46 protein-coding genes and 1 pseudogene (1 of these 47 cut by a window edge) are annotated in these 57,028 nt (G+C 74.3%); 27 read left to right on the top strand and 20 right to left on the bottom strand.

The features are described 5' to 3' along the window. Together ACFO4E_RS22375 and ACFO4E_RS22370 are read left to right on the top strand one after the other, a co-directional pair. Positions 1–84: the 3' portion of a hypothetical protein gene (locus ACFO4E_RS22375; RefSeq protein ID WP_378577889.1), read on the top strand. It extends 330 nt beyond the left edge of the window; 84 of the gene's 414 nt are visible here — the last part of the coding sequence; the start codon falls outside the window, past its left edge; the stop codon is at positions 82–84. Between the two features lie 321 nt (positions 85–405). Further along, positions 406–1,197, top strand: coding sequence for an HAD-IIA family hydrolase (locus ACFO4E_RS22370; RefSeq protein ID WP_378577951.1), 792 nt, complete (start codon positions 406–408; stop codon positions 1,195–1,197). 97 nt (positions 1,198–1,294) lie between these two features. On the opposite strand, the gene ACFO4E_RS22365 is transcribed toward ACFO4E_RS22370, so the two are convergent. Continuing rightward, positions 1,295–1,678 (bottom strand): RNA polymerase-binding protein RbpA, encoded by a 384-nt coding sequence (locus ACFO4E_RS22365; RefSeq protein ID WP_378532284.1) that lies wholly within the window; start codon positions 1,676–1,678, stop codon positions 1,295–1,297. Positions 1,679–2,010: 332 nt separating this feature from the next. Between ACFO4E_RS22365 and ACFO4E_RS22360 the strand changes: the two genes are divergently transcribed. Continuing rightward, the gene (locus ACFO4E_RS22360; RefSeq protein WP_378577887.1) at positions 2,011–3,552 is read left to right on the top strand and encodes a cytochrome P450 family protein; all 1,542 of its coding nucleotides are present in this window, start codon (positions 2,011–2,013) and stop codon (positions 3,550–3,552) included. A gap of 807 nt (positions 3,553–4,359) precedes the next feature. After that, on the top strand, positions 4,360–7,341 hold the full coding sequence (locus ACFO4E_RS22355; RefSeq protein ID WP_378577885.1) for a helix-turn-helix transcriptional regulator: 2,982 nt from the start codon (positions 4,360–4,362) through the stop codon (positions 7,339–7,341). Positions 7,342–7,771: 430 nt separating this feature from the next. Here ACFO4E_RS22355 and ACFO4E_RS22350 read toward each other — a convergent pair whose 3' ends face one another. Together ACFO4E_RS22350 and ACFO4E_RS22345 are read right to left on the bottom strand one after the other, a co-directional pair. Then, a complete protein-coding gene (locus ACFO4E_RS22350) occupies positions 7,772–8,674 on the bottom strand; it encodes a MerR family transcriptional regulator (RefSeq protein WP_378577883.1) in 903 nt (300 codons plus the stop codon). A 330-nt stretch (positions 8,675–9,004) separates the two neighbouring features. Continuing rightward, entirely contained in the window at positions 9,005–9,409 is a 405-nt protein-coding gene (locus ACFO4E_RS22345) for a nitroreductase family deazaflavin-dependent oxidoreductase (RefSeq protein WP_378577881.1), read from the bottom strand. Between the two features lie 207 nt (positions 9,410–9,616). Between ACFO4E_RS22345 and ACFO4E_RS22340 the strand changes: the two genes are divergently transcribed. Next, positions 9,617–11,044: a S28 family serine protease gene (locus ACFO4E_RS22340; protein WP_378577879.1), complete on the top strand. Its 1,428-nt coding sequence runs from the start codon at positions 9,617–9,619 to the stop codon at positions 11,042–11,044. Positions 11,045–11,102: 58 nt separating this feature from the next. Here the strand turns inward: ACFO4E_RS22340 and ACFO4E_RS22335 are convergent, their stop codons facing one another. The 3 genes from ACFO4E_RS22335 to ACFO4E_RS22325 all read right to left on the bottom strand — a co-directional run bounded on the left by ACFO4E_RS22335 (position 11,103) and on the right by ACFO4E_RS22325 (position 14,693). Next, a complete protein-coding gene (locus ACFO4E_RS22335) occupies positions 11,103–12,080 on the bottom strand; it encodes an ArsR/SmtB family transcription factor (RefSeq protein ID WP_378577877.1) in 978 nt (325 codons plus the stop codon). Positions 12,081–12,438: 358 nt separating this feature from the next. Then, on the bottom strand, positions 12,439–13,869 hold the full coding sequence (locus tag ACFO4E_RS22330) for an MFS transporter (RefSeq protein ID WP_378577875.1): 1,431 nt from the start codon (positions 13,867–13,869) through the stop codon (positions 12,439–12,441). Between the two features lie 14 nt (positions 13,870–13,883). After that, positions 13,884–14,693 (bottom strand): glycerophosphodiester phosphodiesterase, encoded by an 810-nt coding sequence (locus tag ACFO4E_RS22325; protein ID WP_378577873.1) that lies wholly within the window; start codon positions 14,691–14,693, stop codon positions 13,884–13,886. Positions 14,694–15,588: 895 nt separating this feature from the next. Between ACFO4E_RS22325 and ACFO4E_RS22320 the strand changes: the two genes are divergently transcribed. From ACFO4E_RS22320 to ACFO4E_RS22305, 4 genes are all read left to right on the top strand, one after another. Beyond that, positions 15,589–16,104 (top strand): Rv3235 family protein, encoded by a 516-nt coding sequence (locus ACFO4E_RS22320; protein WP_378577871.1) that lies wholly within the window; start codon positions 15,589–15,591, stop codon positions 16,102–16,104. A 242-nt stretch (positions 16,105–16,346) separates the two neighbouring features. Beyond that, on the top strand, positions 16,347–17,501 hold the full coding sequence (locus tag ACFO4E_RS22315; RefSeq protein WP_378577869.1) for a Gfo/Idh/MocA family protein: 1,155 nt from the start codon (positions 16,347–16,349) through the stop codon (positions 17,499–17,501). Then, positions 17,498–18,676, top strand: a complete 1,179-nt coding sequence (locus ACFO4E_RS22310) for a dihydrodipicolinate synthase family protein (protein ID WP_378577864.1) — start codon at positions 17,498–17,500, stop codon at positions 18,674–18,676. Before ACFO4E_RS22315 ends, ACFO4E_RS22310 begins: the two co-directional genes overlap by 4 nt. Continuing rightward, positions 18,673–19,581 carry a sugar phosphate isomerase/epimerase family protein gene (locus ACFO4E_RS22305; RefSeq protein WP_378577862.1) on the top strand — a complete coding sequence of 303 codons (909 nt, stop codon included), beginning with the start codon at positions 18,673–18,675 and terminating at the stop codon, positions 19,579–19,581. Before ACFO4E_RS22310 ends, ACFO4E_RS22305 begins: the two co-directional genes overlap by 4 nt. 96 nt (positions 19,582–19,677) lie before the next feature. Here ACFO4E_RS22305 and ACFO4E_RS22300 read toward each other — a convergent pair whose 3' ends face one another. Next, positions 19,678–20,838, bottom strand: a complete 1,161-nt coding sequence (locus ACFO4E_RS22300) for an RNA-guided endonuclease InsQ/TnpB family protein (protein ID WP_378577860.1) — start codon at positions 20,836–20,838, stop codon at positions 19,678–19,680. A 255-nt stretch (positions 20,839–21,093) separates the two neighbouring features. On the opposite strand from ACFO4E_RS22300, the gene ACFO4E_RS22295 reads away from it, so the two are divergent. Both ACFO4E_RS22295 and ACFO4E_RS22290 read left to right on the top strand, forming a co-directional pair. Further along, positions 21,094–22,236: a mandelate racemase/muconate lactonizing enzyme family protein gene (locus ACFO4E_RS22295; protein WP_378577858.1), complete on the top strand. Its 1,143-nt coding sequence runs from the start codon at positions 21,094–21,096 to the stop codon at positions 22,234–22,236. Between the two features lie 306 nt (positions 22,237–22,542). Continuing rightward, positions 22,543–23,529: an aminoglycoside phosphotransferase family protein gene (locus tag ACFO4E_RS22290; protein WP_378577856.1), complete on the top strand. Its 987-nt coding sequence runs from the start codon at positions 22,543–22,545 to the stop codon at positions 23,527–23,529. A gap of 241 nt (positions 23,530–23,770) precedes the next feature. On the opposite strand, the gene ACFO4E_RS22285 is transcribed toward ACFO4E_RS22290, so the two are convergent. The 4 genes from ACFO4E_RS22285 to ACFO4E_RS22270 form a co-directional block, all read right to left on the bottom strand. Then, positions 23,771–24,808 carry a LacI family DNA-binding transcriptional regulator gene (locus tag ACFO4E_RS22285; RefSeq protein WP_378577854.1) on the bottom strand — a complete coding sequence of 346 codons (1,038 nt, stop codon included), beginning with the start codon at positions 24,806–24,808 and terminating at the stop codon, positions 23,771–23,773. 171 nt (positions 24,809–24,979) lie between these two features. After that, positions 24,980–25,876, bottom strand: coding sequence for an NAD-dependent epimerase/dehydratase family protein (locus ACFO4E_RS22280; protein WP_378577852.1), 897 nt, complete (start codon positions 25,874–25,876; stop codon positions 24,980–24,982). 97 nt (positions 25,877–25,973) lie between these two features. Then, positions 25,974–26,870, bottom strand: a complete 897-nt coding sequence (locus ACFO4E_RS22275; protein WP_378577850.1) for a DUF6807 domain-containing protein — start codon at positions 26,868–26,870, stop codon at positions 25,974–25,976. 460 nt (positions 26,871–27,330) lie between these two features. After that, positions 27,331–28,479: a Gfo/Idh/MocA family protein gene (locus ACFO4E_RS22270; protein ID WP_378577849.1), complete on the bottom strand. Its 1,149-nt coding sequence runs from the start codon at positions 28,477–28,479 to the stop codon at positions 27,331–27,333. Between the two features lie 292 nt (positions 28,480–28,771). On the opposite strand from ACFO4E_RS22270, the gene ACFO4E_RS22265 reads away from it, so the two are divergent. The 8 genes from ACFO4E_RS22265 (at position 28,772) to ACFO4E_RS22230 (ending at position 38,174) form a co-directional block, all read left to right on the top strand. Further along, positions 28,772–29,821: a LacI family DNA-binding transcriptional regulator gene (locus ACFO4E_RS22265; protein ID WP_378577847.1), complete on the top strand. Its 1,050-nt coding sequence runs from the start codon at positions 28,772–28,774 to the stop codon at positions 29,819–29,821. Then, positions 29,790–30,737, top strand: a complete 948-nt coding sequence (locus ACFO4E_RS22260; protein ID WP_378577845.1) for a carbohydrate ABC transporter permease — start codon at positions 29,790–29,792, stop codon at positions 30,735–30,737. Before ACFO4E_RS22265 ends, ACFO4E_RS22260 begins: the two co-directional genes overlap by 32 nt. After that, positions 30,734–31,621 (top strand): carbohydrate ABC transporter permease, encoded by an 888-nt coding sequence (locus ACFO4E_RS22255; RefSeq protein WP_378577843.1) that lies wholly within the window; start codon positions 30,734–30,736, stop codon positions 31,619–31,621. Before ACFO4E_RS22260 ends, ACFO4E_RS22255 begins: the two co-directional genes overlap by 4 nt. 62 nt (positions 31,622–31,683) lie before the next feature. After that, positions 31,684–32,961, top strand: coding sequence for an ABC transporter substrate-binding protein (locus ACFO4E_RS22250; RefSeq protein ID WP_378577841.1), 1,278 nt, complete (start codon positions 31,684–31,686; stop codon positions 32,959–32,961). Next, positions 32,961–33,995, top strand: a complete 1,035-nt coding sequence (locus tag ACFO4E_RS22245; RefSeq protein ID WP_378577840.1) for an ADP-ribosylglycohydrolase family protein — start codon at positions 32,961–32,963, stop codon at positions 33,993–33,995. The genes ACFO4E_RS22250 and ACFO4E_RS22245 overlap by 1 nt, the downstream gene beginning before the upstream one ends. A 310-nt stretch (positions 33,996–34,305) precedes the next feature. Then, positions 34,306–35,325, top strand: coding sequence for an ADP-ribosylglycohydrolase family protein (locus tag ACFO4E_RS22240; RefSeq protein ID WP_378577838.1), 1,020 nt, complete (start codon positions 34,306–34,308; stop codon positions 35,323–35,325). Then, a complete protein-coding gene (locus ACFO4E_RS22235) occupies positions 35,326–36,474 on the top strand; it encodes an ADP-ribosylglycohydrolase family protein (protein WP_378577836.1) in 1,149 nt (382 codons plus the stop codon). Positions 36,475–36,812: 338 nt separating this feature from the next. Beyond that, a complete protein-coding gene (locus tag ACFO4E_RS22230; RefSeq protein WP_378577834.1) occupies positions 36,813–38,174 on the top strand; it encodes an ADP-ribosylglycohydrolase family protein in 1,362 nt (453 codons plus the stop codon). Between the two features lie 309 nt (positions 38,175–38,483). Here the strand turns inward: ACFO4E_RS22230 and ACFO4E_RS22225 are convergent, their stop codons facing one another. Together ACFO4E_RS22225 and ACFO4E_RS22220 are read right to left on the bottom strand one after the other, a co-directional pair. Continuing rightward, positions 38,484–38,936: a hypothetical protein gene (locus ACFO4E_RS22225; protein ID WP_378577833.1), complete on the bottom strand. Its 453-nt coding sequence runs from the start codon at positions 38,934–38,936 to the stop codon at positions 38,484–38,486. Between the two features lie 723 nt (positions 38,937–39,659). Beyond that, positions 39,660–39,953 carry a substrate-binding domain-containing protein gene (locus tag ACFO4E_RS22220; RefSeq protein WP_378577831.1) on the bottom strand — a complete coding sequence of 98 codons (294 nt, stop codon included), beginning with the start codon at positions 39,951–39,953 and terminating at the stop codon, positions 39,660–39,662. A gap of 38 nt (positions 39,954–39,991) precedes the next feature. Between ACFO4E_RS22220 and ACFO4E_RS22215 the strand changes: the two genes are divergently transcribed. Next, positions 39,992–40,624 (top strand): NUDIX domain-containing protein, encoded by a 633-nt coding sequence (locus ACFO4E_RS22215; RefSeq protein ID WP_378577829.1) that lies wholly within the window; start codon positions 39,992–39,994, stop codon positions 40,622–40,624. Between the two features lie 735 nt (positions 40,625–41,359). Next, positions 41,360–42,742: a VTT domain-containing protein gene (locus ACFO4E_RS22210; RefSeq protein WP_378577827.1), complete on the top strand. Its 1,383-nt coding sequence runs from the start codon at positions 41,360–41,362 to the stop codon at positions 42,740–42,742. 36 nt (positions 42,743–42,778) lie between these two features. Here ACFO4E_RS22210 and ACFO4E_RS22205 read toward each other — a convergent pair whose 3' ends face one another. Beyond that, on the bottom strand, positions 42,779–43,276 hold the full coding sequence (locus tag ACFO4E_RS22205) for a hypothetical protein (protein ID WP_378577825.1): 498 nt from the start codon (positions 43,274–43,276) through the stop codon (positions 42,779–42,781). A gap of 579 nt (positions 43,277–43,855) precedes the next feature. Between ACFO4E_RS22205 and ACFO4E_RS22200 the strand changes: the two are divergent. Further along, positions 43,856–44,056: pseudogene (locus ACFO4E_RS22200) on the top strand (leucine zipper domain-containing protein); the annotation flags it as partial. A 764-nt stretch (positions 44,057–44,820) separates the two neighbouring features. Then, the gene (locus tag ACFO4E_RS22195; RefSeq protein ID WP_378577823.1) at positions 44,821–45,678 is read left to right on the top strand and encodes an HpcH/HpaI aldolase/citrate lyase family protein; all 858 of its coding nucleotides are present in this window, start codon (positions 44,821–44,823) and stop codon (positions 45,676–45,678) included. A 39-nt stretch (positions 45,679–45,717) separates the two neighbouring features. On the opposite strand, the gene ACFO4E_RS22190 is transcribed toward ACFO4E_RS22195, so the two are convergent. Both ACFO4E_RS22190 and ACFO4E_RS22185 read right to left on the bottom strand, forming a co-directional pair. Further along, positions 45,718–49,023: an NACHT domain-containing protein gene (locus ACFO4E_RS22190; protein ID WP_378577821.1), complete on the bottom strand. Its 3,306-nt coding sequence runs from the start codon at positions 49,021–49,023 to the stop codon at positions 45,718–45,720. Positions 49,024–49,180: 157 nt separating this feature from the next. Next, a complete protein-coding gene (locus tag ACFO4E_RS22185; protein WP_378577819.1) occupies positions 49,181–49,591 on the bottom strand; it encodes a winged helix-turn-helix transcriptional regulator in 411 nt (136 codons plus the stop codon). 97 nt (positions 49,592–49,688) lie between these two features. On the opposite strand from ACFO4E_RS22185, the gene ACFO4E_RS22180 reads away from it, so the two are divergent. Beyond that, complete coding sequence (locus tag ACFO4E_RS22180) at positions 49,689–50,573, top strand: NAD(P)-dependent oxidoreductase (RefSeq protein WP_378577817.1); 885 nt, start codon at positions 49,689–49,691, stop codon at positions 50,571–50,573. A gap of 218 nt (positions 50,574–50,791) precedes the next feature. Beyond that, positions 50,792–51,670 carry an RNA polymerase sigma factor SigJ gene (sigJ, locus tag ACFO4E_RS22175; protein ID WP_378577815.1) on the top strand — a complete coding sequence of 293 codons (879 nt, stop codon included), beginning with the start codon at positions 50,792–50,794 and terminating at the stop codon, positions 51,668–51,670. 99 nt (positions 51,671–51,769) lie between these two features. Here sigJ and ACFO4E_RS22170 read toward each other — a convergent pair whose 3' ends face one another. Next, positions 51,770–52,264, bottom strand: coding sequence for a DoxX family protein (locus ACFO4E_RS22170; RefSeq protein WP_378577813.1), 495 nt, complete (start codon positions 52,262–52,264; stop codon positions 51,770–51,772). Positions 52,265–52,357: 93 nt separating this feature from the next. Here ACFO4E_RS22170 and ACFO4E_RS22165 point away from each other — a divergent pair, with 93 nt between their 5' ends. Continuing rightward, a complete protein-coding gene (locus ACFO4E_RS22165; RefSeq protein WP_378577811.1) occupies positions 52,358–52,939 on the top strand; it encodes a TetR/AcrR family transcriptional regulator in 582 nt (193 codons plus the stop codon). A 151-nt stretch (positions 52,940–53,090) separates the two neighbouring features. On the opposite strand, the gene ACFO4E_RS22160 is transcribed toward ACFO4E_RS22165, so the two are convergent. After that, positions 53,091–54,296, bottom strand: coding sequence for a cytochrome P450 (locus tag ACFO4E_RS22160; RefSeq protein WP_378577809.1), 1,206 nt, complete (start codon positions 54,294–54,296; stop codon positions 53,091–53,093). Positions 54,297–54,517: 221 nt separating this feature from the next. Next, a complete protein-coding gene (locus tag ACFO4E_RS22155; protein WP_378577807.1) occupies positions 54,518–55,531 on the bottom strand; it encodes an aldo/keto reductase in 1,014 nt (337 codons plus the stop codon). A gap of 186 nt (positions 55,532–55,717) precedes the next feature. Here ACFO4E_RS22155 and ACFO4E_RS22150 point away from each other — a divergent pair, with 186 nt between their 5' ends. Further along, positions 55,718–56,548, top strand: a complete 831-nt coding sequence (locus ACFO4E_RS22150) for an MmyB family transcriptional regulator (RefSeq protein WP_378577805.1) — start codon at positions 55,718–55,720, stop codon at positions 56,546–56,548. Between the two features lie 148 nt (positions 56,549–56,696). On the opposite strand, the gene ACFO4E_RS22145 is transcribed toward ACFO4E_RS22150, so the two are convergent. Beyond that, positions 56,697–57,028: TerC family protein (locus ACFO4E_RS22145; protein ID WP_417618872.1), on the bottom strand; the 332-nt coding region annotated here is incomplete at its 5' end.

Genomic DNA, 57,028 nt, shown 5'->3' with positions numbered 1-57,028 from the left:
GAGCTCCGGCGCATGCGCGTGCCCGGCCTGCGCGGCGGAGCGCCCGTGAGCGGGCTCCACGGCAGTGCTCAGCCCACGGCCTGAGGTGCCGCGGCGCGGCGGGGCGCACGGCGGCGAGGACCCGCGCAGCGGGGGCGCAGGGGGTGCGGTGCCGGAGGGGCGCCGCGGCGGGGGGACGCTCGGCGCCCGCCCGCCCCCGGCGGCCGCTGCGGGTCCGATGGGCCCCGGGCCGTCCGCCCGGGGTCGGCGGACCGGTCGGGGAACGCCGGTGACGATGACGTCGACGCGACGGGTGCGGACCGGCCCCGCGCCCGGATCGGCGTTCGCGGGGTGTCCGGGTCGCGTCCACTCGCGTCCCACGGGACAATTGGGACCGTGAACAACGAATCACGGTGGAACTACCTCATGGACATGGACGGGGTCCTCGTGCGCGAGGAGCACCTCGTCCCGGGGGCCGACACCTTCGTCGCCGAGCTGCGTGAGAACGGCATCGGCTTCATGGTGCTGACCAACAACTCCATCTACAGCCCGCGCGACCTGCGGGCCCGCCTCCTGCGCTCGGGGCTGGACATCCCCGAGGGGTCGATCTGGACCTCCGCGCTGGCCACCGCGGGATTCCTGGAGCAGCAGCGGCCCGGCGGATCCGCCTTCGTGGTGGGGGAGTCCGGCCTGACCACGGCGCTGCACAACATCGGATACGTGCTCACCGACCGCGACCCCGACTACGTGGTGCTGGGCGAGACCCGCACCTACAGCTTCGAGGCCATCACCCGCGCCATCCGGCTCGTGGAGAACGGGGCGCGGTTCATCGCCACCAACCCCGACGAGAAGGGGCCGAGTCGCGAGGGGTCGCTGCCGGCCACCGGCGCGGTGGCGGCGCTGATCGAGCGGGCGACCGGGCGCGCCCCCTACTACATCGGCAAGCCCAACCCGCTGATGATGCGCTCGGCGCTGCGCGCTCTGGGCGCCCACTCCGAGAACACGCTGATGATCGGCGACCGGATGGACACCGACGTGCGCTCCGGGCTGGAAGCGGGGTTGCAGACAGTGCTGGTGCTCTCGGGGATCTCCGGGCGCGACACCGCGGAGCTGTTCCCCTACCGCCCCACGCGGATCATGGAGTCGGTCGGCGACCTGGTGGGCCACACGCTCGACCCGTTCGAGGCCAAGGGGACCCCCGGCTCGGGCGTGGGCTGATGCACGGGCGCCGTCCGCGTCGCGGGAGCGGACGCGTGAGGGGCGGCGGCCCCGTGGGCCGCCGCCCCTCACGCGAGGAACGGGATCGGGATCGGGATCAGGCGCTCTGGCGCTGCCGGGCCAGGGCCGCCATGTGCTCCTGCTCCTCGCGGCGCCGCGACCGGAGCAGTTCCAGGCGCTCGGCCAGGACCTCCTCCAGGTCCTCCATGCTCCGGCGCTCCAGCAGCATGTCCCAGTGCGTGCGCGCGGGCTTGCCCTTCTTCTCCTGGGGCTTCTCACCGTCGACCATCAGGGCGTTGTCGCCGCAGAAGCGGCACTCCCAGTTCGACGGGATCTCCGCCTCGGTCGCGAAGGTGACGGAGAAACGATGGCCCCGAGGGCAGTCGTAGGTGACCTCTTGGCGCGGTGCCAGATCGGTGTTGCGGTCGTTCTCGTAGCTGGTCGCCCCGAGTCGTGTGCCGCGAAGTGCTCGCTCGGCCATCGTGTACGTGCCTCCAGGCGCTCATGCGGTCTTCGTGGTTATAACGCGTCGGTCCGTCTCAAAGATTCCCCGGACGCCCGTGATCCAACCGTGCGATAATGCCCGGTGGTCGGGTCCGGAACGATCGGCCGCCGACATGGCACCGGCTTTTCTCCGCGTCCGTCCGGATCCTTCCGGGGTTCCGATACCCCGGGCCGACTGCGTCTTTGCGCGATTTTTACCGGCCTGCGCCGCGGCGGTGCGGCGCGTGCGACCGGGAACTTTCGTCGTTGACTCATGCTTGAAACAACCGCGACATATCCTCGGATTCCCCATCTGCCCGAGGAGTTCCGATGGTCGATCCGGGCCCCCGGCCCACCGGCTCCGCCGCGCCGCCCGGACCCGCTGGGCGCTGCCCGATGCGCGACGGACGGGTGCAGATCCACGCGGACACGCACGACGCCGACGACGCCGGCCTGTGGCGTGAGCTGCGCGCCCGGTTCGGGGCGGTCGCCCCCGTCGAGATGGCGCCCGGCGTGCCCGGCTGGCTGCTGCTCGGGTACCACGAGAACCTGCGCGTCCTGCGCGACCAGGACCGGTTCGCCGCCGACCCGCGCGCCTGGAGCCGGCGGCCTGAGTGGCACGGCACGGCCGGGCCGCGCAGCGGCGCTCTGGCCGGCGACGGCCCCGGACACCGCCGGGTGCGCTCCGCCATCGTCGACGGCCTCGCGCAGATCTCCACCGCGCAGGTCGTCCCCCTCGTCGAGCGCACCGCCCGCGGCCTCATCGGCGCAGCCCTGCACGCCGGCGGCATGGACCTGATCGGGCAGTACGCGGCTCCGCTGCCCGCACTCGTCCTCAACCGGCTGCTCGGGCTCCCCGACGCCTACGGCCACCTGCTCGCCGGCCTCGCCGCCGACATCTGGAGCGGCGACCCCGCCCGCGCCGAGCCCGCCACCCGCGGGCTGCACACCTACGCCAAGGGCCTGGTCGAGCGCAAGCGCGCGGACCCGGGGGATGACCTCGCCTCCCGGCTCCTCGCCCACCCCGCCGGGCTCAGCGACGACGAGGCCGCCGAACAGCTGCTCCTGCTGTGGGCGGCCGGGCACGAGCCCACCACCCACCTGATCGGCAACGCGCTGTACCGGCTGCTGTGCGTTCCCGAGGTCGCCGCGGCCTACGGCGGCGCGTCACTTCCCGCCGACGACTTCCTCGACCACATCATGTGGGTCGATCCGCCGCTGCGCATGCTCGCGGGCCGTTTCAGCGCGCGCGATGTCGAGCTGGGCGGCGCGCACATCCGCAGGGGCGACGCGCTGGTCCTCGGGTTCGGCCCGGCGCACGCCGACCCCGCCGTGATCGCCCGCGCCGACACCGGTGACACGGCGGCGTTCGCCGGCAACCGCGCCCACCTGATGTGGGGCGCCGGCGCCCACGGCTGCCCCGCGCAGAGCCTGGCCCGCGAGATCGCGGGCACGGCGATCGACGCGGTCGTCAGCCGGCTGCCGCGTATGGCACCCGCCATCCCACCGGCGGCGATGCGCCGGCGCTCCTCGCTGTCGGTCAACGGCCTGGCCGAGCTCCCCGTGGCCTTCCCCGCCGAGGGAGGCCCGCGGCCCGGGGCCGCACCCGAGCGGCGTGCCGCCGAGAGCGGGCGGACGCGCCGGATGTTCCGGCGCGCCGGACGGCCCCGCGCGCAGGGTGCCCGGTACCAGGCGCCCGCGGCCGCACCGGAGGAACCGCCCGCTGAGCCGGTCCGCCCGGCGCGACCGGCACCGGCCGCCCGTCAGCGTGCCACCGGAGCGCGCTACCAGGCCCCCGCCGCGTCCGCCGCCCCCGCCCACGACGCGCTCGACGCCCTCCTGGAGATCCGCGGCCACAACGGCCCCGGCTGACCGACCACACCGTGTGGAGCGGGGCGGGGCGCGCAGGGGCGATGGACAACGTGCCGCGACGAGGACGGTACCCCCGGACGGGCGCCGCCTTGACGGCGCCCGTCCGGGGGTACCGTCCTCGTCGCGGGGCGCTTCCTCGTTCCTCGGTCGCACGCCGCTCCTCAGTCCACCCGGTGCCGCGCCCCCTCCGGCTCGCTCGATGCGGGAAAATTCCCGTGCGACCGCACCCGGACTGACCGATGCCGGAACCTCCGATCGCTTGGGTCCCGGGAGCGCGCCGACTACCGTCGGATCGAACGCAGAAGGCGTGGCTGTAAGGCACACCGACGTTCTCGGCGAGGGAAGCGCTCCGATGCGGGTGTGGTGGGCAGAGCACCCCGCCCGCGTGAGGATCCCCGGGCGAACGGGGGCCGGTCGCACGATGTGCGGCCGCCATGTCCCGGTGGATCCGGCGCGACGGTGGCCGGCCGCACGGCCCGGCGAACTGCGTGACGAAGGGGACGGCCCGCCCGGCCGCACGGCGGCCCGGGGCGTCCACGGTGCACCACGCCTCGCCGGCACGTGCCCGCAGCCATGGCCCGGACCACGGGGGACCGGGAGCGGCGCGGCGCACGCGGGGACCGGCCACGGCGTGCAGCGGGGCCACCGCGGACGCGTCCTCCCCTTCCCTCTGTGCTCCGCCCCCGGTCGAGATCGGCCGGGGGCGGAGCCCTTCCGGCACCCGTCCGGACGGGGGAGCGCTCGGTGTCCCCGCGGGACCGGGAACACCTTCGAGCACCGTCGTCGTCTCCCGGCATACTGGGGCACATGGGTCTTTCGGTGGTGAGTCCGGTCGTCGTGGGCCGGGCGGACGAGCTGCGCCTGCTGGACGGGCACGCGCGCCGGGTGCGCTCGGGAACCGCCGCGACACTGCTGCTCGGCGGCGAGGCGGGAATCGGCAAGTCCCGGCTGCTGGAGGAGTTCACCGCGCGCACCACCAATGGGATCGTGGTCGCGGGCGGCTGCCTGGAGCTGGGCGCCGACGGCCTGCCCCTCGCCCCGTTCGTGACCGTGCTGCGCCGGCTGCGGCGCGACCTCGGGCCCGACCGGTTCGCGGAGCTGTGGGGCCCCGGCGGCCCCGGCGAACTCGCCCGCCTGCTCCCGGAACTGGGCGCCGCCCCGCCCGATGAGCGCCCCGAGGCGCGGGGGCGGCTGTTCGGACAGGTGCTGCGGGTGCTCTCGGCAGCGGCCGAGCCCGCGGGGCTCACCGTCATCCTGGAGGACCTGCACTGGGCCGATTCCGCCACCCGGCACCTGCTGGTGTTCCTGGTCCGCAACCTCGACACCGCCCGGGTGCAGCTCGTGGCCGCCTTCCGCACCGACGACCTCCACCGCGACCACCCGCTGCGGCGGCTGCTGCCCGAACTGGAGCGGCTGCCCGCCGTCACCCGAATGGACCTGCGCCCGCTCAGCCGCGAGCAGGTGGCCGAGCAGGCCCAGGCCATCCTCGGGGGCGACATCGAACCCGCGGATCTGGCGTTCCTCTACGAACGCACCGCCGGCAACCCGCTGTTCGTCGAATCCCTGCTGGAACTGCCCGATTCGCAGCGCCACACGCTGCCCGAGCGGCCCCGCGAACTCCTCCTGGGCCCGCTGCGCGGGCTCGGTGAGGACGCCCGGGCTGTGGCGACCGCCGCCTCCGTGGGCGGCCGCGGCGGGCAGGGCGTCGAGCACCGGCTGCTGGCAGAGGCCGCCCGGCTGGAGGACGACCGGTTGGAGGCCGCGCTGCGGGCCCTGGTCGACGCCAACCTCCTGCGGGTCGAGGGCAGCGGGTACCGGTTCCGCCACGCCCTTCTCCGCGAGGCCGTGCACGCGGAACTGCTCCCGGGCCGCCGGTCCCGCCTGCACCTCGACTACGCCGCCGCCTTGGAGCGCGACCCCGGCGGAGCCGCCGGCCATGCCGCCGAACTCGCCCACCACTACTACGAGGCCCACGAGCAGCCGCGCGCCCTCAGCGCCGCCTGGCGGGCCGCGGAACGGGCGCGCGCCGCTTACGGATACGACGAGCAGCTGCACATGGCCGAGCGCGTCATCGACCTGTGGGACCGGGTTCCCGACGCGGAGGAGCGCGTCGGGATGCGGCTCGTGGACGTCGTGGAAAGGGCGGCGGAGGCCGCCATCGACAGCGGGGCGACCGAGCGCGGCCTCGACCTGGCCGAGGCCGGGCTGCGCGCGCTGCCCGGCGCCGGCGACGAGGCCACCGCGACGCGCCGGGCGCTGCTGCTGCGCCGCCGCGGGCAGGCCCGCCGCGACCTGAACGACCCCGGGGCCCTGGACGATATCCGCGAGTCCGCGCGGGTGCTGCCCCCGGGGAGCCCGCACCGGCCGTCGGTGCTGGCCACCCTGGCCGGCGAACTCGCCCTGCGGACCCATTTCGGCGAGGCCGCCGAGGTGGCGCGGGCCGCGGTGGCCGAGGCCCGCGCGGCGCTGCGGGACCGCCCGGCGCGGCCGTCAGCGGACCTCTCCACACCCTGCCCGCAGGAGCCGTGGCCGCACGTGCTGAGCGAACTGCACGCGCGCATCACCCTGGCCACCCTGGAGGCCCAGGACGGCCGTCCCGACGCCGCGCTGCGCGAGCTGGACGCCTGTAGCGCGGGGGCGCGCCGCGCCGACGACCCCGAGACCGAGACCCGCGCCATCGGCCATCGCATCGGGGTGCTCTGGGAGAGCGGCCGCTCCTCACAGGCGGTCGAGGACGGCCGCGCCGCGCTGGACCGCGTGCGCGACCTGGGCACCATGGGATCCTGCGGCTCCTTCGTCGCGGTCAACCTCGTCGAGGCGCTCTACTACTCGGGCGGGTACGCCGAGTGCCGCGAGACGGCGGGCCGCGCCCTCGCCCGGGGCCCGATGCTGCTGCACCGGCTCAACCTGTACACGCGGCGGGGCCTGGCCGCCCTCGCCATGGGCGACACCGACGCGGCGCGCGCGGACCGGGGGCGCCAGCGCCTGTCCGGCGAGGCTCCGCACGCCCACACCCAGGACGAACTGCCCGCCGCCCTGCTGGATCTGGAGCTGTCGCTGGCCGACGGCGACATCGCGGCGGCCGTCGCGACGGCGAGCGCCGCGGTCGGCGCCCCGAGGTTCGCGACCTGGCCGGCCTACGCCTGGCACGTCCTGGAGGCCGCCGCACGGGCGGTCCGGGCGGGAGAGGCAGCGGGGGGAGGCGGGGATATCGCGCGGCTGCGAGCCGACGCCGCCGCGGTCTGCGGGGTGATGGCGGTCTCCGGGCCGGCGCAGACGGCGCTGCGCGAAACGGTGCGCGCCCACCTGGCTGAGGGCGGCGACGGCCCGGCGGACGCGGCCGGCCGCGCGTGGCGGACGGCGGTGGCGGCCTGGCGCCGCGCCGACGAGCCGTGCATGCTAGCGGCCGCCCTGCTGCGGCTGGCCGAGTCCGACGCGGAACAGGGCGACCGGGCCGCGGCGGCCGCGGTCCTGCCCGAAGCCGCCGCCATCGCGGAACGGGCGGGCGCGCGGCCGCTGCTGGGCCGTACCGCCGACCTCGCCCGCCGGATGGGGGCCGCCCTCGGGGCAGAGGGGGGAGCGGTGCCCCCGGCACCCCAGGGGCTGACCCCGCGGGAGGCGGAGGTGCTGCGGCTCCTGGCCCAGGGGCGGACCAACGCCCAGATCGCCGAGCGGCTGTTCATCTCCGCCAAGACCGCCAGCGTGCACGTCTCCAACATCCTCGCCAAACTGGACGTCCCCAACCGCGCCTCGGCCGGCGCCCGCGCCCGCGGGCTCGGTCTGGGTTGACCCGCACCGCTCCGTCAGCCCGACAGAGCGCCGCACCGACTCCGTGCGGCGGGGGCTGCGACCGCGCCCGCCCAGGAGCGCCGTGACGCCCGCCGCCGCCATCGCCGCCGGTCATCCCCGCCCTGCTTCGGCCCCCAGCGGCCGCGCCCCTCCCCGCCGGCGTCCCGGCCGCTGCGCCGGGCCGCCGCTGCCGCCGCCTTGCTCCTCTCGGGGGCCTTCGCCACCCGCACCGGGGCTCCGCGGCAGCCACCCGCCCGATGACACCGAGCTCCTCGCCGACCGGCGGGAGAGGCGGTGGCCGGATTCCCCGGCCGACGATCCGGTCGCATCGGCGGTCCGCCGGCGGCGACCCGGCCCGGTCGGTGACGGCGAAGGCGAGGACGTGTGCGCGATCGCGGTCACAACGGGGGTGGGCGCGGCGAAAGGGACGCTACGCGGCGCCGACCGGCCGGGCGTCGAAGACGCTGACCGGGTCGTCCTGTGCCCTGTCGGAGAACATCGACGGCCCGAGGCAGACCTGGCGGGCCATGCGGCCCAGCCGGGTGAGGCCGTGGCGTGCGGCGTGCTCTTCGAACGCGAGAAGGTGCAGGTACCCGGAGGCGGCTTCCTCGACGAGCGATGCCTCACCGCCCTGAGTGGAGGTGAAGGTGACCTCCTGCCGTGGCGGCAGCGTTCCGCACACGGCACGGACGTCGTGTCCCGTGCGGACCCGCACGCGCTGTTCGATCAGCGCGCGCGTGTGCTCGTCCGCGCCACCCGCCCACGTGCGGGCCAGCAGCATCTGGGTGTCGGCGCTGCCCGTGCCGATATCGGGTACGGCGGTCCAGCACATGTGAGCGGGCTCCGCGCCGAGTCCGGCGAGGGCGTCGGCTAAGGCGGCCTCGACGTCGGGCGTGGTGACGGCCAGCGCGGTGAAGGCATCGAAGTGTTCGTCGACGGAGTCGGGGATGTCGAGATCGATGATGACACCGATCCACTCCAGCGCCGGTGCCGGGCGGGTGTGGGCGGTGAACTGCGCGGGATCGAACGCGGCGACCCGCTCGGCGACATCGAGAGAGAAGTCCTCCATCCGCCGGCGCATCCGTACCGTTTCGCGCCACCCGTCGAACGGGAATTCGGCCGCCGTGGCGAGGTCGGACAGCGGCACCCGTGCGCGGCGCAGCAGGGCGACGGTGGCTCCGTGCTGGATCTGGGAGTGGGCGTAGAGGCGGTACCCCGAGCCGGCGTCGACCGACGCCGGTGCCAGGATGCCGCGTTCGGCGTACAGGCGCAGTGCCTTGGCCGACAAGCCGGTCAGCATCTGGAATTCACCGGCGGTCAGAGTGGGGCGCATCGTCGTCCTCGGGTGTGGAGGGGATCGGTTCGCCTCAGCTTGCCCCCTGCCCCAAGGGCGAGGTCAAGCCGGCGCCGGTCCGCCGACGCCCCCGTTCCGACCACCCCATGGGAGCGCGCGGGAGACGGGCCGCGTGCGAGCCGTCTCCGGTCCCTGCCGGGACGCGTCGTCACGCCGCGGCGGGGTGCCGCCGCCCGGTCACGGTCCGGTGCTGCCCCTGAAGAGAGGGACGGTGCCCATGACCCCGGCCGGCCGGCGGCGGACGGCCGGCCCGGGGTCACGGCCGCCTGCGGGTACCGGGCCCGCGCGCTGCCGCGTAAGGCGTCGCGATCAGGCGGCCCGGTCCAGGATCACGACCGGGATCTCGCGGTCGGTCTTGGTCTGGTACTGGTCGTAGGCGGACCAGGTGGCCGTCAGCGACGGCCACAGGCGCGCCTTCTCCTCCGGTGAGGCGGTGCGGGCACGCGCCCGGAAGCGGTCTCCTTCGACCTGCACGCCGACCTCTGGCTGGGCCAGCAGGTTCTTGTACCAGAGGGGGTGGTCGTGGGCGCCGCCGTTGGACGCCACGATCGCGAAGGCGTCGCCATCGGTGCGGTAGATGAGCGGGGTGGTGCGCTCCAGCCCCGACTTGCGTCCCGTGGTGGTCAGCAGCAGGACGGTGGTCCCCTGCCAGTCGTGGCCCTCCCGGCCGTCGGTCTCCTGGTAGCGGTCGACGTGTTCCTTTCCGAACAGCACGGCTCTCCTCGGTGCCCCGGACCGTGCCCTCACACGGCCCTGTGTCGTCACATCCCACCGGGGAGGCTTCCCTCTCACCACCTGGGCAATCACCGGCGGCGGGACGCATCGGTCCGAGTGGGCCTTGACGCGGCGCGGGGCGATCCCCATGATCGGTCCGTCGGCCGACGGGGCCGGCGTCCGACGTCTCGTCCAGGAGGTCGACCGGTGATCCCCCCACCGCACCCCGGCGCCAGGTGGCGCACCGCCGCTGCCGCCCTGCTCACCGCTTCCGCGCTGGTCCTGACCGCGGCCCCGGCCGGAGCCGCGCCCGCACCCGCCGGGGGCGACATCGCCGACCGGCTCGCCGCGGTGCCCGGCCTGCGGATCATCAGCGAGCAGGAGACGGAGCCCGGGTTCCGCCATTTCGTCCTGGGCTACCGCCAGCCCGCCGACCACGACCGTCCCCGGTCCGGCGGCTTCGAGCAGCGGCTCACGCTGCTCCACCGCGGCTTCGACCGGCCCACCGTGCTGCACACCAGCGGATACGGGGTCAACACCACACCGTTCCGGGCCGAGCCGACGCGCCTCGTCGACGGCAACCAGATCTCCACCGAGCAGCGCTTCTTCTCGCCCTCGCGCCCCGATCCCGCCGACTGGGACGACCTCGACATCGAGCAGGCCGCGGCCGACCACCACCGCGTCATCGCCGCGCTCGACGGCATCTACCGGGAGGCCTGGATCTCCACCGGGGCGTCCAAGGGCGGGATGACATCGGTGTACCACCGGCGCTTCTACCCCGATGACCTGGACGGAACGGTCGCCTACGTCGCGCCCAACGACGCCGACGACCGCGAGGACAGCGCCTACGTGGAGTTCTTCGACACCGTGGGCGACGACCCGCAGTGCCGCGAGGACCTGCGCACCCTCCAGCGGGAGGCGCTGCTGCGCCGTGACGGCCTGGTCGGCCGCTACGAGGAGCTGGCCGCCGGCAACGGCTGGACCTTCGACGAGACCATCGGCAGCGCCGACCGCACCTTCGAGATGCTCGTCCTGGACACGCCGTGGGCCTTCTGGCAGTACCAGGAGCCCGAGAAGTGCGCCGATGTGCCGGGCGCGGAGGCGTCCGACGACGAGATCGCGGCGTTCCTCGACGAGATCGCCGGCTTCGAGTTCTACACCGACCAGGGCACCGGGCCCTACATCCCCTACTACTTCCAAGCGGCCACGCAGCTCGGCAGCCCCAGCGTGCCGACCGCCCACCTCGACGGGCTGCTCCGCTACCCGGGCCTGTTCGCCGCCCGTTCCTACCTGCCCGACGACCTCGCCGGAGCGCCGTTCGACCGGCGGGCGATGCCCGACATCGACCGGTGGGTGGCCCACCGCGCCGAACGGATCCTCTTCGTCGACGGGGAGTGGGACCCCTGGGGCGCCGAACCCTTCCGGGTGGGCAACGGCGCCCGGCGCGAGGCGCTGCGCTTCGTCGCGCCGCAGGCCAACCACGGCGCCGCCATCGCCGGCCTGGGCGCATCCGACAGGGCGGCCGCGACCGACGCCCTGCTGCGCTGGGCGGGGATCGAGGGGCGGATCGCGGCGCGCGGCGCCGACCGGATCCCGGCGCTCGACGACGTCGGGGACGGGCGCGGGCGCCGCTGACCCGCGGACGGGGACCGGCGGCCCCCTGGGCCGCCCCGGCCGACCGGGGCGGCCCGCCTCACGGCGTCGGATGCAACAGGTCCAGGCCCAGCGCGGTGAGGCTATGGCGCACCGTGTTGCCCTCGCGCTGACTGGCGACGAGCCCGGCGGCGCGCAGCAGCGACGCGTGTTCACTGGCCGACGGCACCGAGATGTCCAGGACGCGGGCGAGCTCACCGGTGGTGCGGTCGTCGCCGAGCGCGCGCAGCACCCCGGCGCGCGTGCGCCCGAGCAGCCGGGCCAGGACATCGACGCCGGACCGCGGGCTCTCCGATGAATGGGCCAGGAACGACGCCGGGGCGTGGGCGACCGGGTACAGCAGCACCGGCGGCATCGACGGGTCGAAGAAGGTGACCGGCCGGGTGGCGCAGAAGAACGCGGGGATCACGAGCAGGCCGCGCCCGCGCAGGTGCAGGTCCTGGTCGAACCCGAAGGGGAGTTCGACCGTGCGCGGGCGCGACCGGGACGCGGGCGCCGCCGCCGCGCGGACGATCGGCGCGACCGGCCCGCCGCCGGTGCCGACCGACGCCGCGCTGTCCCGCGCCGCGTCGGACACATACCCCCAGTGCGGGCGCAGCGCCGCCTCGAAGTAGCTGTTGAGGGCGCGGCCCAGCTCGCGCACCGAACGCGGCTCCTTGCGGGCCAGGCCCTGCGTCCATGCGGGGCGGCCGCGGTCGCCGAAGAGGAGGTCGAGCTCGCCGCCGATGCGCCTGCGCGGGGCGTTCAGGACCTCACCGATCCCCTCCCGGAGGCCGTGGCCGTCGGTGAGGGGGCTGAGGAAGTCGGGCGAGTACCCGACGGCCGGCACGAGGTCGAGCAGCATCCGGCTCTCCGGCGGAAGCCGGGACAGGACGCGCCGGCGCCATGGGCCGAACACGAGTTCGTCGGAGGGATCGGCGAGCATGTACAGGCTGAGAACGATCTCCCACATGGGTTCGGGCCGGGAAACGACCCGCGTTTTCGCCCAATCCCCGGGGGAGAAGTGGATACGCAGCATGACGAATTCCGTTCACTCAATCTCCGGGCATGCGAACGGACCGGAATACCGACGGTGGCTGTGGCCGTGTGCGGATCACGGGGGCACGAAGCCGTGGTTCCGTGGCGTTGCGCGATAACCGGGGCCCTATCGCAGGGGTGCTCCCACACTCACCCGCCGCAGGACACCGGTCAATCGGCTGGCCGAGCTCGGCCAGCCCCGCGGTGGTCGCGGGCGGTCGCCGCCCGGTGACGCGGACACAGGCTCCCTGGGTCCCGGCGCCTGTCGTGGAGAATGGCGCGGAACGGCGGCGGTGTGGCATAGGCCACGGCGGTCCGACGTTTCCGGAATCGGTGCGCATACGGGTGTCGGGGCCGGATCAGATACGCGCGGGCGGGGTGTTGCCGGCCGCCCGGATCGCCGCCGGGATATTGAGGAAGAGCAGGACCACGAAGCCGACCACGAAGAACACCGTGAGCGTCAGGATCGCCAGCCGGTAGTCGCCGCCGGTGGCGTCCAGGGCGACCCCGATGGTCAGCGCCCCGAGGAACGCCGAGCCCTTGTCGCTGATCTCGTAGAGCCCGAAGTACTCGGCCTCCTTGCCGCGGGGAATGAGGTGCGAGAACAGCGAGCGCGACAGCGCCTGGGTCCCGCCCAGCACGATGGCGATGAAGAAGGCCAGCAGGAAGAACTGCACGGCCGAACCGGCCTGGAGCAGCGGTGCCACGCCCACGACGGCCACCCACACCACCAGGCTGCCGAGGATGGTCCGCTTGGTGCCGAGGCGGCGCGCGATGCCGCCCAGCAGCAGCGCGCCCCCGAACGCCACGAACTGCACCATCAGGATGGCGCCGATCTGCACCCCCTGGTCCAGTCCCAGGGCCTGGTCGGCGAAGGTGGCGGAGAACGCGATCACCGTCTGGACGCCGTCGTTGAACAGGATGTAGCCGAGCAGGAAGACCAGGGTCCCCGGGTAGGCGCGCAGGCTCCTCAGGGTCTGCCAGAGCTGGCCGAAGCTCGCGATGACGGTGGCCGCCGCCGAGCCGCCGGGGGCGGCGCCGGGGACACCGCCGGGGGAGGCGCCGTTGAACGGGGCGGACGCGGCGCCGCCCCGCATCCGGTTGCGCAGCCGGGCCAGGGGGATCAGCGCGAACAGCGCCCACCACACGCCGGCCGAGGCCATGGAGATCCGGACCGCGTGCGACTGCTCCAGTCCCAGGCTCTCGTGGGACAGGTACAGCCCGAGGTGCACGGTGAGCAGCAGCGCTCCGCCCAGGTAGCCCATGGCCCAGCCGCGGGAGGACACGGTGTCGCGCTCGTCGGCCGTGGCGATGTCGGGCAGGAACGCGTTGTAGACGACCACCGACGCGCCGAACGCCAGGTTCGCGAGCACGAACAGCCCGGCACCCAGCAGGTAGCCCGTGCCCTGCACGAAGTACAGGCCCATGGTCGCGAACGCCCCGAGGTAGGCCAGGCCGCCGAGCAGCTCGCGCTTGCGCCCGGTCTGGTCGGCGATCGCGCCGACCGCCGGCAGGACGATCAGCTGGAGCAGGACCGACAGCGACGTGGCGTAGGGGTACAGCGCCGTGGGGTCCATCGACCAGCCCAGAACGCTGATCCGGCCGTCGGCCCCGGCCCCCGACTCGGCGACGGAGGTCAGGTAGGGGCCGAGGAACACGGTGATGACCGAGGTCGAGAAGACCGAGTTCGCCCAGTCGTACATGTACCAGGCGCGCCGCTCCCGCCGCCTCTCGGCGGGGTCCGCAACGGGCTCGTCGGGTGCGCCGGGCGCCTCGGATGTGTGGGCCATGGGGGGATCCTGTCTCACGCGGCGGTGTGCCCGGTATTGTGCCAGGCGCCGCGCTCGCGCAGCACATCGCGCAACGCCATGACGTCGTCGCTGACGATCCCGTCGACCCCGGCGTCGAGCAGGCGCCGCATGAGCCCGGGGTCGTTGACCGTCCACACGTGCACGTGGAGGCCCAGGCGGTGCGCGGTCGCGATGAGGTCCCGGGTGAGCAGCGGGAACCCGCGGCCGATCCGGAGGGGGATCTGCGCGCAGGCCGTGCCGGCGCGCGCGAGGGCCCGCAGGAGGGGCGACATCGAGGCCAGCCGCAGCCGGGCCACATCGGCCGGCCCGCACGAGGTCGCCACGGGGCGGCCGAAGGCGCGCCGCGCGCGGTCGAGCCGGCGCTGGTCGAAGGAGCCCACGCACACCCGGTCCCAGGCGTTGGTCCGGCGCACCACCGCGACGAGGGGGTCCACGGCGCCGTCGGCTTTGAGGTCGATGTTGAAGCGCGCCTCGGGCCACGAGCCGAGCAGGTCTTCGAGCAGCGGCACGGGCTCGCTGCCGCCGACGCGTGCGCGGCGCACCTCGGAGAGGGGCAGGTCGGCGATCGCGCCGGTGCGGTCGGTCGCGCGGTCGAGCGTGGGGTCGTGGAACGCCAGCAGCGCTCCGTCGCGCGTGGCGTGGACGTCGGTCTCCAGGTACCGGTAGCCCAGGCCGACGGCGTACGCGAAGGCGGCAGCGGTGTTCTCCAGCCCGGTGACCGGCCGGCCGTCGCCGCCGGCCGGCCACCCGCCGCGATGGGCGAGCCCTATCGGCGCGGGGAGGTCGAGATACCTGTGCCTCACACGCAGCAGTATGCCCAACCGCGGCCCCGCCCACGACCGCCGCCCCCGGCCCCTTCCACCGACCGCCGGCGCGGGCGTGTGCGGCCCGTCGGCCACGGTGGTGGGAGCCCGGCGGCGCGGCCATCGGCGGGTCCTCGCGGGGTATCCGGGCACGAGACGCAAGACATTGGAACGCCGCCGCGCGGACGCGAGGAGCCGTGACGGACGGGGCCACCTCGGAGACGACCGAGCCGGCTCCTTCCACAGCCTGCCGGTGCGGCCGTGTGCGGCGGTTCGGGAAGGCGGGTGGAAGCCGGGCGGTCGCCATCAGCGGGCTCGCGTGGGTGGCGTGCGGGCGATCGGGAGCCTGATTCCGGGGCGCTGTCGCGCTGATCCGGCGGTGGTGAGGTAGGCGGTCACCTCTGCCGTGCCCGTGTCGGCCCCCTCCGCCGCTTTCCGGTGCGGGTGTGTCGCCCGGTCCGGAGGGCGGGCGTGAGCGCGTCGTCGGCTGCGGGTTCATCGCGGGCGCTCCGCTGGGATCGGGGCCCCTGACTCGGGGGTGCCGCCGCGTGGACCTGAGGGGGTGTGACGGGCGCGGTCACCTTGCGGCGACCGCGCCGGGATGCGGTGGACCGCGCCGGCGCGGCGGGGCCGTGAACCGCGCTGTGCGCACCCGGGCGGGTCAGGGTGAGGGCGGGAACTGCGGGGTGCCGGTGCAGGACGGGCGGCGGGGGCGGGGAAAGCGGGGGCTCCGAGGAGAAACCCGGTATTCCAGGTGGCGTTCTCCGGGCCGCCGCGGCTCTGTGTGGGTGACGGGCGCACCGCCCGCCGCCGATCACCGGTTCCGCGCCGGTGCTCCCGGGGCCGCGGCTCCGGGAGCGACCGCGCGGTCCGCGTCGCGAAGGGATACCCCTGCATGGTCCAGACCCCCTCGACCTCCTCGTCCTCCGCCCCGCCGCATCCGCACCGCCGGCTCGCGCCTCCCGGTCCCGGCCGCCCCATCCCCGGCTCCCGCGCCGCGTCCCCCTCCGGCGCCGGCGCCCGCGCCGTCTCCTCCCACGGCGGCCTCCGCCGCTCGGTGCCGGCGTCCCCGCAGCGTGCCTGCCCACGCGATCCGCGGGCCCGCCAGCTCTCGCATTTCGCCCAGTTCATCGCCGAGGTGCTGGCGGGAGAGCGGGCGCCGGCGCAGATGCGCCACCTGTTCTCCCGGCAGGCATATGCCCTGCTCCTGCACCGCGCCGGCGGATACGCGTCGGGCCACCGGCCGCGCGTCCTGCGGACCCTGCTGCGCGCCGAGCATCCCGGGGTGACCGAGGTCAGCGCCGTCGTCGACTGCGGCACCCGGTGCCGCGCGCTGGCGCTGCGGATCGCCTACGCCCAGCACGCGTGGCTGTGCACGCACGTCGAGACCGACATCGGGCGCGGCCGGTGACACCGCGGGCCGCCGCCTTCACGGCGCGGCGCAGGACGAGCGGAGAGCACGGGCGGGCCCTGAGGGCGCCGCCCGGTTGAGCGGGGGACCGCCGCCCCGGCCGGGAACGGCTTTCCGTTCCCGGCCGGGGCGGCCCGCCCCGCGGCCGAGAGCCGCGCGGACCGGGAGCTCGGCGTCTCTGGCGCTGGAAGGCGGGTTAAAGTACCGTGGAAAGCGCTTTCTCAAACAGAGGGGTAGGACGTATGCACGAGCGGGTGCTGGGAGTCGCCATGAACGGCGTCACCGGCCGCATGGGGTATCGGCAGCATTTGACCAGGTCGGTGCTTGCGATCAGGGAGGCCGGCGGCGTGGTCATGCCCGACGGGACACGGGTCGTCCCCGAACCCGTCCTGGTGGGCCGGTCCGAGCGCAAGGTGCGCGAGATCGCCGACCGGCACGGGATCGAGCGGTGGAGCACCGACCTCGACTCCGTCCTGTCCGATGATTCCATCGAGGTGTACTTCGACGCGCAGATCACCAGCGCGCGCGAGGACGCGGTCCGTTCAGCGATCGCCGCCGGCAAGCACATCTACACCGAGAAGCCGGCGGCCACCACGCTCGGCGCGGCGCTGGAGCTCGCCAAGCTCGCGCGCGCCGCCGGGGTGAAGAACGGGGTCGTCCAGGACAAGCTGTTCCTGCCCGGCATGCTCAAGCTGCGCCGGCTCGTCGAAAGCGGGTTCTTCGGCCGCGTGCTGTCCATCCGCGGCGAGTTCGGCTACTGGGTCTTCGAGGGCGACTGGCAGGAGGCGCAGCGCCCGAGCTGGAACTACCGGTCCGAAGACGGCGGCGGCATCGTCCTGGACATGTTCCCCCACTGGCACTACATCCTGGAGCACATCTTCGGGCCGGTGCGCGCCGTGACGGCGCACGCCGTCACCCACATCCCCGAGCGGCGCGACGAGCAGGGGGCGTCCTACGACGCCACCGCCGACGACGCCGCCTACGCCGTCATCGAGCTCGACGGCGGCGTCGTCGCCCAGATCAACTCCTCGTGGTGCGTCCGGGTCGACCGCGACGAACTCGTGGAGTTCCAGGTCGACGGTACCGAGGGCAGCGCGGTCGCCGGGCTGCGCGAATGCCGGATACAGCACCGCGCGGTGACCCCCAAGGCGGTCTGGGACCCCGACACCGCCGTCGCCGGCGACTACCGCAGCCAATGGGACCGCGTCCCCGACAACGCCGACTTCGCCAACGGCTTCCGCGCCCAGTGGGAGCTGTTCCTCTCCCACGTCCACGCCGACACGCCGTTCCCCTACGACCTGCTCTCCGGCGCCCGCGGGCTGCAAATGGCCGAGGCCGGGCTGCGCTCGTCGCGCTCGGGGCGCCGGGTGGAGATCGAGGAGGCCGAGCTGGCATGAGCGACCTGACCATCGCGCTCCCCGGGGCGGGCGGCACCCTCACCGAGTACACCCTGGCGGAGCGCGCCGCCACCGGCCCCTCCGGCCGCGTGGCGCCGCCGCGCTCCCGGACCGCCTACGCCGCCGCGCACGTCGTGGCCGACCCCTTGGCGGGCAACGGGGCGGGCGCCCCCGCCCGCCTGGACTGGGCGTCCACGCTGGCCTTCCGGCACCACCTGTGGGACCTCGGCCTGGGCGTCGCCGATGCCATGGACACCGCCCAGCGGGGCATGGGCCTGGACTGGGCGGCCACCGCCGAGCTGATCCGCCGCTCGGGCGCCGAGGCCGCCGGCCGCGGCGCCGCGCTGGTGTGCGGTGCCGGGACCGACCACCTGGGCGCCGATGCCGGACCGGCCACCTTGGAAAGCGTTATCACGGCCTATGCCGAGCAGCTCGCCGTGGTCGAGGACGCCGGCGCCACACCGGTCGTCATGGCCAGCCGGGCGCTCGCCGCCTGCGCGCGCGGCCCCGAGGACTACGCCAAGGTCTACGGCCGGCTCCTGGAACAGGTGCGCGGACCCGTCGTCCTGCACTGGCTCGGGACCGCCTTCGACCCCGCGCTGGCCGGATACTGGGGCCACGACGACCCGGGCGACGCCATCCCCGATGTCGCCGCCCTGATCCGCGAGCACGCCGGCCGGATCGACGGCATCAAGGTGTCCCTGCTCGACGCCGCGCTGGAGGTCCGGCTGCGCGACCTGCTCCCGCCGGGGGTCCGGCTCTACACCGGCGACGATTTCGACTACCCCGCCCTCATCCTCGGCGACGACAACGGGCACTCCGACGCCCTGCTGGGCGTGTTCGCCGCCATCGCCCCGGCCGCCTCGGCGGCGCTGCACGCGCTCGACTCCGGCGACACCGCCCGCTACCGGGAGCTGTTCGCCCCCACCGTCCCGCTGGCCCGGCACATCTTCGCCGCGCCCACCTACTACTACAAGACCGGCATCGCCTTCCTCGCCTGGCTCAACGGGCACCAGCCGGGGTTCACGATGGTCGGCGGCCTCCAGAGCGCCCGCGACCTGCCCCACCTGGCCGAGGCGTTCCGGCTGGCCGACTCCGCCGGGGTCCTCACCGACCCCGCCACCGCCGTGGCGCGCATGCGCCTGCTCCTCGACGCGGCGGGGGTGCGGCCGTGACCCCCGCCGCCGGCACGGAGGTGCGCGACGTGCCCTCGGGCGTCCCCGCCGCCGTGGCGACCCCGGAGCCGGGCGACCCCCGGCTGGCACGGCTCTCGCTCAACCAGGCCACCGTCAAGTACTGGAGCGTCGCCCAGGCGATCGAGGGCTGCCTGCGCGCCGGGCTGCCCGCGATCGGGCTGTGGCGCGAACCCGTGGCCGAGGCGGGGCTCGCCGAGGCCGCGCGGGCGGTCCGCGACTCCGGTCTGCGCGTCTCCAGCTACTGCCGGGGCGGCTTCCTCACCGGCCCCGACCGCGCCGGCGCGCTCGACGACAACCGCCGCGCGATCGACGAAGCGGCCGAGCTCGGTGCGCCGTGCCTGGTCATGGTGGTGGGCGGGCTGCCCGCCGGCGACCGCGACCTCGCAGGCGCGCGCGAGCGCGTCGCCGAGGGCATCGCCGAGCTCGCGCCCTACGCGGGGGAGCGGGGGGTGCGGCTCGCCCTGGAACCGCTGCACCCGATCTTCTGCGCCGACCGTGCGGTGCTGTCCACCCTGGACCAGGCGCTCGGTATCGCCGAGCGCTTCCCCGTGTCCGAGGTCGGGGTCGTCGTGGACGCCTACCACGTGTGGTGGGACCCGCGGGTCGAGGAGCAGATCGCGCGGGCGGGCGAGCGCATCGCCTCCTTCCAGGCGTGCGACTGGGTGCTTCCACTGCCCGAGGACCAGCTCCTGGGCCGCGGCATGGTCGGCGACGGCCACGCCGACGTGGGCCGGCTGCGGCGCGTGACCGACGCCGCCGGCTACACCGGCGACATCGAGGTCGAGATCTTCAACGCCGACATCTGGAACGCCGACGGCCACGAGGTCATCGCGACCCTGGCCCGCCGGCACGTCCAGTACGTCGTGTCAACTACGCCGTCGTAAGGGATCGAGTTGTTGACTCGGATCACTACGGCACCGCTTATGCTCCCGACTGCCCTCTACGACGGGACGGTCACGGGTCACATCCACCGGTCCCGGCTATGCCGGGGCCGGGTCGGGCATGTTGACGAATACCCACGCCGTGGCCGCGCGTCTGGCGACGTTGACCCCGGCGACGTGGTCGGCCGGCCCAGCGAGGCCGCACCGACGACAGCGGAAGGTGTCCCGGTCGGGCCGGTTGGCCCGCCCGGTGTGGCCGCAGCGCACACAGCGCTGCGAGGTGTAGGCGGGGTCCACCTCGATGAACGGCACGCCGGAGCGGCGTGCCTTGTAGGCGATGAAGGTGCCGAGCTGGTGGAAGGGCCAGGAGGACAGGCGTGCCCGCTGGTCGCGAGGAACCGTGACCCGTTCGCGGATGCCGCGGAGTTCTTCGACGGCGATCCCGCGCCCGGTGCGTGCCGCGACGGCGACGACCTGCTTGGAGACCCGGTGGTTGATGTGCGAGGCGTGCCGCCGCTCGCGGCGGGCGCGCTTCTTGAGCAACTGTCTGGCCGAGCGGGTTCGCCTGGCCTGGAGCTCGGCGCGTTTACGAGCCTGCCAGCGTCGGTACCTGAGCAGGCGGCGGCCCTGGTGGTTGTCGCCGTCGGAGGTGGTGGCCAGGTTGACGATGCCCCGGTCGACGCCGATCCAGCCGTTCGGCTCCGACCGCGGGGCTTCGGGGAGGTCGCAGGTGGCGACCAGGAACCACTTCCCGTCGCGCAACAGGAGATCGGATTCGCCCTTGCGGTATTGGGTGAGCTGTTTGAGAGCGTAGGCGGAGCAGGCGAAACGGAGGTTCTTGACCCGCCCGTCCAGGGGCCAGATGCTCACCGTCTGGGCGTCGTAGTTCCAGGACAGGCACCGGTCGTCATAGGTGTGCGCCGCATCCGGCCGGAAGACGACGGGCTTGGACTCCGCCGTGCGGCGGCGCTTGGAGCCCTCGGGGCCCAGGCGGCCGTTGCGGATGTTCCCACGCAGCGTCGCGTAGGCATCTCGCACGCGCTTGACGATGTGCTGTGCCGCCTGTGCCCCGAACCCGCAGGCCTTGAGCTCGCCATAGCACAGCTTCCGCAGCGGGGCCTCACGGCTCTTGAGCCCGAAGTGCTCGAAGGCCACCACCGCGACCCGGTTCGCGGCCGCGTTGGCCGCGGGCAGGGTGCGCTCAAGCGCCGACGCCTGCACGGCATCCGGCATGAGCTTCACCTGCACCACCACTTTCATGCGCGTGATCGTAGCATTGCCCTGTGTAATTTTTGTGCGAACCGAAGCCCGGTCCATCAGGACCCACGCTGGACCCTTCCAGATCGATCCGGGGCCCGGCCCCCCCACCCACGACTGTAAGGATCTGCCATGCGTTTCGATGGAATCCTCTTCTTCCCGGTCGCACCGTTCGACGCCGCGGGGCGGCTGAACGAGGACGCCCTGGACCGGCACATCGGCGCCGGCCTCACCGCGGTCAAGGAGGGCTGATCCGCCATGGCGCACGCCACCGGCCCCGCCGCGCCGGGCACCGGCCCGGCCGCCGCCGATCCCGCCCCACCCCACCCCCGCCCCGGCACCGGGACGATCGCCCGCGTGGAGGCCGAGGTCCGCCGACTGCGCCTGCACCGCTCCTGGGACGGGGGAGTGGCCCACAACGACATCGTGGTCACCCGCATCACCACCGGCGACGGCCGGACGGGGACCGGCTTCGCGTGGACGCCGCGCGTGGGCGCCCGCGCGGTGCGGGCGCTCCTGCTGGACGACTGCCCCGTTGCACTCCTGGGACGCACGCCCGACCCCGGGCCGCGCTGGGACGACCTCGCCGCCCACCTGAGCGAGGCCGGCGCGGGGGGCCTGGCGGCCATGGCGGCGGCAGCAGTCGACATCGCCCTGTGGGACCTCGCGGCACGCGACACCGGCACCCCGCTGGTCGAGCGCATCGGCCGCCGGCGCGGCCGGGTGCCCGCCTACGGGAGCGGCGTCAACCTCGACTACGGGCAGGACGACCTGCTGGAGCAGGTCGGCGGCTGGCTCGACGCCGGCCACGACGCCGTCAAGATCAAAGTGGGCTCCGCCGACCTCGCGCGCGACGTGCGGCGCGTGGCGGCGGTCCGGCGGCTCATCGGGCCGTCGCGCCGGCTCATGCTCGACGCCAACCAGCGGTGGGACCTGCCGGCGGCGATCCGCGCCTTGGACGCGCTCGCGGAGTTCTCCCCCTACTGGATCGAGGAGCCGCTGCCCGCCGGCGACATCGACGCCCACGTGCGGCTGCGCCGCACCACGGCCATCCCCTTCGCGATCGGGGAGAACCTGCGCACCGTGGGCGGGTTCCGCGCCGCCCTGGAGGCCGGGGCGTGCGACATCGCCCAGCCCAACGCCGTGCGGGTCGGCGGGATCACCCCGTTCCTGCGGGTGGCCGACCTGGCCGCCCAGCACAGCGTCCCGGTCGCCCCCCACCTGCTGCCGGAGCTGTCCACCCAGCTCGCCCTGTGCGTGCCCATGGTCTCGATGGTGGAGGACATCGACCGCGCGTCCTTCGCCGGCCTGGGCGCGCTCACCCGGCCCAGCGGCGTGCGGATCGACGGCGGCTGGGCCACCGCCGACACCGGCCCCGGACACGGCCTGGAGTTCGCCTGACCCCGCGCCCGCCGCCCGCCGACACGTCACCCGCCTCGTCACGGGCGCACCGGCCGTCCGCGCGGACGGCCGGCGCGCCCCCCGCAGCGCGGGCTCGGCGCCCGGTCGGGGGACCGGGCGACCTGCGTCGCGGTCGCCCCGCGGCGAATCCGGTCGGCACGGCACGCACGTCCCGCCCGGGACGGGGCCGCGCGGTTATCCTGGCCGGTGCCGGGCGGACCCGTGCGGTGACGGCCTCGCGCGTGTCGTAGTGCGTCGCCGCACTCCGCGGCGGCCACGGCACCGGAGCCGCCCGAAGGGACCGACATGCACGTCGACGCCGCACCGATCACGGAGGCGTTCGGCCTCGGCCCGCTGACCGAGCCGCCCGTCGCCGTGGGCCGGCCCGGCTCCGCCCGGTGGAAGTTCACCACTCCGTCAGGTTCCTACCTGGTCAAACGCCTCTGGTCGGGTGAGGATCCGCGGTGGCGGTGCCACGCGGCCGCGATGATGGACTTCGAGCGCCGTGTCCGCACCACCACCTCCATCGCGACCGCCCGCCCGATCCACCCCGGCCGGCCGGAGTTCGGCTGCGCCGCCCGCGTCGGCGAACAGGGCGTCTTCCGGGTCTACGAGTGGATCGACCACCGCGCCCCCGGCCCCGCCGACGACATCGGGGACTGGGTCGCGCACACACTCGCGACCCTGCACCGGCTGCCGCGCACGGAAGCCGACCTCGGCTCGGCGTGGGACCGGTACGGGGTGTATCCCGAGGCGTCCTGGCGGAGGTGGATCGCCGCGGCGACCGACCTGGACCGCTCCTGGGCGGGTCCGCTCGACGAGCGGATGGACACGGTGCTCGGGCTGTCGGAACGGCTTACGGCGGCCTGGGCGTGCGCGGACGACCGGGTGGCCACCCACGGGGACTTCGAGCCCTACAACGTACTCATCGGCCCGGCCGGGCCGGTCCTCATCGACTGGGAGAGCGTCTGTTACGACAGCGCCACCATGGAGGCCGGCCGGGCCGCGCTGGCCTTCGGCGGCAGCGACCCCCGGCGCGTGGCCGCGATCCTGCGGGGCTACCGCGAGGCCGGCGGCGGGCCGGTGGACCTCGGCGCGGACCGGTTCTTGAGCACGGCCGCCCGCACGCTGGGCCACGTCACCGAGCTCGTCCGCGTCTCCCTCGGCGAGCTCGCGCCCGCGGACTGGATGGACACCGCCCGCCTCGACGGCGAGATCGCCGACCGCGTCCGGCGCCTCCCCGGCGAGGTGGAGGCGTTGACCCGCCTGGCGGACCATCTCGGCTCCCTGTGAAGCGCGCGTAGCGTCTACCGCCGGGGTTCGCCTGCGCGCCGGGTGGCGTCGCCGAGTTCCCCGTGTCGCTTTTGGCGGGTCCGCGCCTGCGGATCGGATGGATGCCGTCCGTCGGCGTCCGTCAGTGCCGGCCGTGATCGCGGTGGCGGGCGGGCCGATCGGAGCCCGAATCGCTCCCTCGGGCAGAGGCGGAGCGCCCCCGCCCGAGGGAGCGCTCCGCCTCTGCCCGAGGGGCGGGTGCTCAGTCCCGGGAGGAGGGCGGGGCCGTGCTCTCGCGCATCACGACCTCGCCGGCCACCGGCACCGTGCGCGGCCGCTCGGGCGGTTCCTCCTCGAGCGCCAGGCGGGCGGCCTCCTCGCCCATCCACTCCAGCGGGAGCCGCACGGTGGTGAGCGCGGGGGTGAGGTCGCGCAGCGTGGGGATGTCGTCGAAACCCGCGACGGAGAGGTCGCGCGGCACCTGGAGCCCGGAGTCGTGCAGCGCCGCCATCGCCCCCGTGGCCATCACGTCGTTGACCGCGAACAGGCAGGTGGCGTCGGTGCCCTCGGCCAGCAGCCGGCGCGTGGACGCGTACCCGCCGTCACGGGTGAACGCGCCGTGGACGACGTTGTGCGGCGCCAGTTCGATCCCCGCCCCCGCCAGGGCCGCGTGGAACCCGTCGAGCCGGTCGCGCGCCGTGCGCAGGTCCGTGGGGCCGGCGAGGATGGCGAACCGCCGGTGCCCCTGCTCGATGAGCCGCCGCGCCAGTTCCGCGGCTCCGTTGCGGTTGTCGGGGACCACGGTGTCGGCCGGAAGCCCCTCCTGGGAGACGCAGGCGACCCGCCCGCCGCGCCCGGCGAACAGCGTGATCTCATCGGCCAGCCGCCGCGTGCTCTCCTCGTCGACGGTGCGGCTGCCCGCCAGCACCACCGCGCGCGCCCGGTGCGATCGCAGCGTCGCCAGCAGTTCCAGCTCCCGCTGCGGCGTGCGCGCGGTGGTCCCCAGGATCACGATCAGCCCCTCGTCCTCCGCCGCGCGGGTCACCCCCGACGCGATGCTGGAGAAGTAGGGGTCGGCGATGTCGTGCACGATCAGCCCCACCAGGGAGCTGGTGTTGCGCGCCAGGGTCTGCGCCGACGCGTTGGCGAGGTAGCCGAGCTCATGGGCGCTGGTGGTGACGCGCTCGCGCAGCTTCTCGCCGACCTGCCGGGTGCTGCCGTTGAGCACCCGCGACGCGGTCGCCAGCGACACCCCGGCGTGCCGGGCGACCTGTTCCAGTGTCACGTATCCGCCAGTCACGGCGTCCCTCCGCACGGTCCGGGAAAACTCTTTCCAACCCTCGATCATAGGACCGCCCCGGGTGGCGATCGACCGTCATACCCCCATCACCAGCCGTGATGCCGGACACGCCGGTCCGGGTCCGGCCGGATGCCCCGCCGGGTATCGGACCTGGACCCGCGGCCGGCCGGGTCAGGGCGCGTCGGTGCGCCCCAGCTCGGCGCGCCAGTTCCGGGTGGGCCGCCACCCCAGCGCGCGTTCCGCGGCGCCGGAGGAGAACGCCGGCCGCGTGCCCGTCAGCGCGGGGGCGGAGCCGGCCGTCCCGGGGTGGTAGCGGGGCAGCAGCTCGGCCAGCGGGCGCTCGGCGAGCGCGTCCTCGGCGATCGCGTGCAGCACCTGCCCGTTGGCCACCCGGTCGGGGTGCTCGGCGATCAGCGCGAACAGCTCGGCAGCGTCGCGGGCGTCGACGTAGTTGAAGAGCGAGCCCGCGGCCAGGCCGGGGTCGGCCAGCCGTTCGGCGACGGTGTGCCCCTGCTGGGTCCGCGCGCCCGCCCACTCCTCGGGCGCGAGGACGTAGCCCGGACGCACGCAGGCCAGGGTGCAGCCGCCGCTGCCGGCGCGCGCCAGGGTGCGCACCGTCTCCTCGATGACGACCTTGCTCAGCCCGTAGGAGTGCCACGGGGCGACCGGATGCTCCTCGTCCAGGGGCAGGTAACGGGGGGACCAGTCCTCGGGGCCGTAGCCGAACACCGTGGGGCTCGACGCCGCGACGGCCGACCGCGCGCCGTGGGCGACCGCCGCCGACAGCACGGCCCACGCCAGCCGCGTGTTGATCGAGAGGATCTCGGTGTCGGGGCGGCCGAAGGGCACCGCGATACCGGCCAGGTGGATCACCGCCTCCGGGCGCGCCTCGGCGAACACCTCCTCGCGCGCCGCCTCGTCCAGCAGGTCGGCGGTGCGCGGCGTCACCCCCGGGGCGGCCGCCCCCGGGGCGACGTCGACGGAGGTGACCTCGTGGCCGCGGGCCGCCAGCTCCGCGACGACACTGCGGCCGAGCCGGCCGGATCCGCCGGTGACGAGGGTGCGCATGGTGATGGTCCTGTCTGCTTCGGTGATCGCGTGATCGGTCGGGTGGGGTCGGATCCCGGGCGGCGAGGCGCGCCCGGTGCGGTCGTCCGCGGGCGGGTCACCCGCCCGCGCCGGGGGCGTCCGCCGCCTCCGGCCCGGTGCGGGCGAGAGCGGCGGCGGCGAGGGACGCCAGGGCGTCGGGACCGGGGTGGCCGTCGGCCACGACGGTGACCACCCGGCGGTCGATCACCCCGCCCGGGCCGACCTCCAGCGGGTGGCTCCACGCCAGGGACGCCCCGACACCGGGGTACTGGCCGGCGCGCAGGAACCAGGGGTCGCGCACCTCGCCGGCCGCAACGAACACCAGCGTCCACGGCGCTCCGGCGGTGGACCGGCCGCTGAGCGCGAGCCAGGGGGAGCGGGAGCCGTGCAGCGCCTTCTCGCCCTCCGCCGCGGGCCCGATGCAGCGCGGCGCCTCGGCGGCGATCGGCGCGCGCCAGAAGAAGCCGCCGTACCCGGCGCCGGGCCGGCCCTTGGTGGCCGGGCTGTGCAGGCGCAGCCGCCGCCCGCTGCTGTTGCTCAGCCGCGTGCGCAGGTCCAGGGCCCACACCCCCTCGCCCAGGTCGTGCGCCGTGGTGTCGCGCACCTCGCTGATCAGCTCCGACCCGTCGGTGCCCACCCACGCCAGCTCCTCGGTGCGGGCGGAGGGGTCGGCGCGCGGCCACCCCCGGTGCTCCTGGCGCCCGTGGTTGGCCAGCAGCACCGGGCCGCGGTCGCGCACGAACGTGGTCCCGCCCCAGAAGCTCACCCCGGCGACGTCGGCCACGGCGACGCCCACACCCAGGTGGTGCCGGTGGTCCTCGGGGTGGGTCTCGGTGACCACGGTCCCGGTGAGGGTGCGTACCGGGTGCAGGTGCGGCCGGGGCGACAGGACGGGATCCACATCCGCGCCGCTGTCGTACTCGGCGACGACCGCGCCCCGGCAGGTGAGCGCGATGCTGCGGGGGTCGGACACGGGGGCTCCTTGCGGGGGCGGGCCCGGCGGTGGCCGGGGAAGCGGAACAGGGAGGTCGGTGGTGCGGGCCGCCCGCGAGCGAGCGGCGGGCGATGGGCGGGTGGCGGACGGCGCCGCGTTGGTGCGGGGGCCCACCGCGGGGACGGCGGGCCGCGGCGCCCGAGGTGCGACGGCCGCGCACGCGCCTGCCGCCCCGACCGGGTGCGACCGCCCGGCGCAGGATCACGCCGGCCGGCACCCGGCCGGGCGGCCTCGGGGCTGCCGCCGATCACCGCGACGGCCGTTCCCGGTGCGGTACGCGCGCTGTCGGGGCGGCGCGCGGTGCCGCGCCTCCGGTCCCACGGGGCAAGGCCCGGGTGCCGGCGGCGTCCTCCGCCGAGACCCCGGTGCGGGGGGCGGTCGCCTGATCGCGCGGCCCTCTCTTTGCGCGGCCGGACCGGCGTGTGCGCGTGACCGCGGGTCACCGGGCGGCTCCCGCGGTCGCCCACGGGGCGCCGGCCTCGGAGAACAGGGTGATGCGCTCCGCGCATTCCTCGACGAGCTCCTCGATGCCCGTGATCACCCGGTGTACGCCGTCGTCCTCGGTGCTCACGGTCTGCTCCGCCTCGGGGACGGGGCGCGGGGCCGGCGCGCGCCGGACCGCCTCCAGCACCGACATGAACCCCTCGGTCCGGCCGGGGGGCACCAGCAGCGGGGCGCCGTCGCGCAGGTGGGCGACCAGGTTCTCCAGCAGGTCGGTGCGCGGGTGCGTGGTGACCTCCGCGGCCGTGCCGGGGCGCTCCAGGCGGACTTCGTCGCGCGTGTAGAACAGGGTGATCCGGCCGGCGCCGCCGTGGACGATCAGCCGCGGGAGGCGGTGGCGGGGCGCGCAGAGGGTCGCCGCGATGCAGATGGGGGTGCCGTCGGGGGCGCGCAGCCGGACGCAGGACGTGTCGTCGCTCTCGATGTCGTGGGCGTGGAACAGTTCGAGTTCGATGCCGTCCGCCGCCGCGCGGTCCGCGCCGGCCACGGCGAGGGCGGTGGCCACGGTGTGCGCGAAGGGGTTGGTGAGCGCGCCGTCGACCACGTCGCGGCCGTCGAGCCGGCGCCGCCCGGCCCAGGAGGCGCGGTCGTAGTAGGCCGATGTGCGGATCCAGGTGCACGCCCCGCCGATCCCGGTCACCTCCCCGATCGCGCCGGAGGCGATGAGGTCGCGGACGGCGTCGACCGCGGACGATCCCAGGCTCTGGAAGCCGATCTGGCAGGCCGCCCCGGCCGTCTCCACGGCGCTGCTGAGCGCGCGGAACTCCGCGAGGGTCGCCGTGGGCGGCTTCTCCAGGAGCAGGTGCGAGCCGTGTTCGAGGGCGGTGCGCGCCAGGGGCAGGTGGGTGTGGATGGGGGTGGCCAGGATCGTCACGGCGGCCGGAGCCCGGCGCAGCAGGGCGCCGAGGTCGGAATCCTGCCGGACGTCGCCGTCGGCGCGCAGCGCGTCGGGGGGCAGCGGGGTGCTGTCGCAGACGCCCGCCAAGCGCACCAGTCCGTCCGCCGCGAGCCTGCGCACGTTGGCCAGGTGGGTGCGGCCGTGCCCGTGCACCCCGGCCACCACGACCGGCAGCGGTTCCTCGCTCATCGTGGACATTCCCTTCCTGCTCCGGGCCCGCCACCTGGACCGGTAGCGGTGCGCCCGGCCTTCGGAAAGCGCTTGCCAAATGTAGATGCGCGCTCGGATCGGTGTCAACGGGCCGGGTCCCGGCCGGCCGCCGGGGCGCCGGGTTCGGCAACGAGTGTGTAACGCGACTTGACGTGCGTCACACCCCGGGTGTTCCAATGGGTCCTATTCGCCGTAAACGTTTACAGGAATTCACACCGCGAGGTGCTGTAAACGTTTACAGTTCGTGTCCACGCAGTACAGGGAGGATGGGATGGCCGCGCACAGCAGCCCGACGATCACCACGATCGCCCAAGCGGCGGGCGTGTCGATCGCGTCCGTCTCGCGTGTGCTCAACGGCCTGCCGGTCCGCGCCGAGACCGAGCGCCGCGTCCTCGACGCCGCCGACCGCCTGGGCTACGTCCCCAACGCCGTCGCCCGGTCGCTGAAGTCCGCCCGCACCCACCAGATCGCGTTCGCCGTCGAGGACATCGGCAACCCCGTCTACCTCGCCATGCTGCGCGAGATCCAGCCGCTGCTGAAGGCGGCCGGCTACCGGCTGGTCCTGCATTCCACCGGCGCCGACGCCGCGGAGGAGATCGAGGTGCTGCGCGGCCTCGGCCAGCGCTACGCCGACGGCCTGATCATCGTCCCCATCCGGGTCACCCGGGAACACCTCGCCGAGCTGCGCGCGGTCGAGGCGCCCGTCGTCGTCATCGGCTCGCTGCCCGACGACGGCCTGGCCGACAACGTCCGCACCGACTCCCGGCGCGGCGTCGACATGGCCCTGCGCCACCTGACCGGACTGGGCCGGCGCCGGATCGGCTTCATCAACGGCCCGGCCGACACCGTCCCCGGCCACGCCCGGTCCGAGGCGTTCCGCGCCGGCACCGCCCGAGCCGGGCTCGCCGTCGCCGACGGCACGGTCCACGAGGGCCGCTTCGACCGCGAGACCGGGGCCCGGGCCGTGCACCGGATGGCCGACGGGCCCGCCCCGATGCCCGACGCCCTGCTGTGCGCCAACGACCTCATCGCCCTCGGCGCGCTCGACGCCCTGCGCTCCCGCGGCCTGGACGTGCCCGGCGACGTCGCGGTGGTCGGGATGGACGACACCGACCTGGCGGCGGTGTCCTGGCCGCCCCTGACCAGCGTCTCACTGGGGTCCGCCGAGCGCGGCGCCCTCGCCGCCCGGCTGCTGCTGGACCGGCTCGGCGCCGACGCGGACCTCTCCGCGCCGCGGGCCGTCACTGTCGAACCGCGCCTGGTCGTGCGCGCGTCAACGGGAGGTGCGCATGTCGTCGACGACGGCTCCGCCGCTGGCTGAGCCCACCCCGCCCGCACCCGGCGCGCCCCCGCGCCGGGCCCGCGCGGCCCGGACCGACCACTCGGTCCTGGGGCTCATGCTCCCGGCGCTGGTGCCGGTCGTGCTGTTCAGCGTCGCGCCCCTGGTCTACGGGGTCTACCTGGCCTTCACCGATGCGCGCTCCGGCCGCAACGTCGACGTGGGCTTCGTGGGCCTGGAGAACTTCGCGGAGCTGCTCGCCGACGGCGACTTCTGGGCGTCCTTCCAGATCGGCCTGGTGTGGGCGGTCAGCGTCACGGCCCTCCAGCTCGCCGCCGGCATGGGCCTGGCGCTCCTGCTCGACCAGGACCTGCGGCTGCGCTGGCTGGCCCGCACCCTGGCGATGGTGCCGTGGGCGATGCCGCCGGTCATCGTCGGGCTGATGTGGCGGCTGGTCTACCACCCCGACGCCGGGATCCTCAACGCCACCCTGCGCGACCTCGGGCTGATCTCGGGCGACATCGACTGGCTCAACGACTTCTCCGTGGCCCTGCCCGCGATCATCGTCGTCGGCGTGTGGACCGGGATGCCGCAGACCACCATCGTGCTGCTGGCCGGGCTCCAGAGCGTGCCGCGCGAACTGCGCGAGGCGGCCGAGGTCGACGGTGCGGGAGCGTGGCGGCGCTTCCGCACCGTCACCCTGCCCCAGCTGCGCCCGGTGATCGTGACCATCACCTCGCTGAACTTCGTGTGGAACATGAACGAGTTCGCCCTGGTGTGGGTGCTCACCCAGGGCGGCCCGGGCGGCCGCACCCGGCTGCCGATGCTCTACGCCTACGAGGAGGCGTTCCGCTACGGCTTCTTCGGCTACGCCGCGGCCATGGGGGTCGCCATCGTCGCCGTCGTCCTCGCGGTGCTCGCGCTCTACCTGCGCCGCCAACTGAAGGAGATGCGATGACCGGGGGCACTCGCGCACCCCGCGCCACCCGCGCCACCTGGGCCGGCAGTCGGGGCCGGCGCGCCACGGGCCGCGCGCTGCAGTACCTCGCGCTGGCGGGCTACCTGGTGTTCCTCGGCTTCCCGCTGGTGTGGCTGGCGTCGACCGCGCTGAAGACGTCGCGCGAGATGGCGCGGCTGGACCCCACCTGGATCCCGCTGGACCCCACGCTCGCCAACTTCGCCGCGGCGTTCGGCGAACAGGACCTCGTGGGCGCGGCGCAGCGCAGCCTGGTGGTCGCGCTCGCCTCGTCGGTGCTGGTGGTGCTGATCGCGCTGCCCGCCGCCTACGCCCTGGCGCGGTTCCGCTCCCGGCTCAACCGGGTGGCGCTGGGCTGGGTCCTGGTCAGCCAGGTCTTCCCGTTCATCCTCATCATCATCCCGGTCTTCATGATCCTGCGCACGATGGGCCTGGTGAACACGCTGGCCGGCCTCGTCGTCGTGCACGTCACGTTCTGCCTGCCCTTCGTGCTGTGGATGCTCCAGGGCTATGTCCGCGGGGTGCCGCCGGTACTGGAGGAGGCCGCGGCGGTCGACGGCGCCGGGCGGTGGCGCACCGTCGCCAGCGTCGTGGCCCCGCTGCTGGCCCCCGGCGTCGTGGCCGCACTGATGTTCGGGTTCATCTCGTCCTGGAACGAGTTCCTGTTCGCCCTCATCCTGCTCAAGGACCCGCAGGTGCAGACGCTCCCGCTCGCCCTGGTGCGCTTCACCGGTCCCGAAGGCGTGGTCCGGCTCGGGCCCCTGGCCGCGGCGTCGCTGCTGGCGACCATCCCGAGCCTGGTGTTCTTCACGTTCATCCAGCGCCGCCTCAAGGGCGGCATGGTCTCCGGCGCGGTGAAGGGATGACCCGCCGAATCGGTTCACGCGGATCCGCCACCCCGGCGGACCCGGCACAGGAGGTGTACCCCATGCGTCGCAGCATGCTGCCGCTGACCGCGGCCGCTCTCACCGGGACGCTCGCGCTGAGCGCGTGCGGGACGGGCGCCGACGACGGCCCCGCCACGCTCCGGTTCCTCAGCCTCGCCTGGCAGACGGAGTCCGTCGAGGCCAACGAGCGCCTGGTGGAGGAGTGGAACGAGGCCAACCCCGATGTGCGGGTGGAGTATGTGCAAGGCAGCTGGGACAACGTCAACGACCAGCTCATGACGGGGTTCGAGGCCGGCGACCCGCCCGATGTCATCCACAACGACTCCCCGGCGCTGGCCGGCTTCGCGTCACGCGGGTACCTGGCCGACCTCACCGGCATGCTCCCCGACGACCTGAAGGACGACATCCGCCCCGAGGCGTGGGAGACCGCCACCTTCGACGACCAGATCGTGGGCGTGCCGTTCCTCCAGGAATCACAGGTGTTCATCGCCAACCGCACGCTGCTGGAGGACGCCGGCGTCCGCATCCCCGCCCCCGAGGACCCCTGGACCTGGGACGAGTTCGCCGAGATCAGCGAGGACCTCACCGACGACGACACCTACGCCGTCGCCTGGCCGCTGGGCAGCCCCGTCAACCGCGTGCTGAACCTGTCCCTCAACTACGGCGGGACGTTCTTCGAGGTCGACGCCGAGGGCGGCGCCACCGCCCGGATGGGCGAGCCGGAGCGCGAGGTGCTCGAACGCATCCACGACCAGATCCACACCGACCAGACCGCCGACCCCGGCACGGTCGGCATGTCCGGATCCGACCCCCTGCCCGCGTTCTTCGCCGAGGAGTACGCCATGGTCCAGGTCGGCGTCTACGCCCGCCAGCAGGTGGAGGAGCAGGCGCCCGAGGACTTCGACTGGGTCACCATCCCGCCGCTGGTCGGCGACACCGCCGAGCAGGGCGCCACGTCCCAGACCCTCTCCGTCGCCGCCGACAGCGCCTACCCCGAGGAGGCGGCCGAGTTCATCTCCTTCTTCCTCGGCGCCGAGAACCAGGTCGATCTGGCCCGGGGCGACTGGCTGCTGCCCACCAGCCAGGAGGCCGCCGCGGCACCGGAGCTGAACACCGAGGAGAACGACTGGGACGTCGCCACCGCCTCGGCACAGGACCTCGTCGTCGCCCCCTACCTGCGCGTGGAGGGCTTCGACGAGTGGAAGAACCGCGTCGCCCAGCCCGCCCTGGAGGAGTACTTCAGCGGCGAGATCGACATCGACGAGCTCAGCGACCGGCTGGAGACCGAGGGCAACGACGTGCTGAGCCGGTACAACTGATGGCGGACCCCGCCGGCACCGCCGCCACCACCGCCGGCGCGCGCGACCGCGCCCGGGGCGCCCTCCTCGGCCTGGCGGCCGGGGACGCCCTTGGCCGGCCCGCCGAGAACCTGGCGCCCGCCGAGATCGCCCGCCGCTGGGGGCGGCTCACCGAGCTGGAGACCGGCCCCGACGGCGTGGCAGCGGGCACCGACGACACCGAGTACACCGTCTTCGCCTCGCTGCTGCTCGCCGAGCACGGCCACGCGCTCACCACCGAGCACGTCGTCGACGCCTACCGCGCCCAGATCCTCACCATCGACGGGCCGATGCGCGGGGCCGGGTTCTCCGAGCTCGGCGCCGCGCAGGCGCTGCGCCGCGGACTGGCCCCGCCCATGACCGGCCGCGCCCACCACCACGGCTGGTCCGACGGACTGGCCATGCGCAGCGCGGCCTACGGGGTGTTCGCCGCGGGCGACCCCGGCGAGGCCGCCCGGCTGGCGGAGGTCGACGGGTCGGTCGGCCACTCCGGCGAGGGCATCCTCGGCGGGCGCGCCGTCGCCGCGGCCGTCGCGGTCGCCATGACCGGCGCGGACCCGGACGCGGTCGCCGAGGCGGGCCTCGCCGCGGTCCCCGCCGACTCCTGGACCGGGCGCAGCCTGCGCGCCGCGCTGGCCGCGGCCCGCGCCCACGGGACCCCCGGCGCCGCGTTCACCCGCGCGCTGCACGACGCCGTCGTGCCGACCCGCTACCCGTGGACCGACCTCGCGCCCGAAGCGGTCGCCCTCGCGTTCGCCGCCTGCCTGGCGGGCGGCGGCGGGGTGGAGGAGTCCGTCGTCACCGCCGCCAACCTCGGGCGCGACGCCGACACCACCGCCGCCATCGCCGGTGCCGTGACCGGCGCCGGACGCGGCGAAACGGGGGTCCCGGAACGCTGGCGCCGCGCCATCGGCCCGGTCCGCGGCACCTGCCTGCCGGCTCTGGCCGGCCGCCACGTCGCCGACACCGCGGACCTGCTCGTCGCCGCCCGGGGGAAGGGGAGGTACACGTCATGACCGGACCCGCGACAACAGAGCGGACGCCCCTCTCCCCGGCGCCGCCGTACCGGCCCGCGCCGGTCAGAGGGCACGGGGACGCGGCTGCGGCCGCGCGGATCGCGGCCGGCGTCGGCCGTATCGGTCGTATCGCCCGGTCGCGCCGGGGGCCGTACGCGAGTCCGGCGGACCCTGCTTACTCGGCCTCGGGGACGGGCCCGTTCGCCGAGGCCGTCGCCGGCCGGGCGTGGCCGGGCCGGCGCGGCGGCGACGCCCGGGAAGCCGTCCTCCCCGGGGCCGAGCCGGGGACGTCCACGCAAGGAGCCGCCCGATGAGCAACGACCGTATCCGCGGGGCCTTCATCGGGCTGGCCATCGGGGACGCGGCCGGCTGGCCGGCCGCGCGGCACCGCTTCGGGCTGCTCGCGCCGTGGACCCGGCGGCTGGGCCGCGAACTCGACCTCTTCGCCGAGGAACACGGCGTCACCACCCTCCCGGTGCCGTTCGCGCTGAACCAGCCGGTCGCCCCGCTGGCCCTCGGCCCGTCCGACGACGCCGAATGGCTGGCCTGGACCGCGCACACCATCGGCCGCGACCGGGGCGAGGCGTTCGGCGGCCTCGCCGGGCGCGAGGACATCCGCGCCCGGATCTCGGTGCGCACCGCACTGGACCACCTGCGGCGGGGCGTCCGGCCGCCGGTCACCGGGCACGACAACCCGCACCACTTCGACGACGCGGCAGCCGTCCGCGCGGTCGCCTTCGGCGCCGCTCACGCCGGCGATCCGGCCGAAGCCGCTCGCGCGGCCGAGACCGACGCCCAGGTCACCAACGCCCTGGACGGGGTGGCGGGGGCCCGCGCCATGGCGGCCGCCGTCGCCGCCGCGGCGGGGGGCGCGAGCGCGGGCGACTCCGTCGACGCCGCCCTCGCCGAGCTGCCCGCCGACACCGCGATCGGCGCCACGGCGCGCGCCGCGCTGGCGCTGCCCGGTAACGACCCGTTCGCGCTGGTCCCGGCGGTGGAGGAGATCTGCTGCGACCACGTTTACAGCTATGGCGTCGCCGCCGCCGACACCGTCCCCGCCGCCCTCGCACTGGCACGGGCCGCGGGCGGCCGGCTCGGCCCGGCGGTATCGGCCGCGGCCACCCTGATGCCTCTGGCGGACTCGCTGCCCGCCCTCACCGGCGCGCTGACCGGTGCGCTCGGCGGCTACGCCGCGCAACCCGCGGCCTGGCGCGAACGCGCCCGCCGCCTCAGCGGCTGCTGCCTGCCCGAGCTCGCCGGGCAGGACCTCGTCGCCACCGCCGACGCATTGGCGGCCGCGACCGATCACCACGACGAAGGAGTGTCCTAGATGCTGACCCCCTTGCAGGACAAGGCCGTGGGAACCCTGGCCGGTGCGGCGGTCGGCGACGCGCTGGGAGGCGCCACCGAGGGCTGGACCCCCGAGCAGATCCGCGAGCGCTACGACGGCGTCGTCGAAGGCATCGTGCCCCCGTTCAACACCGACTGGCGCAACGCCCGCCCGATCGCCCCGTACCACAAGGGCGACGGCCACATCACCGACGACACCTTGATGACCCACGCGCTGGTCCGCGTCTACGGCAAGGCGGAGCGCCACCTCGACGCCTACGCCGCGGCCCAGTACCTGGTGCCCGAGATGATGGGGGAGAAGCACTGGGTGCCGGAGCTGGAGGCCGAGGCCCTGCTGCTGCACCGCGTCTTCCTGGCCGAGAAGTGGCTCGTGGCGCGGCTGCACTACGGGCACGTCGACCCGCGGGAGGCCGGTGTCGGCAACATCGTCAACTGCGGTGCGGCGATGTACATGGCCCCGGTGGGGGTGGTCAACGCCGGCGACCCCGCGGGCGCCTACGCCGAGGCCATCGACCTGGCGGGTGCCCACCAGTCCAGCTACGGGCGCGAGGCCGCGGGCGTCTTCGCCGCCGCGGTCGCCGAGGCCATGCGCACGGGGGCGACCGCGGACTCCGTCGTGGCCGCGGCGCTGCGGGTCGCCAAGGACGGAACGCGGGCCGCCATCGAGGCCGTGTGCGAACGGGCCCGCACCATCTCCGACTGGCGCGGGGCGGCGCCGGACCTGCGCGCGGCCATGGCGCCGTTCGACACCGTCGCCGACACCTACCGCGACCAAGGGCTCGGGGCCCGCCGCCCGAGCCGGGTGCACGCCATCGAGGAACTGCCGATGGCGCTGGCGTTCCTCCTCATCGCCGGCGGCGAGTACCGGGACACCGTGCTGGGTGGCGTCAACTACGGGCGTGACGCCGACTCGATCGCGAGCATGGGCGGCGCCATGGCCGGCGCACTGGGCGGCAGGGAGTGCGTGCCCGGGCAGTGGCGCCGCGACATCGCCCGCGCCAGCCGGATCGACCTGGAGGCACCCGGCCTGGAGCTGGCCGAGACCGCCCGCCGCATCCACCTGGCCGACGTGGCGGCCCGCCGCGAGCACGAGCGGACCTTCTCCATGCTCACCGCGGCGCAGGGCTGATCCGGTGCCCGCCGATCACCCGCCGCCGCCGGCGGCCCGGCCCGTATCGGGGGCGTCGGGCATGCCGGGCACGGGCTGCGGGACGGCCACCTCCGGGGGCGCGGGCCCGCGCCCCCGGAGGTGGCCACGGCACCGGGACCGTGGTGGCGGCCGTGGCGCCGGAGTCATGGCGGTGGCCACGGCTCCGGCACAGGGGTGGCGGTCAGGGCGCCGGACTCCCGGAGGCGGCCAGGGCACCGGACTCCGGGAAGCGGCCACGGAGCAGGACCCGCGATGGGCGGGAGACGCGTCCCTGTGCGGGGCGCTGGAACACGATCGAGAGGAAGGCAGGGGGCGGCGTGCGACTCACCTGGATCCATCCCGAGGACCTGATCGGCCATGAACTGCGCCAGGCCCGGCAGGACGGGCGCGCGGTCGAGGCGATCGCGCGGCGCTGGCACGACGCCGGGGGCCACGACGCGCCCCCCATGGCCGGAGCGTCGCCCGAGCCCGCGCCGGAGCGGCTGCGCCGTCTCGCCGAGGACCTGCTCGACGAGTTGGCGACGATCCCCTCCCCGCTCGCCGACCGGGAGCCCACCGGCCTCGACGCCGTGATCTCCGCCTGCCCCGACTGGCCGGGCGCCCCGCTCGCCGCGCCGGGCCCGGACCTGGCCGGCCGGCTGCGCGGCGCGTGGGCGGGCCGGGCCGCAGGATGCGTCCTGGGCAAGCCCGTCGAGAAGATCCCCCGCGAGGGGATCCGCGCGATCGCCGAGGCCACCGGCAACTGGCCGATCCGGGGCTGGTTCACCGCCCGCGGGCTGCCCGATGACGTCGCGGAGCGCTGGCCGTGGAACCGGCGCAGCGCCCCGACCAGCCTCGCCGAGAACATCGACGGCACCCCCGAGGACGACGACCTCAACTTCCCCATGCTCGCCCTGGCCCTGCTCGAACGGTACGGAACCGGGTTCGGGACCGATGACGTCGCGCAGATGTGGCTGGACGAGCTGCCGGCCGGCCGGATCTTCACCGCCGAACGGGTGGCCCTGCGCAACCTGCTGGTGGGCCTCGCCTCGCCGGAGACCGCCGTGTACCGCAATCCGTTCCGCGAGTGGATCGGGGCCCTGATCCGCGCCGACGTCTACGGCTGGGTCAACCCCGGTGACCCGGCGCGCGCCGCCGTGCTCGCCCACCGCGACGCCGCCCTCAGCCACACCGCCAACGGGGTCTACGGCGCCATGTTCGCCGCCGCCCTGGCCGCGATGTCGCTGACCGCGAACGGTCCGGAGGAGGTGCTGGCGGGCGCGCTCCGGGTCGTGCCTCCGGAGTCCCGGCTGGCGGTCGCGGTGCGCGAGGCGGCCGATCTCGCGCGGGCCGAAGGCGACTTCGAGCGCGTGCTCGACGCCCTGCACGCGCGCCACGCGGACCTGCACTGGGTGCACAGCGTGAACAACGCGGCGGCCGTGGCCGCCGCGCTCGTCCACGGGGCGGGCGACTTCAGCGCGTCCGTCACCTCGGTCGTCTCCGCCGGGTGGGACACCGATTCCGACGGCGCGACGGTGGGCTCGGTCGCCGGCGGCCTCCTCGGAGCGGACGGGATCCCCGACCAGTGGACGGCCCCGCTGCACAACCGCGTGGCCAGCACCCTCACCGGATTCAACGGCGCCACCTTCGACACCCTCGCCGCCCGCACCCACGCCCTCGTCCAGGAGACCTCGGGCTGACCCCGCCGATCCGGGAGGAGCGTCCCGCCACATCTGAGAGCGCGCCAGGGGCGGAACGGGGTGACGGCCTCCGAGCGGAGCGGCATGGCCACCGCTCCTCCTCGGCCCGTCCCCAGGCGGCCACGCGGGGCAATGATCCCGGCCCGTGATGGAGGGGTGGGTCGCGGTGGAGACGTGGCCGGGTGTTCGCGCGTGGCGGGCTCCCCTCGCCTTTCCCCATTGCGGCGAGAGGGCGCCCGGCGGCGGGTCGAGGCCCGTCGCCGGGACGGTCCTTCGGAGGTCGTGGACCATCCCCGGGCGCGGTTCGGCTCAACTGATCAGGGTGGCGATGGTGGCGCAGCCGCGGTCGAGCAGGCACACCTGAACCCGGACCGGATCGCCCTCGTCCAGAGACCTGTTCACGGTATCGCTGTACCCAGGGCCCCTGACCACCTGGTCGATGAAGTTCTCCCAATCGCCGAACTCGTTGCGTGTGGCCACGCGCAGGTAAGCCGTCGTCGTGGTGTGGTTCCTCAGGTAGCTGATCTCGCCGTGGGCCCGGAACTCGACCGAGGCGTAGTAGGCGCTGTTCCCGGGGTACCACACGGTGACCTTGCCGCTGACGCCGCCGGCGTCGCCGTCGGTCGGAGTACGCTCGCACTGGGCCCGCCAGGAGGAGACGACGCTGTTGGCGGTGCAGGGCACGATCGCGGCCGATGCCGGGCTTACGCAGGTAGCGGCCAGAACCACCGCGGCCAGGATGGTAACGAGCAGACGCTTCATGGACGTCCCCTTCGTCGAGTGCGCCGAGCCTAGGAAATCCCTCACCAGCACGGGAAGGCCCGTGACCGTTTACGGACGGACACCGGCCGGCAGCGGCCAGGGCGACGGCCGGATCCGGCTCGACGGCGCCGCTCTCGCGCTCGACCCCGGCCGCCGGATCACGCCGATCAGGATGAGCAAGGTTTTTCGACGGGTACGGGGAACGATCGCCGCGGGCTGCGCTGCGGGACATCGACGGGAACGGCCTTGTGGCCGTGCCGACCAGTGGCCGGAACGCTCATCGACCCATCCGGGCAACGCCCATGGCTGACCGGCGCGGGGAATGTCGACGGGATCCGGCGACGGCGTCATCGCGCGGTGGTGAAAGCCTGCCACCGCCGCGGCGGTGGCAGGCGGATCCCGTCCCGGCCCGGGCGGCGGGGCCACGGCCGACCCGGAAGCCGGGGGCGTGGGGTGGTCCCGACCTGAACCCTGCGTAGCGGGTCCTGGAGCACTATGGCCGCCTGGACGGGCTCGTGAACAACGCCGGGCCGGCACACTTCGGCGACGCGACCTCGATTCCGGCCACGGAGCACGCCTACCAGGACCCGGCCCTTCCGGCGGCCTGCCACCGCACGGTGCCGCTGGACGGGAGACATGGCGCACCCGGCGGGATGCGAACCTGCGACCGTCGGATGAGAAGGGGCGGTATCCACCGGTCAGCGACGCTCGGAAGGTCTTTCTCTAGGTCGACTCCCGCCGGATCAGGGCGACATCCACGGGAATGTGGCCCTGTGCGTGCGGACGCCCCAGTGCTTCATCCAGCGCGCGCTGGGCCAGAGCCCGTCCCAGTGCACCGGTGTCGACCCGGACGCTGGTGAGGGAGGGGAGGAACACTGAGGCCAGCGGGCTGTCATCGTGCCCGATCACGGCGAGTTCCTCGGGCACCCGGATTCCCGCCCGCACGGCGGCGCCGACGGCGGTGGCCGCGGTGTCGTCGTTGTAGGCGAGTACTCCCGTGATCCCTCTGCGCGCCATCCCGGGACCAAGGCGTCGGCGTTCTCCCCGTCGATGACGTGGACGCCGCGCCATTCCAGGCCCAGCTCCTCACAGGCTCCGTGTGCGGCGTCCGCGCGCTGGTGGACGAGGGGCGTCAGGCGGGGGTCGCCGGAGGCCGCGAAGAGCATTACTACCCCCCACCGCGATCTCTACGAGAAAGCGACGCTGCTCGGCCACTTCAACAAACGCGCGCTGGCCGAGATCCGCCCCGACACCCCGCTCTACGCCTACGCCGAGACCGGGCTGGGCCTGAAATACCGGGCACACCCGCTCGGGCTGGCGATGGCCGAGGTCTACCTCTCCCGCCTCGACACCTGGCTGGGCCACCGCCGCCGCCACGCCGCGTCGCTCGAACGCGTGCTGGCCGGCCGGCCCGGGTCGCCCGCGAACTCGCCGAGGAGGTCGGGTGGTCGGGGCCGGTCGAGCCCGACGCCGGGTTCGTCGCTTCCTTCGACTACGTCTCCGGCAGCGGCCGTACGGCCCGCCAGCACACGTTCGGCCTCGCCTGGAACGGTTCGGAGATCGTCCTGTCCGAGGAGCACACCGCCTACCGCTGGATCACCCTTGACGAACTCGACACCACCGACCTGACCGAGGAGTCCCGACAGATGATCCGGGACTGGGCGGCCGCGATGGCGTCAGCGGTGTAGCGGCGCGGTGGTCCGCGATCACCGACGACCTGCGCGGACGGGAAGTCCGGCGGACCGAGCTCCTTCACCGTGGACGACCCACTCGGGGCGGCGGACACCAGGAGCCCGAGAGGCACTGCACGCCATGGGCGAGTTCGGCGCCGAGGGCTGTACCCGCGCTCCGACCCTCGTAGCGCGCTTGGTCGGTGAAGGGCCTCACCGCGCGTGCCGGTTCTGGGAGCATGTTGGATACGTGATCACTCCGCTCCGATCACCAAGGACGTCTGCTCATGCTGCGCATCGCCATCCCCGACAAGGACTCGCTGTCCACGGCGGCGGTCGCGATCTTCCATGAGGCCGGCGGCCGTCCGGGGCCTGCTCGACGGTGATGCTCCCGGCGGCGGTGATCCACGCGTTCATCGCGCCGGAAAGGAAGACTTGGCCGTGAGCGGCGAGGACTTCGAGGTCGTGGTCGATTCGGCGGCGGTGGCCATCGAGGTCGGCAATACCGCGACGATCTTGACGCCGTGGCCCTGTCGACCGCGTAGGGGCGACCTTGCCTGGTCCCCTCCCGCGTGTGTCGCTCGTGGGACCGGGCCGCGGTGAAGGTGACCATGGTCCTGTGCCACGGGACCGGGCATGCGGCCGGCGGCGGCCCGGCCCGGGTGCGGGGCCGGGCGATCGGCACCGTTGCGCGCCTGGCCCCGTCGGCCTGCCCGGGGACGGGCCGGTGCGTCGGAGGTCGGGGAGGGCGGGATGGGGGGCTGGGAGCAGTGGTTCCTGGCCATGCCGGCCGGCGTGGTCTACGTCGTCGCCTTCGCGTTCGTTTTCGCTGAGGCGGCGGTGTTCGCCGGGCTGGTCGTTCCCGGCGAGACGGGACTGCTGGTGGCCGGGGTGGTGGCGGGCCTGGGCCACGCCGACCCTTTCGCGGTGGCGGCTTGCGGGATCGCCGGAGCCGTGGCCGGCGACACCGTCGGCTTCGGGATCGGGCGCCGGCTGGGACCCCGGCTGACGACCGACCGGCTCGGCCGCATGGTCGGCCCGGCCCGTTGGCAACGCGCCCAGGCGTTCGTGCGACGGTATGGGGCCCACGCGGTGTTCCTCGGCCGGTGGGTGGGGTTCGCGCGCGCCCTCGTCCCCGCTCTGGCCGGTGCCACCGGTATGGAGTACCGGCGGTTCCTGGTCTGGAACGCCGTGGGCGGGGCGTTGTGGGCGAGCGCCGTCACCGTGGTCGGGTACCTCGCGGGCGGCTCCTGGCAGCGGGTGCAGCCTGTCTTCGGCGCGGCCGTGGCCCTGGTGCTGCTCGTCGGGGTAGTGGTCGTGGCCACGGTGCTCCTCGCCCGGTGGATCGCCCGCCACCCCGACCGCGTGCTCTCGTGGGCCCGGCGCCAGGCCGGACGCCGGATTGTCCGGGTCGTGCTCACGCGCTACGACCGGCAGGTGCGGTGGCTGGCCCGCAGGTTCGAGCCCCGGACCGTCTTGGGGCTGGAGCTGACCGCGGGCGTGGTGGTGGTCGCGGTGGCGGGATGGGGCTTCGGGGCGGTGGTGCAGGACGTGGTCGTCGGTGAGGAGTCCGTGCGCGGCGACGGGCCCATCCTGCGCTGGCTCGCCGCGCACCGCGACCCCGAGGTGACGTCGGTGCTGGCCCTCGTTCACGGCCTTTCCGGTATCCGGGGGGCCGCGGCCCTGGCCGTGGCCGGGACCCTGCTGAGCCGGTCGGGGCGCAGGGGCCTCCTTCTCACCGTGGGCGCGTGGGCCATCGCGTTGGGCATCGGCCTGGCGGTCGCGGCCCTCATCGGCCGCCCGGCTCCCGCGCCCGCGTACGTGGTGGCGGGGGCCGGACCGCTGGGGACCTTTCCAGCGCTGGGCGTGGCGTGCACGGCCTCCGTCGCCGCGGTCACCGCCTACTTGGGCGGCGCCCGCGCGGTGGCCTGGGCCCGGGCGGTCGCCTGGTGGACGGTCGCCGTGCTGTGGGTGGGGATCTCGGGTGTCGCGGTGGCGTACCTGGGCGCTGGATGGACGACCGACGTCCTCGCGGGGTGGGTACTCGGGGGCTTGGCCGCCGCGACGGTGCTGACCGCGGGACACACGTGGTTCCGGCTGCACCGCGACGAGCCGCCCCACCCGGACGCGGCGTGATCACGGTTTCGGCGGCAGCGTTGTCGTCCGAGACTCTCACCGCGGATCCCAGAAGTCACTGACGCTGCCGCGATCCGTCGACCATTTCCGCACGGGTCGCGTCACGCTGTTGGCTTCGCGACCGCCGGCGCACTCGGCACCGCAACAAGCGCGAGCACAAGTGCGGCTCCCGGGGCGATGAGGCCGGTCCAGGCCCAGTCGGAGGTGTCCGTCCAGATCCAGAAGAGCAGGCGGCCGACCGAGGCGAAGGCGACCGTCGTCGTCCACTTCCATGCTGGTGGTGTGGGTGGTGTGGCGGTGGGGGAACTCCTTGAGGGCGATCTCGGCCGGCTCCTCCACCTGGCCCTGGGGTACACCGTTGACGGCGAAGAGCTCACGCACGGCCGGGGGGACGGTGCGGCCGGTGCCCGTGGCCGGCAGCCGTCCAGCGGGGCGCCCGACCAGGTCGCGGAAGACGTCGCGGTAGACGAGCCGGTCGGCTCCTCCGACCGAGAGCAGGGTGCGGTCGATGTCCCGCAGGACCAGGATGGGCATCAGGGCGTTCTCCGCATCAGCGGGGCGGGCGGGGTCGGTGTCGAAGACGATTGCCGGGTGGGAGCCTCCCGCGTTAGTTCCAGCCGGGCATGGAACGCGCCGGTCTGTGGCCGGTACTCGCAGCGCCATCCGGGGTTGAGGGCTTCGATGGTCGGGGACTGATCGGCTTCGGGCATGCGATGGCGCACCGGTCGATCACCACGGTGGCTCGCGATCGAGTTCGAACCAGACCGTCGTGGTGGCGTTGTCCTCGATCGAACCGCACACCCCAGCGGGTCGCCGCCGCGTCGACGCGGCAGAGGCCCCGGCCGTGTTCGGCGTCGAGGTTGGGCGGCCGCCGGTGCGGAGTGCGGTGGTCGTCGTCTCGGGGCCGGCGTCGGCGACGTGCAGACGTCGGGGGGCCGGAGGACCGCCACGGTGGCGGTCCCGCCGGGACTGCCGGTCAAGGTGTGGTCGAGGGCGTTGGCGAAGGGCTCGCCGGCCGGACCGCAAGGTCGGTGACACACCGGCCGTGGTCGTTGATCAACGAGAAGACCTCCAGCGCGGTGGAGATGCGAACTTCACCAACTGGAGGACTTCATGGCCCACGCTGATGCACGGCCGACCGTCCACGGGCGGATGCTGTTCGTCCAGCGCGTCCGCACCCACGACCGCCCTGTCGCCCACGTCGCCGCCGAGACGGGCGTCTCCCGCCAGTGCTGTCACCGGTGGCCGGCCCGCTACGACACCGAAGGCACAGCCGGACTGGCCGACCGCTCCAGCCGCCCGCACCGCACCTCCTTATCGTCGCGGTCGGCCTCGAAGTCGTGCTTCGGAGCGCGGTACGGTTCCACGGCGTTCCATCGGGGCGGCTCGCCATTGCCGGTGACCGTCTCGTCGGCGTCCGAGCGGTGGTTTCCGCCCTCCACCTGGCCGGTGTGGCGGCGCTGCTGTTCTTGTGGGCGCCGGATCGGGGGCGACCGGGCCGGCCGCCGCGGTTCCGCGGCAGGGGGACCGGCGTCGTTCAGGTCGACCCGGGGATGTACCCCCAGGAAGCGCCGGTATGCCGGGAATATGTGCGCCGGTACCGGCCGTCGCGGGTCCGGCTCTGGGCCGTGTGCGCCCTACCGCGCCCCCGTACACTTCCGTTACCACGATCCGAGGAAATCCATGACCGACGTACCCGAGCCACCGGAGGGCGTGTGGGCCCTCGATCCGGCATCCCCGCTCGCCGGACGCACGGCCGCCGTGTTCCGCGGCGTCGGCGGTGGCGGTGCCAGAGCCGTAGAGCGCCGGTGGCGCATGCCCGGCGGCTCACGTGACCACGGCTCCGTGAGGCACGGCATGGGTATGCGGTGGACGGGACCGGACGGCGCCCCGCGCGTGATCGACGCTGTTCAGGATCCCATTCCCGGTCTGCTGCACGTGCAAAACGTTGTGCCCCGGCCTCTGCGGCCCCCTGGCGCGATCCGCCCGAACGGCACCGCGCGCCCGGGTGGCGCCCCCGCCGGCCCTGGGCGCCGCTGGGACGACATCATTGCATTCGGCGAGAAGGGCGTCATCCGATGACCGGTACCGACAGCGCCACCCTCAGTATCGCACCCCCGCTCACCCTCCTCTACGTCCCCGGAGACCACCCCGACCGCGTGGCCAAGGCGCTGGCCTCCGACGCCGACGTGGTGATCGTGGACCTGGAGGACGCCGTGGCGGCGCCCGCCAAGAACGCGGCCCGCTCCTGGACCGCGGAACTCCTCGACCGCGTGCCGCCCACCCCGGTCCAGGTGCGGATCAACGACCCCCGCACGGACGCGGGGCGCGCCGACATCGTCGCGCTGGCCGGCCGCCCCGGAGTGGTCGACGTCCGGCTGCCCAAGGTCGAGGACCCGGCCACGGTCGCCGAGACGGCCGTCGACCTGCCCGGGGTCCGGCTGCACCTGCTGCTGGAGTCGGCGATCGGCATCGAGCGGGCCTACGAGCTGGCCACCGCGCACCCGGCCGTCTCCGGGATCGCCCTGGGCGAGGTCGACCTGCGCGCCGACCTCGGGATCACCGACGAATCCGGCCTGGTCTGGGCCCGCTCGCGCGCCGTCATCGCCGCCCGCGCGGCGGGGCTGCCCGCCCCGCAGCAGTCGGTCTACACCCGGTTCCGCGACCTGGCCGGACTCGCGGAGTCCTGCCGCCAGGGCCGCGCCCTGGGCTTCGTCGGCCGCACCGCCATCCACCCGGCCCAGCTCCCCGTCATCGCCGACGCCTACCGCCCGTCGGCCGCCGAGATCGCCGCCGCCGAGGCCGTCATGGCCGCCGTGGCCACCGCCGACCGCAACGGAACCCGGGCCCGCACGCTGCCGGACGGCCGCTTCATCGACGCCGCCACCGTGGGATCGGCGAGAAGGACGCTTGCGCTGGCCGACCGGGTGGGGTGAGGGCGCGAGTTCGTGACGGCGGCACCTTGTGGCGATCGGCTATCCGGCGCGGGGCAGCACAGTCGGGTCGACCACCAGCTCGCTGCCGGGGCCGAGCAGGTTCGCGCCGGCGACCTCGCTCGGGACGACCCCGGGAGCGACGATGGTGAGATCGGGGATCCCGGCCACATCTCGAATGTCGACCGGTCCGCGTCCCGAGAGCCACAGGGTGCGCAGACCAGGGATCTCCGCCACGGATCGGGCGGGTCGACGGATGCCGCTGTAGACGATCTCAAGTTCTGCCAGCGCGGACAGCGCGGCCAGGACGTGCACGTTCGCGTCGGCGATCGCTTCCGAGAGGCGGAGCCGGGTGAGCTTCGCCGCCGAGACCAGAGCGCCCAGGTCGGTGGGGTCGCGCGCCACACTTCTGGAATTGATGCAGTCCAGCGACGTCAGGCGATCAGCGACGCTTTCGATTCCGGCCAACGAACCCAGGTGCGGCCAATCGTCCAATGAGAGGCGGCGGACGCCGTGTTCCACGTCCGCTAGCACGCGCAGATCGGTGTGCTCCTCGATCCTGGCCAACACCAGGTGCTGGAGAGGCCGCCCTACGGGCAGAACCCGCGAGAGCGGTGGGAGCGGGAGTTCATCCGCCATGTGCAGGCTGTGCAGCAACGGGAAGGTCGCCAGCGTTTCGACGTCGTGCACCCGCCGCGCACCGCGCAGGATCAGCTGCTCCAGAGGATGGCCGGCCGCGGGTGTGATGGATCCGGTCGTGGTGGCTCCGGCCAGCGACAGCAGGACCACTGTGGGCCGCATCCCCTTGAGCGGTGCGAGGTCGACGTGCCAGGCGTCGTCGCGCTGGGAGTGGAGGGCCAGGACCCGAAGGGCCCCAAGGCCGTGCAGACCGTGCAGGCCGGTAGTGCCGCCTCCGGTGAGCTGGAGAAGGGTGATGTTCGGCATGTACTCCGACACCAGCGGGAACAAGACCGCGGGGCTGATGAACTCGTGGCGGTCGTGCGGCCGGTGCGGAAAAACCTGTTGTGCGAATTCCGCGGACGGGTCGGCGTGCCAGGCGTCCTCAACCGCGTTCCAGGCTCTCCGGTCGTCGAATCGCGCCGCGCGGGCGATGATCGGAATCGACGCCGCACCGCCGATTCCCGAGGCCGTCTCGACGGTGTTGACGGCCTCCGTCGCGTCCCTGATGGGCGTATCCGCCAGGAGGCGCAACGCAGGCTCACCCATCGCGATGAGCGCCGACACCTGCTCATCGGTCCTCGGCGGGAGTATCCCGGCGACCCGGCGCTCCACCTCGTCGCGCAGGCCGGGTGAGAGCAGCGGCGATGTCTCCAAGCAGGCGAACGCGACGGTCAGCAGGAGGTCTCCGTGCGGCCCGTCCTGGTCGGCACGGTCCAGCAGACCGCGGATCAGCTCCTCGCGCTGTTGCGGCCTCGCGTGGCCGGCGGCCATCACCACGACCTCGCGCCACTGGTCGTCGTGGGCGTGGTTCACCAGCATCGGGAGGCTGTCGTCCTCGACGAGCGCCTTGGCGGCCAGGTACTCCTCGAAGGTCCGGTGGATGAAGCTCACCCGGTCCACGGCGGGGCTGGTCAGCAGCCCGCTGCGGACCACCAGGTGGTCGAACACCTCGTCCGGATCACCGCCGGCCCGGTGCAACGACGCCGCGATGTGCTCGATCCGCCGCCGGGCCACGTCGTGGGGAGCGTCCGTGGCGCCGTTCAGGACCAGCCACTTGGCCAGCTCCTGCAACAGCAGGATTTTTTCGGTGCGGGAGAGCCGGGCCCCCTCCACGTGGATCCCGCGCTGCTCGTCGCGCTCCTTGAGGAGCATCGACAGAGCCGCTTCGTACACCTCCATCCGATCCCTCGGAAGGGCGGTGCGCCGGTCCCGGTAGAGCGCGCAGAGGAGCGCGCACAGCAGGGGAGTGGACGCGATGCCGCTCAGGTGGCGTTGGGCGAGGACCTTCTCGGTCAGCTCCCGTTCATAGACGGTGAGACGCTCACGCGCCTCGGCGTCGGCGGTGTCGCTGCGGACCGCCTCGTACCAGGAGCGGATGAAGGCGCTGATGTCCGCGTCGCGCAGCGGTTCCAGCTCCGCGCTGACGAAGTCCTCGCGGGCCAGCCAGTCCTCGCCGGCGGCGGCGGGGCGGGACGTGACCACGAACCGGCAGCGCGGGTAGTCGCGCACGAGGTCGCGCAGCCAGCGGCGGGCGTTCTCGCGCTGCGGCCCGGGGAGTTCGTCCACCCCGTCGACCAGCAGCACAGCCCGCCCCGCATCGAGGACGCGGTGGATCCAGCCTCGCGGTGCCTCGGCCGCGAGGTGCCGGCCGGTGGTGCGGATGAACTCCTCCGGTTCGGGGAGGTCCTGGTCCACATAGCGGCGCAGGGGGATGACGAACGGGATCAGGCCGCGCCACGAGGCGAGTTCATCGGGGAAGTCCTCCCGGCTCGCCCGGACCGCCAGCCAGTGCAGCAGGGTCGTCTTCCCCGCCCCTGCGGGCCCGCGCAGGAAGAGCCGGTCAGCCCCTGACAGGGCCTCCTCGACGCGCTGGACGCCGCCGCGTCGCCGCTCCCAACCGATGGACCGCGAGTCCGCGTCGGTGTCCGCGTCGGCGAACGACGACGGGAACGACACGTTCAAGCTCAGGTAGGCCACTGTGAGCGGATACGCCCGCGTGTGCGCGTCGGTTCCGAACAGCTCCAGCACGTCCCACCGCTCCGCCGCCTTGCGCCGGTAGGCCGTGACGAAGGCCGCCTCGGTGGCATCGGTCGCGTCCTCCTCCGCGCCGGCGCGCGGAAGGCGGTCCAGGATCTCGGCGAGCTGGTCCAGGATGATCCGGTCGCGGCGCAGAAGCTCGGTGAACGCCTCGGCGTGGAAGTCGGGGAGGGTCTTCAGCGTCGCCATGACGTAGGCGCAGCACTCGGGTAGTACGCGGTCGTAGACCCCGACCGCCGCCGAGCCGAGGTCACGGGTGATCCTCGGGGTCCACCGCCGGAGGTGGCGTTCCAGGAACAGCGGGTCGAGGTCCTGCTCGAACAGGGCGCGGTTGTCCAGGTCCGCGCGCTCGAACGTGTCGGCGACCGCCAGAACGGCCGCCTCGCGCTCGTTGTCGGGGAGCCCGCGGAACTCGTGTTCCAGGTGGTCCAGCACCCGCTTCGCGATCTCTTCCTGGAAGTCCTCGAAGCGGCGTTCGAGGCGCCGCCGCTCCAGGACGCCGCTCACCCGTGTCCGGATCAGGTCGGTCACGCTCGCGGTCACGTCGGTGGCGAAGGGGATGTCGCCGATCCACAGTCGGCAGGCGGTGCCCACCACGGCGGCGCCGAGTCGCAGGGCGGGATCGATCACGTGGGACGCCTCCGGGGGGTGGGGTGGCACGATCGGGACCGGCGGTGATTATCCCGTCCCGCGCTGACAACGGGTCGGATGAGCCCCGCGGATGGCCGCCCCCGGCCATCCGCCGTCGTCCCGGGCGCGCCGGATCGTGGCTCGCCGTGCCGGTCGGTCAGGCGGTCGCCTTGACCACGGGGTCGCCGTCGGCCTCTGACGCCGACCCTGGGCCGCCGCGGCCCGGGTAGGAGTCACCGAGGACGTTCTCGCGGCCCCACGCGCCCAGCGGGGCCAAGGCGGCGTTGAGTGAGGCGCCGATCGGGGTCAGGGAGTACTCGACGTGCGGCGGGACCTCGTCGAAGACCTCGCGGTGGACGATGCCGTCGTCCTCCAGCTCCCGCAGGTGGGACGCGAGCACCTTCTCCGTCACGCCCGGGAGCTCCCTCCGCAGCTCGCCGAAGCGGCAGGGGCGCTCATCAAGCGCCCAGAGGATCAGCACCTTCCACTTGCCGCCGATGACGTCCATGGCCGCGTCGATGCCGCACATGTAGGCGCCGGGCCCTCCCGGCCTTCGCACGATCGCCATCCTCCGCTCCCTCCCACCTGGACGCTCACCCCCGGGTAAGCGCCCACTCCAAAGTGCGTACTTGTCGGTCACCGGGCCTGCGACCAGGCTGTTCACCATGACCGATCACAACATCAGCACGACCCCTGTAACGCTCCTCGGGCTCGGTGCCATGGGCACCGCGATGGCCCGCACCTGGCTCGCCGCCGGGTACCCGCTCACCGTATGGAACCGTACCGCCGCCCGCGCCGAACCGCTCGCCGCCGAGGGGGCGAAGGTGGCCGCCACCGCCGCCGAGGCCGTTGCCGCGAGCCGCCTCGTGGTGGTGTGCCTCCTCGACGACGCCTCGGTCGGGGAAGCCCTGGCCGACGCCGATCTCGCGGGCAAGGACGTCGTCAACCTCACGAGCGGCAGCCCCGCCCAGGCCCGCGCCCGCGCCGAATGGGCCCGGGAGCGCGGCGCGCGCTTCCTGGACGGCGGGATCATGGCGATCCCGCCGATGATCGGCGTCCCGGATTCCGGCGGCTACGTCTTCTACAGCGGATCCGGCGAGCTCTTCCAGGAGCACGGCACGGCACTGACCGTTCCGACCGGCGCCACGTACGTCGGCGAGAACCCCGGACACGCCGCCCTGCTCGACGTGGCGCTGCTGAGCGCGATGTACGGCATGTTCGCCGGAGTCGAGCACGCCTTCGCGCTCGTCCGCAAGGAGGAGGGCATCGCGCCCAAGGAGTTCGCGCCCCTGCTCGTGGGCTGGCTCACCGCCATGTCCGGTGCCGTGCACGGAATCGCCGAACAGCTGGAGAGCGGCGACTACACCACGGGGGTCGCGTCCAACCTGGCCATGATCGTCGCGGGTAACCCGACCCTGCTGGCCACCGCCGAGGAGCAGGGGGTCAGCACCGAACTGCTGGCGCCCTACCTGACTCTCATGGAGCGGCTCCTCGCCGAGGGCCACGGGGACGAGGGCACCGCGGGCGTGGTCGACCTGCTCACGCGCTGACCGGCGCCCGCCCGCAGCGGGCCGGGCACCCGTCCGGCCGCCCGGCCCGGCGGCGCGCGGGGTGCGCCCGCACGGGTGGATCGCCCGCCCTCTGCCGTGTGCGCCCGTGGACCGCGGACCCGTCCGGCCCCTCCTCTCCCGCTCTCCCGGCGATCTGTCACATCGGCGGCCTTCGGCCCGTCAGTGCTGTGGCGGACGAACGGGAGAGGATGGGACCGATGGGCGATGACGAACTCCTGGCGGAGCGCTTCGAGGCCCACCGCTCGCATTTGCGGGCGGTGGCCTACCGGATGCTCGGGTCGCTGAGCGAGGCCGACGACGCCGTGCAGGAGGCGTGGCTGCGGCTCAGCCGCTCCGACGCCGACGGCGTCGCCAACCTCGGAGGGTGGCTGACGACGGTCGTCAGCCGGGTCTGCCTGGACATGCTGCGCTCCCGCAGGTCGCGCGGTGAAGAGCCGCTGGGCGTGCACCTGCCGGACCCGATCATCGAAGGGGCGGAGCCGGCCGGGCCCGAGCACGAGGCGCTGCTGGCCGACTCCGTCGGCCTCGCGCTCCTCGTCGTCCTCGAAACCCTCGCCCCGGCCGAGCGGCTGGCGTTCGTCCTGCACGACCTCTTCGGTGTGCCGTTCGACGAGATCGCCGCCATCGTGGACCGCAGCCCCGCTGCGGCACGGCAGCTGGCCAGCCGCGCCCGCCGCCGGGTCCGCGGCGCCGCACCGGTCCCCGACACCGACCTCGCGCGCCAGCGTGAAGTCGTGGACGCCTTCCTCACGGCCACACGCGGCGGTGACTTCGACGCCCTGGTCGCCATCCTCGCCCCCGACGTGGTGGTGCGCACCGACGGCGGAACGCTGATCCCGGGCGAGGTGGTCCGCGGAGCGGAGTCCGTGGCCCGCCGGTCCCTCACCTTCGCCCGGATCGCCGACACCGTGCGTCCCGCCCTGGTCAACGGGGCGGCGGGCGTTGTCGCGTGGTCGGCCGGGCAGCCGATGTCGGTCGTGGCGTTCACGATCACGGACGGCAGGGTCGCCGAACTCGACATCCTCGTCGGCCCCGACCGCCTGAGCCGCCTCGACTTCACGGTCCTCGACGACTGAGACGAACGACGACCGACCACCGACGACCGAGCCGACAGGTCGTCCCGGTCCGCGGCATCGGGACGCGCGGTGGGCCCGGGCCGACGCGCGCGGACGCCCTCACCGAGCGGCCGGCGCGAGCGGGGGAGCGGCGTCGGCCGCTCGGGTCCGGTGGCGGGTGTGGAGGTGGTGGGCGAGGACGGCGACGGGTGCGGCCAGGAAGACGATCTGTTCGGCGGTGCGCGGGATGAGCGGGGTGGCGCCGGGGAGGTCGGCCAGCGCCGCGTAGGCGTTGGCCGGGAACATCACGACCAGGAGCGCGCTGAGCCCGGCGGCGGCCCACGGGGCGGTGCGCGTCCAGAGGATGCCCGCTGCGCCGGCCAGCTCCAGGACGCCGGTGACGGTGATCAGCAGGCCGGGTGCGGGCAGAACCGGCGGGACCATGGCGATCAGCTCCTCCCGCATGTAGACGAAATGCACGGTGCCGGTCAGCAGGAACATGGCCGCGATCCCGCCGCGGACGGCGACCAGCCACGGCCGGAGCCGGCGGACACCGGCGGCCCCCGCCGCGAGGAGGACCAGCGTGACGGAGACGAGGGCGATGAGCGGTTCCACGGGTGATCCCTCCGGAGAACGAAACTAGACAGTGGAAAGATACCTCCGCCGTAGGTGATCTTGTCAAGGGCTAGATTGGGTTACCCTGGGGCGATGAGCACGGGTCGTCCCTACCACCACGGTGATCTGCGGCAGGCGGTGCTGAGCGCGGCCGTCGACGCCATCGCCGAGTCCGGCCCCGCAGGCGTCAGCCTGCGCGACCTCGCCCGCCGCGCCGGCGTCTCGCACGCCGCGCCCGCCCACCACTTCGGCGACAAGGCGGGGCTGCTCACCGCCATCGCTGCCGAGGGGTACGCGATGCTCGCCGACGCCCTGCACGAGGCGCAGGAGCGGACCCGGTCCTATCGGGAGGTGGGGGTGGCCTACGTGCGCTTCGCGGTCGAGCACCGCGCGCATTTCGCGGTCATGTTCCAGCCCGCCCTGTTCGATACCGGCGACGCGGCGGTCGCGGCGGCGCGGGCGAGGGCCGACCGCGCGCTCACCGGGGGAGTGGACGCGATCCTTGGGGAGGGTGCCGACCCGGACCGCCACCTGGCGAGCATCGGCGCGTGGTCGCTCGTCCACGGCTTCGCCACGCTGTGGCTGAACGGATCCCTGGCCTCGCTCGACGAGCGCTTCGGCGACGACAGCGAGGCCGCGGCCCGCGCCGTCGTCGCGAGCCTCTTCCCCGCCTGACGGGCGGGCGGTCGACCGGTCGGCCTCGAACCGGCATCGGTCCGCCATCGGGGCCGTCCCACGGTCGGTCCGCCGCCGAGGCCGACGCCCGCCGGATGCCCCGTGTTCGGTGCCGAGTCCCGCCGGATGCCCCGGCCATCGGGGCCGGCGCCTATCCCCTCCGCGGTCCCGGGGTGAAGGTGACCGGCATCTCCTTGATGCCGTTGACGAAGCTGGAGCGGAGGCGGCGGGGCTCGGCCGACAGGGCGATGTCGGGGGTGCGGTCCAGGAGGGTCTCGAAGAGCACGCGGAGCTCCAGGCGGGCCAGGTGGGAGCCGAGGCAGAAGTGGGGGCCTCCGCCGCCGAAGCCGACGTGTGTGCCGGGCGGGCGGGAGACGTCGAAGACGTCCGGGTCGTCGAACGCCTCGGGGTCGCGGTTGGCGGCGGCGTAGAAGACGATGACCTTGTCGTTCGCCGCGATCGGGTGGCCGCCGATCTCGGTGTCGCGGGTGGCGGTGCGGCGGAACGCGTTGACCGGGGTCACCCAGCGGACGATCTCGTCGGGCATGGTCTCCAGCAGGCTCCGGTCGGCCAGCAGCCGGCGCCACTGGGCCGGATGCCGGGCGAAGGCGAGCATGCCGCCGGAAGCCGCGTTGCGCGTGGTCTCGTTCCCGGCGACCGCGAGGAGCACGACGAACATGCCGAACTCCGCCTGGGTGAGCGACCGGCCCTCCGCGGTCTCCTCCAGCAGCGCCCCCATGATCCCGTCCAGGGGCTCGGACTGGTGCCGGGCCGCCAGCTCCATCGCGTAGCCGAAGAGGGCGCTCGCGCCGTCGGCACCCGCGTACTCCGGGTCGTCCGCGCCGATCGCCTGGTTGGACCAGGTGAAGATGTCGTCGCGGTCCGCGTCGGGCGCGCCCATCAGCTCGCAGATGACGTGCAGCGGCAGCGGGGCGGCGAGGTCGCGGACGAAGTCGGCGCCGCCCTGCTCGATGACGCGGTCGACCATCTCATGGCAGATCGCGCGGATGCGGTCCTCCAGCCGCGCGATCATCCGCGGGGTGAACCCCCGGTTGACCAGGGATCGGGTGCGCGTGTGCAGGGGCGGGTCCTGGCTCAGCATGATCATCTGGTTGGTGGCCAGGCCCTCCGGTGTCAGCTCGTTGAGGAGCGCGCTGCGCCGCTGCGAGGAGAACACCTCGGGGGCACGTGACACCGCCACCACATCGGCGTAGCGGGTGACCGCCCAGAAGCCCGGCCCCTCGGGGTCGGGGTGCCAGTGGACGGGGGAGTTCTCGCGCAACCAGGTGAGCTGCGCGAACGGGATGCCGCCGCGCTCGTATACGGAGGGGTCGTAAACGTCGATCCGAGGGGCCACGTTCTCACACCTTCGCGATCCGGGACGGGAAGAAGGAGGGGAAGAACGTGTTCTATCTTCCCCGACTTCCCCGTCCGCACACGGGATCCCGCGCGGATGCGGTGACGGGGGGCGTCCGCCCGCGCTCACCGTCCCGTCCGTCCCGGGAAGGAGCGCGGGCGACGCCCGCGCCGCGCCCCCGCACTCGGGGCGGGAACAGGATGGCCGGGCCCCGCCGGCCCCTACCGCGGGCCGGCGGCGGGGATCACGGACGCCTCGCCGAACACCCACGGGTCGGCCTCGCACTCGGCGATGAAGTCGCCGGGGAAGCCCCGATCGAACTCCGCCGCCGACTCCAGCCGCCGGACCGCCTCCCCGGGTAGGTCGACGTCGACCGACCCCAGGTTCTCGGTGAGCTGTCCGACGTTGCGCGCGCCGATGATCGGGTGCACGGCGGCGGACCGGGCACGGATCCAGGCGAGCGCCACCTGGGCCGGCGTCGCGCCCGCCTCGCCCGCGACCTCCCGCACGGCGCGGGCGACGGCGTGGTCGCGGGGCGTGAGCGAGGCGGGATCGACGCGGCCCTCCCCGCTCGCGTCTCCCTGACCGGTGAACCTCCCGGAGAGCACGCCCCCGGCCAGCGGCCCCCACGCGGCCACGCTCATCCCGAACGCCTCGGCCATGGGCAGCAGCTCCCGCTCGACGTCGCGCTTGAGCAGGTTGTAGGGCACCTGCACGCCGGCGAACGGCGTCCAGCCCCGCCATTCCGCCAGGGTGTTGGCGCGGCTGACCACCCAGGCCGGGGCGTCGGAGAACCCGGCGTAGAGGATCTTCCCGGCGCGCACGGCGTCGTCGAGGGCCCGCACGGTCTCCTCGACCGGGGTGTGGCGGTCCCACACGTGCACCCAGTACAGGTCGATGTAGTCGGTGCGCAGCCGCCGCAGGCTGCGCTCCAGCGACAGGGCGAGGTTCTTGCGGTGGTTGCCGCCGGCGTTCGGGTCCTCCTGGTCGCGGGAGACCGTGTACTTGGTGGAGACGACGAAGCGGTCCCTGCGCCCGGTGAGGAGCTCACCGAGGACGTTCTCGCTCTCGCCGTAGGCCGATGCGGTGTCCAGGACGTTGCCGCCGGCATCGGCGTAGGCGTCCAGGACGGCCCGGTGCTCCCGCAGGCCGTCGCCGCCCTCGTAGAAGCCCATGGTGCCCAGGAACAGCTCGGACACCCGGAGTCCGGTGCGGCCCAGCGGTCGGTAGCGCAATGAAGGATCCCCCTCTGGAAGGCCGGTGTCCACGGAACCGCGGCGGGTCGGTTCGGTGGCAAGGGGCGGTTGCGCCCCTCGGTGAGGACTCTGCCGCGGCGGAGCGTGCGGAGGGAGGCCGCGGCGAGACCATCCCTCTCAGGGCCACCCTCGCGGGGGGCCGGCGGGCGCCCGTAGACTCCCGCCATGGGCGACAACGACCTGGGCGCGTTCCTGCGCGCGCGGCGGGAGGCCGTCGCACCCGCCGACGTCGGGCTGCCCGGCGGTCCGCGCCGGCGCACACCCGGCCTGCGCCGCGCCGAGCTGGCCATGGTCGCCGGGATCAGCGTCGAGTACCTCACCCGTCTGGAGCAGGGGCGCGACCGCCGTCCGTCACCCGAGATCATCGGCGCCCTCGCCGACGCCCTCGGCCTCGCCGCCGAAGAACGGGTCCACCTGTACCGCCTGACCAAAGTGGGCGGCGGCTTCACCTGCCAGGCCGCCGCGCCCCCGGACCGCACGGTGCGGCCCACTGTTCGGGCGCTGCTGGACCGGCTCGAACCCGCCCCGGCGCTGGTCGCCAACGCGCTGGGCGAGCTGACGGCGTTCACCGCCGGTTTCGAGCGCCTCGCCGGGCCGCTCGGGCTGCTGGACGGCCGGCCGCCGAGCCTCACGCGGTTCGTCTTCACCGACGACCGGGCCCGCGCGGCCTTCCCGGACTGGGACCGCATCGCCGACGAGCGGGCCGCCGACCTCAGGGCGGCGGCGTCCCTCGGCGACACGCGCGCCGCGACGCTCGCCGACGAGTTGTCCGTTGTCGCCGGGCCCCGTTTCAGCGCCCGCTACGCGTCCCCGGCCGCGCTCCCCGGGCGCACCGGCGTCGAGCGGTGGTCCCATCCCCGTGTGGGGGAGGTGGCGCTGGCCTACGAGACCCTCGACCTCTCCGGACCCGCCGAGCAGCGCCTGACCGTCTACCTTCCGGCCGACGGCGCGGCGGAGAGCGCGCTCGACCTCCTGGCCGCGGAACGGGTCGGCTGACCTCCGGCTCCCGGCGGCGGACAACGGAAAACGAGGAGGCGGGCGGCGATGTGCCGCCCGCCTCCTCGTATGCCCGCGCACGCGCCCGGTCGGGGGCGTGCGGGCTCAGGCGGTGCCGTGCCTCGCGGCCGGCCCGTGCCGTGTGCGCTCAGGTTCCGGTGCCGTCGGTGTCCTTCCCGGAAGCAGGGACCGGCGCGTCGGTGCCGCTCATGTCCTTGGCCTGGACGTGGCGGGTTTTGTAGAGGCTGGCGATGGTGGTGATGACGAGGGTGGCGACGATGACGACGAGGGAGAGGGTGGTGGGGATTTCGGGGACGGGCAGGGTGGTGGTCTCGTGGACGGCGTGGAGGATCAGTTTGACGCCGATGAAGCCGAGGATGACGGCGAGGCCGTGGCTGAGGTAGACGAGTTTGTCGATGAGGCCGCCGATGAGGAAGTAGAGCTGGCGTAGGCCCATGAGGGCGAAGGCGTTGGCGGTGA

Source organism: Nocardiopsis mangrovi (assembly GCF_042653925.1).
Lineage (GTDB): Bacteria > Actinomycetota > Actinomycetes > Streptosporangiales > Streptosporangiaceae > Nocardiopsis_B > Nocardiopsis_B mangrovi.
This window is presented reverse-complemented; position numbering and strand designations above follow the sequence as displayed.

What these genes read in the sequence shown, in the direction of transcription:
- ACFO4E_RS22245 (WP_378577840.1), top strand. Translation starts at nt 32,961, where the DNA reads ATGGCGGACCCCGCCGGCACCGCCGCCACCACCGCCGGCGCGCGCGAC.
- ACFO4E_RS22270 (WP_378577849.1), bottom strand. Translation starts at nt 28,479, where the DNA reads ATGAGCGAGGAACCGCTGCCGGTCGTGGTGGCCGGGGTGCACGGGCAC.
- ACFO4E_RS22365 (WP_378532284.1), bottom strand. Translation starts at nt 1,678, where the DNA reads ATGGCCGAGCGAGCACTTCGCGGCACACGACTCGGGGCGACCAGCTAC.
- ACFO4E_RS22150 (WP_378577805.1), top strand. Translation starts at nt 55,718, where the DNA reads ATGGGCGACAACGACCTGGGCGCGTTCCTGCGCGCGCGGCGGGAGGCC.
- ACFO4E_RS22255 (WP_378577843.1), top strand. Translation starts at nt 30,734, where the DNA reads ATGACCGGGGGCACTCGCGCACCCCGCGCCACCCGCGCCACCTGGGCC.
- ACFO4E_RS22335 (WP_378577877.1), bottom strand. Translation starts at nt 12,080, where the DNA reads ATGCTGCGTATCCACTTCTCCCCCGGGGATTGGGCGAAAACGCGGGTC.
- ACFO4E_RS22300 (WP_378577860.1), bottom strand. Translation starts at nt 20,838, where the DNA reads ATGAAAGTGGTGGTGCAGGTGAAGCTCATGCCGGATGCCGTGCAGGCG.
- sigJ (WP_378577815.1), top strand. Translation starts at nt 50,792, where the DNA reads ATGGGCGATGACGAACTCCTGGCGGAGCGCTTCGAGGCCCACCGCTCG.
- ACFO4E_RS22280 (WP_378577852.1), bottom strand. Translation starts at nt 25,876, where the DNA reads ATGCGCACCCTCGTCACCGGCGGATCCGGCCGGCTCGGCCGCAGTGTC.
- ACFO4E_RS22235 (WP_378577836.1), top strand. Translation starts at nt 35,326, where the DNA reads ATGCTGACCCCCTTGCAGGACAAGGCCGTGGGAACCCTGGCCGGTGCG.
- ACFO4E_RS22250 (WP_378577841.1), top strand. Translation starts at nt 31,684, where the DNA reads ATGCGTCGCAGCATGCTGCCGCTGACCGCGGCCGCTCTCACCGGGACG.
- ACFO4E_RS22355 (WP_378577885.1), top strand. Translation starts at nt 4,360, where the DNA reads ATGGGTCTTTCGGTGGTGAGTCCGGTCGTCGTGGGCCGGGCGGACGAG.
- ACFO4E_RS22265 (WP_378577847.1), top strand. Translation starts at nt 28,772, where the DNA reads ATGGCCGCGCACAGCAGCCCGACGATCACCACGATCGCCCAAGCGGCG.
- ACFO4E_RS22330 (WP_378577875.1), bottom strand. Translation starts at nt 13,869, where the DNA reads ATGGCCCACACATCCGAGGCGCCCGGCGCACCCGACGAGCCCGTTGCG.
- ACFO4E_RS22205 (WP_378577825.1), bottom strand. Translation starts at nt 43,276, where the DNA reads ATGCCCATCCTGGTCCTGCGGGACATCGACCGCACCCTGCTCTCGGTC.
- ACFO4E_RS22180 (WP_378577817.1), top strand. Translation starts at nt 49,689, where the DNA reads ATGACCGATCACAACATCAGCACGACCCCTGTAACGCTCCTCGGGCTC.
- ACFO4E_RS22220 (WP_378577831.1), bottom strand. Translation starts at nt 39,953, where the DNA reads ATGGCGCGCAGAGGGATCACGGGAGTACTCGCCTACAACGACGACACC.
- ACFO4E_RS22320 (WP_378577871.1), top strand. Translation starts at nt 15,589, where the DNA reads ATGGTCCAGACCCCCTCGACCTCCTCGTCCTCCGCCCCGCCGCATCCG.
- ACFO4E_RS22260 (WP_378577845.1), top strand. Translation starts at nt 29,790, where the DNA reads ATGTCGTCGACGACGGCTCCGCCGCTGGCTGAGCCCACCCCGCCCGCA.
- ACFO4E_RS22350 (WP_378577883.1), bottom strand. Translation starts at nt 8,674, where the DNA reads ATGCGCCCCACTCTGACCGCCGGTGAATTCCAGATGCTGACCGGCTTG.
- ACFO4E_RS22290 (WP_378577856.1), top strand. Translation starts at nt 22,543, where the DNA reads ATGCACGTCGACGCCGCACCGATCACGGAGGCGTTCGGCCTCGGCCCG.
- ACFO4E_RS22195 (WP_378577823.1), top strand. Translation starts at nt 44,821, where the DNA reads ATGACCGGTACCGACAGCGCCACCCTCAGTATCGCACCCCCGCTCACC.
- ACFO4E_RS22315 (WP_378577869.1), top strand. Translation starts at nt 16,347, where the DNA reads ATGCACGAGCGGGTGCTGGGAGTCGCCATGAACGGCGTCACCGGCCGC.
- ACFO4E_RS22370 (WP_378577951.1), top strand. Translation starts at nt 406, where the DNA reads ATGGACATGGACGGGGTCCTCGTGCGCGAGGAGCACCTCGTCCCGGGG.
- ACFO4E_RS22225 (WP_378577833.1), bottom strand. Translation starts at nt 38,936, where the DNA reads ATGAAGCGTCTGCTCGTTACCATCCTGGCCGCGGTGGTTCTGGCCGCT.
- ACFO4E_RS22210 (WP_378577827.1), top strand. Translation starts at nt 41,360, where the DNA reads ATGGGGGGCTGGGAGCAGTGGTTCCTGGCCATGCCGGCCGGCGTGGTC.
- ACFO4E_RS22185 (WP_378577819.1), bottom strand. Translation starts at nt 49,591, where the DNA reads ATGGCGATCGTGCGAAGGCCGGGAGGGCCCGGCGCCTACATGTGCGGC.
- ACFO4E_RS22295 (WP_378577858.1), top strand. Translation starts at nt 21,094, where the DNA reads ATGGCGCACGCCACCGGCCCCGCCGCGCCGGGCACCGGCCCGGCCGCC.
- ACFO4E_RS22310 (WP_378577864.1), top strand. Translation starts at nt 17,498, where the DNA reads ATGAGCGACCTGACCATCGCGCTCCCCGGGGCGGGCGGCACCCTCACC.
- ACFO4E_RS22360 (WP_378577887.1), top strand. Translation starts at nt 2,011, where the DNA reads ATGGTCGATCCGGGCCCCCGGCCCACCGGCTCCGCCGCGCCGCCCGGA.
- ACFO4E_RS22165 (WP_378577811.1), top strand. Translation starts at nt 52,358, where the DNA reads ATGAGCACGGGTCGTCCCTACCACCACGGTGATCTGCGGCAGGCGGTG.
- ACFO4E_RS22240 (WP_378577838.1), top strand. Translation starts at nt 34,306, where the DNA reads ATGAGCAACGACCGTATCCGCGGGGCCTTCATCGGGCTGGCCATCGGG.